The following is a 57671-nucleotide window of genomic DNA, read 5'->3' on the forward strand; positions in this document are numbered from 1 at the left end:
TCTATTTCTTGGTCGGACCATTCTTTTCGAAACGTCTTTCTAATTTCATCCCTAAAGTTAACCGCACTTATTTCGCCCTTTTCGAAAGCATGATGTATAGGATGAGCCATAAAATCAACAGATGGCGAGTCGTCATTCGTTTTGGGTGGTATTCCTAATTGGTTGAGAGTAAAGGGGATGTCCAAGTCAATGATGACACCTCCAAGATCAAATACAAAAAAATCGACGTTTTTATCTATTTTCATAAGGGCAAATGTTGTTGTTTTGGAATCAAATATGTAACATTGCAGTCCCAAAAGCAAGGAAAAATGTTTTAAGCTTCCCAGAAGCATTAAACGGCGGTTTTCGAAGAGAAATCCTAATAAATAAAATGCTTTGAAGGGCCTATAGCTCAGCTGGTTAGAGCACTTGACTCATAATCAAGGGGTCCCTGGTTCGAGCCCAGGTGGGCCCACTGAAAATCAGCCACTTACGATCAGGAATTGTAAGTGGCTTTTTTATTTGCACACGATTTGCACACAAAATGGGGGCAAAAAATATTTTTAAATTTTCTTGAATTCCCTGTCCCTGAGACGACCATTTTGGTGATATCGTACTCCTTTTAGCTTGGATTTAGCTGGTTTGGAAGTGATCCACTCTGTGATTTCATCTCTGATGAAATATAGCTTTCCGGCTTTCTTGTAGTAAGGAATTAGTCCTTTAGATACATAGCTATAGACGGTCTGTTTTTTAAGCTCTAGGAGCTCGCAGATTTTGTTAAGTGTAAGAATCTGACCACTGCTCTGGTTTGTCAATTCTGCGCCTTGAATGGACTCTAAAATAAGCTTATTTTGTTCTATAAGTTGGGCAATAGCCGTTGGAAGGTCTTCAAATTTTAAGTCCATTGATAAAATTGGTTTGAATATGAGCAAAACAAATGGTACGATTACTAATCGAGATAATTTCACCAGCTAGACCGTAGTAGGGTGAAATAATTTTCTTTTTAATTTAAAAATGGGGGATCAGAAATTATCACACTAAGATCAGTAGTGAGGAATATATACTTTCTTTATAAAAAAGCCTTATGATGAATGCCAATACTACCATTGACCAAACAATAAACAATCGAACAGTGTACCTAAGCCTCAAACTATCTGATTGATAACATGAAGATTTTGTCTATTTAAGTTTACATTATGTGCAATTTGCAATTAATTAGGAAAACCAATTTTCAAAACAGGCCATTATAGTTATCTCAAGACCAATTATACATTTACAACATAGTCCCCTCCTAAAACTAAAGAATCCCAAAACAAAAAAACACCCCACATGAGCTATATTTGTCCGTCATCCCACTCTCTAAAAAGTACTACGATTTCTTAGATTTTAGCCAAAAGTAAACGTATAGTATACTAGGCATCGGATAGGTATTGGAGAATCCATAGGAGAAACCCTACCTTTTTAACTTCAAAAACCAACAAATAAAATTGGGATCTTCCCTAGACCTCTACTCTTTTTATATCACCTTTAGTCTCAAATCTTATCGTTTGAGGTTAGCTTTCAAATGAATTAATACTATCAAGATAAATCAAAATGAGATTCCTTGGATTATAATAATAAATCTGATATCCTGCCACAATTAAAGTAGCCAATTACAGCAACACTAATGATCAGAATCCAATTTTTCATTTTTCAACTCTACCTGCTCACAACGTTTGCGGACATACGAAGTTGCCAGAAGCATTGCATAGGGCTATTTGGGTATAGCGACCGAAGGGAACGATACCGCACAGCGAGTGTTGTGGGCTGCAAACCAGGTATTTTTTCTCATCGCCGTCGCTCAATTTACTAGCTTTTTTTTCAGTTGGTCTACGACATGATTCACACAGCTCGGAGGGAATGGTGAAACGCAGCTTACATTGATTTCACAGAGGGTGTATTTTGCCTCCGTATCCTGCCCGTTAACATCATTTATGAAAAGATCCACGTCCCACAATAAAGGCATCATTTGGTCAGAAATCGAATGAATTTCTTGCAATTGCGGTACCCACTTAGATTCCATAATTTGCCGCAAGTCCTGGAACAATCCACATTGTTCACTGAAATAGAAACGTCCACTGGTGGGCCTCACTGGTGATTCTGGGTCATTCGACTGTGGGCAAAGTGCATTGGATTCCTGGTAGCCGAAACCAGAAACCTTGACACCTGTCAGGTAACAACGAACCATTCCATTTGTGATCCCTTGCACCCATTGCTGATTGATGAGCATGCCACGATTGTCGAAATATCTGCGGAATTCCCTGAGAAACTCATCAACCTTGAGTATTCGTTCTTCAGTAGATTTGGGTGCGTGAACAATTCGTATTCTGGTTGGGTCTGATTCGGCAAGGCGGACCTTGTATACCCCGTTCCCTCCATTTCCCCGATACTGTTTCAATATTCGTATGCTTGTTTTGTCCAGTGAGGGAAGAAAAAGTTTCTCGAAATCGGAGAATTTAGAATAAATTTCTATATCTCCGCCCCAATCCATATGTCGCGTGGAGTATAAAACCTTCTTGGTTCCGATCTTCAGAATGACGTCTGGATGTGTTGATATGAAAACACCCCTTTCCGAAAGATTCCTCAGGACAGCATCCAATCGACTTCTGTCATTTCCCTGTTCAATAGGATTCACCCAGACCAATACTGCGGAAAATCGGGAAAGTTCTCCCTCTAAATGTGAAGCTACAGCATCATTGTAAAGAACTGACTCTACATTAAACCCGGCTTCAGAGAGCGAATTTGCCAACGTCTTGTACTTATCCTCAGTAAGGGCATTTTTCGTTGAATTCGTATCCCCGTAAATCATCAAACCAACTGAATTGTCATTCATCTGAATCTCCTTTTCTTGAAAGTGGTTAATTCCTTGGCAGCGATTACCCTTTGCCCCGTTTGTTGCGCACAACTAGTATATAAGTAATCCAAAAGAATATTATGCCGACTTTATTTTTTAATTGGTATACCTTTGGTTAATTCTACTTTAAGTTACCTATTTCCTTCTTTAATTGATATATAGTACAATACTTTAAAATGAATACCCTACCAAAACACTCTACAAACAGTACCACCTTTTCTTAGAATTTAGCCAAAAGTAAACACCTCCACTTTCCCGTACTCGTTGGCTCTTCCTTAATTATTCCCTTGTACTATGGGCCTATCTTGGGGATACGGTAGCCCTGTAAATTAACTCTTGGAAATATTATATATGTTAACAATCTCGAGACAACTATAAAATCCGGAAATGGGAATTTCAAAATCCTAGGATATGGTGTAATGGCATACTCATAGTCGAGTGAAATATTTCTTCAAATGGAGTCTAATGCATGGAGACTTTAGTGACTATACAAAATCAAGTGATGTTACAAATTCTTCAAAAATTCCTGTTCAGAAATGATTTAGAGATCAGCCCCACTCTTGATCATTTTAATGGCCTTTTTCTGTTTTGAACTCATGCCGTCTTAACCTACTACCCTACAGTCCCCAACAACCAAAAAGTCTGTACTTTTATTTACCCAGCCAGCATTTATTCCGCCAACATCTGTGATCAGCTGTTAGGCATCCTTTCTTTGTATTGACATTAATTTACCTGTAAACACCACAGACTTTCCATAAAAACACTCTCCGCATTATACTTCGAGGTATCACCAACAATCTTTTCCACGGGCTTTCTTTGGTACTCACTTTTTGTGAGAGAAGGACTATAACCACCGGCATAAAGTCGACCCAATGCAGTTTTTAATTTCCCTGAAAAATCTTCTATAGATTTTACTCCAACTTTATCTATCGCCAATAAAGTCAATTTAGCTGCAGCTTCATTATCAGCAGCAGCCACTGTAAGCAGTTTTTATACTATTTCAAACATACTTTTCCTATCTCTTTCCGTATTTAGTAAAAATTTCTCCATATGCCAAGGTGCAGATTTTACTTTTTCTGAAAACATACAGCAATTAATCATTTCACATATGCAGGATTGCTTACAATGAGTATATATATGCATTGCCCATATATATACTAAATACTATTTTTCATAAATGGCCACCTTAGTTAATTCAAGCCCCTTTATTCATTTACAAACGCTTACTAACTATTTATAAGCATTTACAATTGAATTCATCACCTAAACTAAGGAATACTCAAAACATAAAAAATGCCCTATATGGGGTAATTATCCACCAAATTCATTAAAGCCCCTCCCATTGGTAGAGTTTAGATATTAAATAGGGTCAAAAACAATTTTCAATTAGTTACTTTTTACTCAACCTTAGAATTTCCTTCTTGAGCTCGTCATTTTCTATCATTAACTTCTCGACGATTTCTTTAAATCCGTAATTATTATTATAAGTGGTAATTGGCCCACTATGAGAATTCGGACCATGGTTATAATTTGTTACTGATAAGCCTTTTAAGAAAAATAGAGCAGGATCAACATTATAAAATTTTCCCAGCTTGGTGGCTTGTTCTGTGGTTAATAGTAGCTCACCTTTTTCCATTTTTAAATAATCATCCAATGAGATGTCCAATTCTGCTGCAATATGTTCTGGTGCATAATTATGACTGACCCTAAAGGATCCTAATACGGTAATCTCCATACTTCTATTTTGAAATTTTTTCTAATAATGAGGTTAATGTTTTTATTTGATCTTCTAATTGCAAAATGCGCTCATTTTTATCCCTCAGTAGCTTTTCATACAATTCCCTCATAAATTCCAACTTTCCGGAATCATTATTATACGTCTCAAAAACTCCACCATGGCTATTTGGTCCAGTGTTATAATTAATAACTGGCAGTTCTTCAGATAAAAAATATTCTGGTTCTACTTGGTAAAACTCAGCCAATTGCTTTATCCGATCAATCGTCAATTTGGTTTTTCCTGATTCAAGATTAGAATAGGTCCGCTGATGAATATCCAGCTTATTAGCTACATATTCTTGACTGAAGTCCTTGGACTCCCTTAGTATTCGCATGATTTTTTGAACGTTTTGCATAGCGAGATCGATAAAAATTTCTAAACCTGAAAAGAAATGTTCTAAGCTAGAACATTTTCCTTATTACAACCTAAGCTCATTCTTCTGATCTTTATAAATAAGGAAATCTTTAAGCTAAAGATAACAAAGAATTTCAAGTATTGGAATTTATCAGGCAACAAGGCCCCAAGCATTACACAAATTTAGGCGTTATGAATGATGTTACTCCTTTCCAGGATCAGCTTCTAGACAATCACTCGATTGGTCAAAACTTAATGGCCTTTAGAAAACTTAGGAATCTTAAGGCCTTAGAGGTAGGCGAGTATCTGAGCATGTCAGAAGCCAACTATACCAAGTATGAGCGTGGGGAGAATAAAATCACTATAGATATCATCAACCAATTTTCAGAATTTACAAAGGTAAATCCTATACATGTCCTTACCATCAAGCCTGGTCAAATAATTGAATTTTTTTATGCCCTTGAAAAGAGAAAATATATGATGGACAAGAATCAACTGGAATCCTTGATCCATATTTTAAAGGAACTTAAAGAGAGTAACGATTCATTGAAAGCCGTATTAAAAGATGCCTTAGTTTCACCTTTAATAAACCAATCATGATTAATATTCAAGAAGACGAACTTATCAAAACCTTAATACTCCAAGACCTTAAGCATTGCCAATTACTTTATGGATTGGATAGACTTAATCTGGATGCAGGTTATTGCCATTTTCTTAGTATACTTGATCTCATATCCAAGGTGATGGAAATATCAGATGATGATGTAAATGATTTTAATGAAACCTATATGCTGTTCATGGATAAATGCATGGACTATCCCCTATCCACTATGGGTGAAGAACTAAAGCCTTTAGCTGAAGAGTGCTATATGGCCTTGACTGCAATTCAAAAAGAGGTGTCTACTGCATAACTAAAGCCCTGATGTTCTAGGATAATTATTTTTTAAGAGGTATAATTCCCTGTACTATTTTATTGACCCTACTATTTCTTTTCACCTCTTGGATGCCACCTTATGAAGCGAAGGGTATTGGTCAAGGGTGCTGACGTAAGGAGGCATTTACCTGCCCTTGAGGAATATCCTAAGCAAAATACCTTTGCATGCTTGAGGGAAAAGATCGAAATATATTCGCTTTTAAATAATAGAGAAAAATCCGCCGTTGAAGGATTTTGTTCCCATGCTAACAAAGGGACCTGCAAGATGGGAATGGCGTCAGACATTCCTACATCTTGCTGGTGTCCAGAACGACACCGTGTAATACCATAAGGTTAAAAGTTTTCTTTGTTGACCAAGGTTCAAATCCCGGTAAAAATGAGAATGGTTTTCAATTTTACTCTCTCCAATAACGCGTGAGAATTTGAGTATTTGAGAACTTGATTATCTCAGATTTTTACCCATCAAAAGCCTGCGAGTCCCGAGCACCTTTCTATACGACTTCGGAGCCTGAAAAGATGGTTTTGTATACAAAACTACATCTTGCTATTACCACTTGGGTAATCAATTTATCATCATCTATTAGACTAGCATTACATAAATACCATTACACCAAGCAGTCATTATAATAGATATTCATAGCATTAAGAAAAATTTTTCTACTCTTCTAAATTTTTAAACTATGAAATACACTTGGCAATTAAGAAATCACAAGTAAAAATAATTTCCTATTTTTGTTTCAAGTGAATCTCTTGAATCAAATAAAGGCCTGCTTCATGCTCCTTATCATAGTTTTTGTGATGGGGCACAATGCCTTTCCCCATGTCCACCACCAACATGGACATCGGGAAAGTAAAGTAGCCGTTTCTGAGCATCATCACCATACTCCACAAAAGGATGACCAGGAAAAAAAAGATTCACCATCCAGCTTTTTGGATTTTCTTTTCAAGAACCATTCCCATTCTCAACATACCCATCAGCACCCGCCAGTAACCGTTGAGTACCAAAATCTTAAAAAGCAGCTGGATTACCAGTATTATGCTGACTTTTTTCAGTGGGTACCAGAACTGATAGTTTATGAAAATGGCCTGCATAGACATGTCCTATTGGACAATCGCCTATCAGAAAACCCATACCTACAGTCACACCCACTTAGAGGGCCTCCTTCCCTTGGATAATTAAATCGGCAATAAACACTTTGCCGCAGCATATTTATATGCTCATTATTTATTGAATTATCCCACAATACCATTTCACATGCTAAAAACAATAGTGTTCGTCTTGTGCGGATGCTTCTTGTCATTGGGTGTATATGCCCAATCGACTTCAATAGAAAGCATCCTTAAACAGATAGAACAAAACAACCAAGAATTAATTGCTCTTGGGCAATACGTGGAAAGCAAACGACTGGACCTGAAATCTGGAAACAACTTACCTGACCCTCAATTTGGGGCTTATTACCTTCCCTTTGGTGAACATAACTCGGGTGACTATAAAGAATTTCAAATTACCCAATCTTTTGAGTTTCCTACGGTATATGGTTCAAGGAGCAACCTTATCGATCTACAGTCGAGAAAACTTGAACTGGAATATGAAATCAAAAAGCAAGATGTTTTGGCTTTGGCCAAGAACTATTGCTTAAACCTCATTTATCTGGATAAGCGGTTAAATGCCGAAACAGTCAGGGTAGAACAGGCACAAAAAGTGTTCAATCAAGTTCAGTCCCTCTTTGAAAAAGAGCAGGTAGGGATTCTGGAAATGAACAAAGCCAAGGTCTCCTGGATGAAGGAACAGTTCAAAATACAACAGATTGAAAGCGAAAAGAAAAACATCAGACTTCTTCTCTCCAATTTAAATGGAGGTACGGAGATCAGCTTTTTATCCAATGAATATGAACTGTCCCTTGACCTACAGGACAGGGACAGTATTTGGCAGGAAAAGCAGTTGCTAGATCCCATTATTCTTGATTTGAAGCAACAGGAAAGTATAGCCGAACAGAACCTGAGATTGGCGAAGAACAAAGCCTTACCAAATTTAACAGCGGGATATAACCGTCAGGGTGTTTCCAACTCCCATTATTCAGGGGGGGTTATAGGAGTATCCATTCCTTTATGGAACAACCATAATAAGGTAAAGGCCGCAAAATCTACAGTTAACTTCAAAAAGGCTTTTTCCTCTTCCAGGCTTTCCAATGCATATGCTGCCTATGAGAAGCAATTCAATGATTACCAAATCATGCTTTCCAAGTTCAGAGAGTACCAAAATACGCTTTCGGATTTGGATACGGAAGAATTGCTGTTCCAGGCTTATGAACTCGGAGAGCTCTCATTCCTGGAATATTACATGGAACTACAGTTTTACAGAGAGGCCTATGATGCCATGCTGGAAATAGAATACCAATTATATATATCGCATACCCAATTATTAAAACATCAATTGTAACTATTAAAGACTTAGAATTATGAAAATTTCAAATATCCTACTAGCGATAAGCTTCATGGCTGTAATAGCCTGCGGAGGCAAGAAGAACGAAGACAATCACGGGCATTCCCACGGCACTGAGACGGGAGCACATTCCCATGAAGAATCTGCGGATGAGCATGGACACAGTCATACTGACGGTGATCATGACCATGATAGCCACCATGAGCAGGAAGAATTCACCATCAAGGAAGATTCCGCTGAAGAAACTGGTTCTACACATACTCATGATGATGGAAGTACCCATCACGATCATTAAACTATAAAAGAACAATCAAAATGCGATATATATTGGTATTATTTTGGGCGTTGGTATTTTCATGCCAATCCCCAAAAGTAGAAGATCATGGACATAGTCATGAAGAAGAAGGAGCGCACTCCCATGATGGAGATGGAAGTCCATCAGTGGATCATACCGTTTGGACAGAACAAACTGAATTGTTTGTTGAATTTCCTGCCTTGGTCGTTGGAAAGACAAGTCGGTTTGCGGCTCATTTCACCATTTTAAATGGGCACCAACCGGTACGAGACGGGAGTGTTACGGTGAGCCTTATCAAAAATAAGAAGGGAATTAGACATACAGTGGATGCCCCCTCCTCTCCGGGGATTTTTGGGCCATCCCTCCAACCCAAAGAGGCAGGTGTTTATCAATTGGTTTTTGATCTTAAAACCCCTACCTATTCAGACCGGATAACACTGGATAATATCCAGGTGTTTGAAAACAATGAAGAAGCAAAGGAAACTTTGGGAGGCGAGGAAGAAAACGGTTCCGAAATCAGCTTTTTGAAAGAACAAGCCTGGAAAGTGGAGTTCCAAACTGATCCCGTGGTCGAAAAAGAAGTGTACCAGACCATTCCTACATCAGGAATATGGAAGGTAGCTCCCACTGATTACCAAACACTCGTAGCACCTGCAACAGGACGGGTGAAATTTGGCCAAGAAGTGCTTACAGAAGGAAGTGCAGTTAAAAATGGGCAGGTTTTGATGACTGTCAGCAGTAAGGGACTAACTTCAAACAACTTGGAGGCAGAGATTCAAAAAGCCAAGGCGGATTTAGAACAGGCAAAGTCTGAGTATGATAGAAAAAAGGAGCTCTACGAATCCAAAATTGTACCCAAGGCAGCTTTTGAGCAGGTGGAACAAAAATACCAGGTAGCCAAGACCAACTATGAAACACTTAGCAGTGGCTATACCTCTGGGGGCAAACAGATCATTTCCCCAATGGACGGTTTTGTAAAGTCGATTCAAGCTGAAAACGGTGGTTTTGCAGAGCAGGGGAAAGCCCTGATAACCATAACGAGTCACAATAGTAGCCTCCTTCAGGTACAGGTCAGTCCAAAGTACAGTGCAGAGCTTCAAAACATCCAAAACCTTTGGTATCAACCAAAGGAGGGAACTTGGTCTGCTTTAAAAGAAAAAGGCGGCAGGATACTATCTGTAGGAAAGGAAGTTGATCCCAATCAACCCTTATTATCTGTGTTCGCTGAAGTAAATGAAGGAGTAGAAATGCCGGAAGGAAGTTTCACTGAAGCCCAATTGGCAGTTGGAAAAGCTTCACAGGGGCTTGTTGTTCCTGTTTCTTGTCTTATGGAAGATTATGGAAACTACTCCGTAATTATACAATTGTCAGGAGAAAGCTTTGAGAGAAGGAATGTCACCATCGGCAAACGCAATGGCAGCGAGGTGGAAATCACCAATGGCCTTTCGAAAGGGGAAGTAGTAGTGACAAAAGGGGCTTACCAGGTTAAAATGGCTTCTATGTCTGGGCAGGCACCCGCACATGGTCATGCACATTAATTTTAATCATCAAAACATTATCAACATGGAACGACGAAAATTTCTTCAAAATTCAATGATTATTGGCGGTGCATCTGTACTTCCTACTTCAAGCGCTTTTGCTCAAAGTGTCGAGCAAGGTGGAATCGATAAACTCATGGATAAAAATGGCAATTTCATCCAGGCTCCTTTACCCTATGCCAATAACTTTCTAGAACCTTGTATGGATGAAGAGACACTCTATCTTCACCATACTTTTCATCACGGTGGAGCTGTAAAAGGTGCAAATAAAGACTTGCAAATGATCAACAAGGCAATGGAAGAAGGTAACTACGACTTGGTGGAACATTGGACGGCAAAGTTGTCCTACCACTTTTCAAGCCACGTCCTTCATTCCATATTTTGGACAAACCTTACCAATAAAAAGAATGATCCAAAAGGAACTCTATTAAAATATGTCGAGAAAAGCTTTGGGACATTGGACAAACTGAAATCACTTCTGGGTAAAGTGTCCAAGTCCGTTGAGTCAAGTGGATGGGGAATATTGGCATATCAACCCTTCACTGATCAGCTGATTGTTTTGGGATGTGCGGATCATCAAAAGTTAACCCAATGGGGCTGTATTCCTTTGTTGGTCATAGATGTCTGGGAGCATGCCTACTACCTAACCTACCGCAACCGAAGAGCTGAGTTTGTGGAATGTGTTATGGACATTATCAATTGGGATAATGTAGCACATCGATTGGATATAGCACTTAAAATCAGATAATATGCTAAACAAAATATTATCGATTTCACTGCAAAACCGCTTGATGGTACTTTTGGCTGCGGTAGTCTTAAGCATAGCTGGATTATATATAGCACGTAATATGAACGTGGATGTATTTCCGGACTTGACCGCCCCAACAGTAACCATACTAACGGAAGCCCATGGAATGGAATCCGAAGAGGTTGAAAAACTAGTAACCTACCAGTTGGAAACTGCCATGAACGGCTCACCAAATGTACGGCGAATACGTTCTTCCTCAGCTGCCGGAATTTCCATAGTCTGGGTAGAGTTTGAGTGGGGAACGGACATTTACCGTGCACGGCAGATCGTCAGCGAACGAATCCCAATGGTCAGGGAAAACCTACCATCGGGAGTAGGGACACCTACTATGGCTCCCATTTCATCTATTATGGGTGAAGTGATGCTTTTGGGGGTAAGCTCTGATAGCCTGTCCCCAATGGAGTTAAGGACACTTTCGGATTGGACAATAAGGCCTAGAATAAAATCCATAGGAGGAATAGCCAATGTAATAGTGATCGGAGGAGATTACAAGCAATACCAAGTATTGCCCAATCCCGAAAAGCTCAAATACTATGACATAAGCCTTGGGGAGCTTTTGGAAAAAGTCAAGGAAAGCAATGTCAATGCTCCCGGTGGATTTCTCAATGAATATGGCAATCAATATATCATCAAAGGCAGTGGAAGGGCCTATTCCGTGGAGCAGTTGGAAGAAGCTGTTTTAAAGAATGTCAATGGCCAAACCTTAAAAATCAAGGATGTGGCAACGGTAAAAATTGGTGCTGCAGACAAAATTGGTGATGGTTCATTGAATGCTTCACCTGCTGTCATACTTACCATCTCCAAACAGCCGGATGTAAACACCCTTGAACTGACTGGAAGGCTGGACGAGGCCATTGTTGATCTTGAAAACACCTTACCAAAGGGAGTGGAAATAAAAAGTCATATTTTCCGTCAATCGAACTTTATTGAGGCTTCCATTGATAACTTGAACCAAACGCTTTTGGAAGGGGCATTCTTTGTGGTGATCGTATTGTTTATATTCCTGATGAATTGGCGCACTACGGTTATTTCATTGATTGCTATACCAATTTCTCTATTAGTCTCCATCATAGTATTGAAAATATTGGGATACACCATTAACACCATGAGCCTTGGGGGGATGGCAATTGCCATTGGAGCTTTAGTGGATGATGCGATCATTGATGTGGAGAATGTGTTCAAGCGCTTGCGGGAAAACATAAAAAAGCCAATTGAAGAGCGGCTACCTGTTTTGACAGTGGTAAAAAATGCTTCCGTAGAGATAAGAAGTTCAATAATAATTGCCACCCTGATCATTATTGTATCCTTTGTCCCCTTGTTTTTCTTAAGTGGCATGGAAGGAAGGTTGTTACAGCCACTTGGAATTGCTTTTATCACTTCGGTACTGACTTCCCTTGTTGTTGCAGTTACGGTGACACCTGTACTTTGTTCCTATTTGCTGAAAAGCGAAAAAGTGCTCTCCAGACAAGCTGAAGGCACTAAAGTGGAGCGATGGCTCCAAGCCCGCTATTCCGGGGCATTGGGGAGAGCTTTAAAATTCCCAAAGGTAGTAATAGGACTGACACTTGGAGCTTTTATCTTTAGCTTGATATTATTTACCCAATTGGGGCGGAGCTTTCTTCCAGAGTTCAATGAGGGCTCGCTTGTCATCAGTGCGGTTGGAGTTCCTGGCATGTCATTGGAAGAAAGCAATAAGAACGGGCAATTGATTGAAAAACTGCTTTTGGAAATGCCTGAAGTCGAAGTGGTAACTCGAAGGACGGGACGTGCCGAACTGGATGAGCATGCCCAAGGAGTAAATGCTGCTGAAATTGACGTTCCCTTCACGCTTGGGGACAAATCAAAGGAACAGTTCTTTGAAGAAGTCCGGACAAAGTTGAGCATAGTCCCCGGGGTCAATATCACTTTGGGACAGCCAATCGCTCACCGTATTGACCATATGCTATCGGGCACGAGGGCCAATATCGCCATCAAGATTTTCGGTGATGATCTGCAACGCCTTTTCGAGCTGGGTAAAAACGTAGAGACCAATATCAAGCCCATTGAAGGGATTGCCGACGTAGCGGTGGACCAGCAGATTGAAGTCCCTCAGATCCGAATCACTCCAAAAAGACAGATGTTGGCTGCTTATGGGATGACCGTGAGGGACCTGATGGAGCAAGTGGATATTGCCTTTGCAGGCGAAAAGGCGGGAGAGATTTATGAAGGCCAGCAATATTTTGACCTCATTGTCCGCTTCCAAAAGGCATCTAGAAATAGCATGGAAATGATCAAAAATGCGCTGGTTACTTTGCCTAACGGTGGAGAGACCACCTTGGACCAATTGGCAGAAGTCAGTTCGGTAAGCAGTCCAAATACGATCTCCAGGGAAGATGTTAGACGAAAGATTGTAGTCGCTGCAAATGTCCAAGGCCGTGACTTACGAGGTGTGGTGAATGAGATTCAGCAGATTGTCGGTGAAAACATTGTATTGCCTGACGGATATCGGGTGGAATACGGTGGACAGTTTGAAAGTGAGGCAAAGGCTTCCCAATTATTGCTTATTACAGCGGTGATTGCCATTCTGATCATTTTCCTATTGCTCTACTTTGAGTTTCAGGATGTGAAACTTTCTTTCATCGTACTGATCAATTTGCCCTTGGCTTTGATTGGAGGGATTTTGATAGTGTACTTCACTTCGGGGATTATCAGCATTGCCGCTACCATCGGCTTTATCAGTCTATTCGGCATCGCAACAAGGAATGGTATCCTGTTGGTTTCCCGATATGAAGACCTAAAAAAAGAGGGCTTGAAAGGAATGGAGCTCCTAAAAACCGGAGCACTGGACAGGTTAAACCCAATCCTCATGACGACATTTACCACAGGGCTTGCCTTGATTCCTTTGGCACTGAAAGCTGGCGAACCGGGCAATGAAATACAAAGCCCCATGGCAGTAGTGATCCTGGGAGGACTGTTGTCCGCCACATTACTTAATTTGATAGTAATTCCTTGTGTGTATGAATTAATAAGAAATCAAAAAAAATAGTTTTAAAATATTGAGAGTAGAAACGAGACTGTAATCTAAACTCTGTCTGAGACTTTGAAAATCAATTAAAGTTCATAAGATAGAGATATGAGAGAAGAACAAGAATCAGCATTTAAGAAGAAAGTACTGGACCAGTTTTTATCAGGAGAGTCCCTGTTCGGCAAGAACGGTGCGCTGTCTCCGATGTTGAAGGAGTTTTTGGAGGAAGCCCTCCAGGCGGAGATGGATGCCCATCTTCGGGATGAGGATACAGGTCACAGTGTAGGCAACAAACGTAACGGTAAGGGCAGCAAGCGTGTGAAGAGCAACTTGGGCGAAGTTGAGATCGAGACGCCCCAGGACCGTCACAGCAGCTTCGAGCCGAAGATCGTGGAGAAGCGCCAGCGTATCCTTGCCGACAACCTTGAGAAGCAGATCATAGGGATGTACGGGCTTGGCAGCAGCCTTAGGGACATATCCGAGTACATCAAGGACATGTACGACACCGAGGTCTCCACGCAAGTGATAAGCGATATTACCGACCGTGTTGTCCCGAAAGTCAAGGAATGGCAGAACAGGCCTTTGGAAGAGGTTTATTGCATTGTATGGCTTGATGCAATGCACTTCAAGGTACGGGAGGAAGGCAAGGTACGCCATAAAGCCCTATACAATGTATTGGGGATCAACCGTGAAGGGAAGAAGGAGGTACTGGGCATGTACCTTTCCGAAAGCGAGGGGGCGAACTTCTGGCTACAGGTACTCAGCGATCTACAGCACCGTGGAGTACAGGATATCCTGATCGCCTGTACCGATAACCTTAAGGGCTTCCCCGAGGCGATCGGGTCGATTTTCCCGAAAACAGAGATCCAGCTCTGCGTGGTCCGCCAGATCCGGAACAGCCTGAAGTACGTGGCCAGCAAAAACCAAAAGGAGTTTGCCGGTGACCTGAAAAAAATCTATAAGGCCGAGACAAAGGACCTGGCCGAGTCGGCATTACTGGACCTGGAAGAAAAGTGGGGGAAGAAATACCCCATAGTGATCCGTTCCTGGAACGACAACTGGGAGAGGCTGAGTGCCTTCTTTGCCTATACACCGCCCATCAGGAAGCTGATTTATACCACCAATGCGGTGGAAGGCTTCCATCGACAGGTCAGAAAGGTCACCAAGACCAAAGGGGCATTTACCAGTGACATGGCACTCCTAAAGCTGGTTTATCTTGCCACACAGCGGATCGAGAAAAAATGGACGACCCCTCTACAGAACTGGAGCTTGACAGTCCAGCAACTGGCCATTAAATTTGAGGGGAGGATCAGTTTGGATATCAATACGGAAACCTAATTATTTAGTGGAAATTTCCCTTCCCTGGGGCTAGCCCCAGGGAAGGGAAAGGACAGAGTTTAGCTAACACTCCCGTAGAACTGGAAATAATTATTTCCGGTTTCTACTAACTATAACTCAGTATCAACATTTTTTGAATAGTGAAATATATTATCCAAAATCCACCAATTTCCCCATCATTTCCCTATCACTTTCATCATCTAAGAAACTTTTTATATAAGCCTTAGTCGTCTTAATATCCGCATGTCCTAAGGATTCTCCTACATATTCAATAGAGGCGTTATTTCGTATGGCCATAGTGGCAAAACTATGCCTAGCGGTGTAAGTGCTTACATTATCCTTTATCCCCAGTTTTTCGGCATACCGCTTCATATGCTGATTCACTAGGCGGGTAAAGTTCTGTTTCGCTTTAAGCTTTTCTCCCTCGGTCATTTCTTTGTGAAGGATTGGAAATACATATTCTTCACGATCACCACTGGTTACTCCATACAATTTGATCACCTTTTTGGAATGTTCCATTAGAGGTACACGAATAGCAATTTGATCGTCTGTTGTATCCTTGGTCTTTTCCCTTACAAATTCCAAGAAATCACCATTAACGTTTTTCCACTTGAGATACAAAATGTCCTTCATATTCATTCCTTTACACAAGTAGGAGAAAAACCAAAAATCTTTAGCTCTTTGTTGAAATTGGTTTTCAGGTTTACCTTCAAAAAGCAATTTTAAGTGGTGCTTATCCAAGGCTTTCTTTTTATTAGTTCCCTTGGGAATTACATAGCCATTTTTCCCAAAGGGGTAATGATCCGTTTTGATGGTATTAAAAATATGTCTAAGCGTCCTTAAATAGTAGCCTACGCTAGTTTTGGTATTGCCTTTTTCAAGCATCCACTTTTCAAAATTCTTTAACCATTCTACTGTGATTTCTTGAACAAAAAGGTGTTTGGGCTCCCTTTTTCGATTAGCTTTAAGGAATTTCTTTATCGCCTTCAAACTGGCTTCATAAGTATGTTTGGTGGCCTCTCTTTTCTCCAACTCTAAAGCCTTTATTTTTTGTTGGTACAAAAAGAAAACATCCTTAACATTACCCTCAGGTTTAAATAAGAGGTTCTCAAAAGATTCAAAGGTAAAATTGTCAAGCTTATTGGCCACTTCCATATACTTATGTAACAAGCTCTCTACCTGTATGCGGAGTTCCTTTTCTGCTTTTCTGGGTTTAACTGATAGGAATACCTTTTCATAGGTTTTCTCGTCCATATCCATTCCAACGGAATAGTATTTCCGTTTTTTGGGCATTGGGGTATAAACCTTTATTTTTAAAGGATAGTATCCATCTGCTTTAGTCCTACGGGTGTCCAAGTAGATGGTCATTTCAAACTGTTTTCCAGACTTGGCAAGTTTCTTTTCCATGGCTAGTTGATTTGAGATTTGCACACGATTTGCACACAAAATGATGTCAAAACTTGTAAGCAAAGTAATAAGAAAAGCAGTAAAAACAATATAAGTAACTCATTTACAGAGACAAACAAAATATACCAATAATAGAAAAGTAGTCAAAAAATTATCTCATAATCAAGGGGTCCCTGGTTCGAGCCCAGGTGGGCCCACTGAAAATCAGCCACTTACAATTTTCAATCGTAAGTGGCTTTTTTATTTGCAAAATATTTGCAAAAAAATCACCTGTGATTTCGGATAGATGAAAATCAAGGATTTGATAAGTAAAAGTATATAATAATCGATTGATAGTTAGGGTCTGCTGATAAAATAAAAAACGTTTTTGATGTGCTATTAAGCGGTCTTTTTCTTAAGATTAAGGAAGACTAAGTGCAAGGAAATATGGCAAATCGGACCAAAAGGCGTGCACCACGCAATGAATATACGAGCCCCAATCAGCTGTCGATTACAGGTTTTGAGACCCCGTTCCATAACCAACTTGACCCGAACAACCGCTGGGTGCTGCTCAGTGCACAGATCCCGTGGGACGATCTGGTAGGCCTGTACAACAAACACCATCCAGCCAAACAAACGGGAAGGCCCTCGCTGAACCCCAGGGTGCTGATCGGTGCGGTGATCATCAAGCATATCCTCAACCTTGATGACCGGGAGACGGTAGCCCAGATTACCGAAAACATGTATCTCCAGTATTTTCTGGGCTACAGCTCCTATATCAGGGAAGCGCCCTTCGATGCCTCGCTGTTCGTGGATATCAGAAAGCGTCTGGGAGGGGAACTGATCGCCGAGATGAACGGGCGGATCCATGGATTTTCGATGGAAAGGAGGACAAAGAAGATAGAGAAAGGGAGTAAAGATAAAGATGGAGCAGGGGGATCACCTCCAAACAACAAGGGGGAGGTGCTGTATGACGCGACGGTCTGTCCGCAGGATATCGCCTACCCGACCGACCTTGGGCTGCTCAACAAAGCAAGGGAGATCACCGAGGCCATCATAGACGAGCTGCACAGGAAAGCCCGGCAGGGCAAGAAGCCGAGAACCTACAGAAGGGTAGCGCGGAAGAACTACCTGAAGGTAGCCCAGAACAAGAACCCCTCGAAAAAGACGATCCGCAAGGGGATAAAATCACAGCTCCAATACCTTTGCAGGAACTTTAAGACGATCGAAAAACAGCTGGACAATTTTGATGTCTTCCCTTTGGACCACAGGACACAGCGAAGCTATTGGATCATCGGGACACTTTATGAGCAACAGCTATGGATGTTCGAGCACCGCAGCCATCAGGTAGCAGACCGGATAGTAAGTATTCACCAGCCCCATGTACGGCCGATAGTCCGTGGAAAGGCCAGGGCCAGGACGGAGTTCGGGGCGAAGATCCACCTTACGCTTGTGGACGGCTACTCTTTTTTGGACACAGTATCATGGGATGCCTTCAACGAGGGCAGCTGCCTGACCGATTATGTGGAAGGCTACCGGGAAAGGTTAGGTTTCTATCCGGCCAAGGTGCTGGCCGACAAGATTTATTGTAACCGGGAGAACAGGAAGTGGCTGAAGGAAAAAGGGATAAAACTGGCGGCCAAGCCCTTGGGCAGGCCACCGGCCAGGGCAGTGGAAAACCACGTAAGTCCAGGAGAGCGGAACCCGATAGAAGGGAAATTCGGCCAGGCAAAGAACGGTTACGGCATGAACCGGATCAGGGCAAGGCTGAAGGACACCAGCCAGTCGTGGATTGCCTCGATTATCCTAGTGCTCAACCTGGTCAAACTGGCCGGGGAGGCACTCCTGTGCCAGTGTTTTTCAGCAAGAGGGATCTCCAAATACGACCTTTTCCAATGGCTGGATATATTCCTGGCCAATTTTATAACAAAAAACCAGTACAGGCCACAACCTGTACTGGTTTTACATAACTTAAATGGCTGAGTTTTTCAGCAGGCCCTAGTTAGAGTGATAAAAATATAAGGATATAGTTGCTTCTTTTTAAACCCACGATTCTTATAGTTTCGGAAGGGAATAAAATAACTCCTTCTATTTTCTTGATTCCTGTTTTGACTTTATCCAATTTTCGATATCTTCTCTGGTAAAATCCAGTTTCCCTACTTTGGTTGTGATTTGCTGATGTGATAAAACCTAATAATCTTCCTGTATTTTTGAAATTACCAGAAATTACTATATTTGATTTGACTATAGCCGCTTTTTTGATAAATAACACTACTCTTACTATGCAACCACACTCTCACCGCACCACGGTCAAGGCGTATCCGAATCATTTATCTGATTGGATGATTCCACTTCAATTCATAGCTCACGCACAACTTTGTCCCCATTCACATCCAAAAATATCCTGTTTAGGGAGTTTTTTGAAAAGCAGGGATGGCGTAGTTTTAAGGAATATCCGTTTATAAGCGGAAGTAAACATTTATGTTGTAAATGGATAAGATAAAAGAAACAGACGCAATACAGGTGTATCTATACAAGTGTTGGCGGTAATTTGACATAATATGACAAATGAAGTAGAAATATTAAGAAGAGACGCTTGGGATAAAGCAATTCATTCTTTTGGAAAAGCTTATATTTTTAGTAAGCGAGCCGAGTTTTACAATAGATGGATACGATTTGTAACCATCTTAGGAATTATTGTACCGGTAACAATCGGAGCAACAGCTTCAGGTTATGGTTTTAATTCTGAAATATTAAAACATACAATCGCTATCTCAATTCCATTGACAATCCTTCAATTAATCATATCAGTTTTTGCACTGGTAAATAATTGGAGTGATTATTTATCGTACTCTTTAGAAGCAACTAATGATTATGGTAATTTATCTAAGGCATTTAAAAAATTAGGTAAAAATCCACCAAAAGATATACCAGATTTAAAACATCAACTTGAACTTCTAGAAACTAAATATAACTCCAGAAGTGACCAAGATTCGAAATATGGCCCAAAGGAGAGAGAGTTAAGAAAAGGAATGAGATACGCTCTACGAGAATTTCAGAGGCAGTGCATTGGTTGTAAAACAACTCCTTTATCGGTTGAATCGACTGATTGTGAGGTGTGCGGAAATTTCAAAAGAAACATAATTCAAAAATTATTAGTCCATGGATGAAAAAGTAAAAAGATTATTAAAGGTTTATTCAGAGTTAGATTGGGACAGTCGAAAAGCTGTTAGGGATTTTATTATGGATTTTGAAAAAGAAGAGTATTCTGAAAAGAGAAAAATTAATGAATCATTAAATAAAAGTTTGGGTCCTTTAATGACAAACACTTGTCCTTATTGCGGCAAATAGGAATGAAAAACGAGTCTAGAAAGAAACACCCTCTAATATATTCTAACTGTGAAGAATACAGTTTTATTGAATATGAAGGTGTTAGATTTGAAGATCCAGAACAGAAAAAAGGATTTGAAGTAAAAACTCTGTCCCAAAAAGTGTGTAAACTAAAATTTCAATTTGTCAGGTTTAGTTTAGCCTGACCCTTTTTCCAAATATAAGTAGAAAACTATTAAGGATTATTCCCCAGTCCCTGATCGGCATTGTCCATTTTTTGGTGGCTTTGCGCAGGGCAAGGAATACCGATTTGATTACTGCCTCATCAGAAGGACAGCTTGTTTTTGGTGTATTTTCTGACCTTTCCATTGAGGTTTTCTATCAGGTTGGTGGTATAAATTCCTTATTTCCACGGGATAGTCAAAGAAAACGGTTAGTTCATCCCAGTTGTCCCTCCAGCTTTTAATGGCATATGAGTATTTGCTTTCCCATTTTTCGGCAAAATCTTCCAGAGCGGCCGCTGCAGCTTCCTTATTTGGGGCGGTATAGACCTCTTTCATATCCTTGGGGAAGGCCTTTTTGTCTTTCCAGCCCACATATCTACAGGCGTTCCTGATCTAGTGTACTACACATATCTGGGTGACCGATTCGGGGAAAGAGGCCTTGATCGTATCGGTAAAGCCGTTAAGGTTATCGGTGGCCGTGATCAGGATGTCCTCGACACCCCGAGCCTTCATATCGGTGAGTACACCCATCCAAAAGGCCGCTGATTCGTTTTTCCCCAGCCAGAGCCCCAAGACCTCTTTTAACCCGTTGGTCTTTAACCCTACGGCAATGTAAACGGTCTTGTTGACCACCTTTGGAATTTTCCCGTACCTTGAAGGATATCCCGTCCATCCATACGATCAGATAGACCGGGTCGAGCGGACGGTTCCGCCAGGCCACAATATCCTCGGACACCGCATCGGTAACCCTGGATATGGTGGATGCCGATACGTTGATGTCATAGAGCTCTCTGATCTGTTCCCCTATGTCATGGTTGGACATCCCTTTTGCATACATGGAGATGATCACGTTCTCCACACCTTCTGCCATGCGGTACCAGTGTCGGCTCAAAACTGCCATCCCTGTCCCTGGAGACATTGATATGTGACTCCCCAAAACTGCTCCTTATCTTTTTGGAAGTGTGCCCGTTGCGTGAGTTGGGATTGTCCGATTGTTCGTTTTTTCGGTATCCAAGATGGCTGTCCAGTTCTCCTTCGAGCACCCTTTCCACTGCCCGCTTTTGGAGCTCACCTAAAAATGTTTGCAGTTCTTCTCCGTTCTTGAACTGCTTTAGAAAATCGTCGTTTAAAAGGTCTTCTTTTTTCATCTTCAATCAATGTATTTTTAAAGTTAAACATTTATTCACACACTGATTGGAATTGCGCCTGCCGCGGGCTCCTCAAAATATCAATGCGATTGTTCCAATCACACTGATATTTTCGAGGTCTTTCCTTTTTACTCGTAAGCCCGCTTTGCGGACTTACACAGTTTATGAGATACTCCCGAGTTTAGCTAACACTCCCTTATTCCATTTTCCTGTTTAGAATTCTGTTGTAGATTTCTTCTCTTGGATTTAAGAAAATTTGTTTTCCATCTTTTTCGTTCTTTTTAATCCTAGTATTTTTTATATCTAAAGTAGTATTGCTAGAAGAAAAAAGTTTTAATTGTTCATTTTTAGAATTTTGTTTCTTCATTAGATCAATTGTTTAGATTTAAGGGTTTTCGTCACTGTTTTTTCAAGGATAGGAATTGCTTGTAAAGATACTGTGTTTTTTGGTGCGCTGGTCTTTTTAGGCTCAGATATTTTTTTTCCATCCTTCTTTCTTGAATTAGGAGACATTTTAAAAAACTCCAAATACCTTTTCGGGGATACCCCATCGTACATTAAAATTCTAACATAATCTTTTTTTGATTCATCCTCAGTAATTGAATCAGAATGCAATTTTAGTGCTAAACTTTTTCTGTAAGGTTCAATATAATAAACTTCTTTTATTCCAGCTGCGATTATATGTCTTGCGCAATTGTGACAGGGATAAGTTGTACAAAATAGTTTTCCGCCAACTACTCTTTGACCTGATTTTTGGCTAGCTTGAATAATGGCGTGCATTTCCGCATGGACTGCGCGTGAAAACTCTATTAGTTCCTTGATACGAGACTTTTGAATTTTATCAATAAGATCATTTCTATTTCTTTCATCAACTAATTTATTATCAATTAACTCATTAACAAGCGCCTCCCTAATTATCCTTTTTTCCTCATCGTTGAAACATAATCCTCCTTTTAGATTCATGCACCTATGATCTTCCTCTCCCAAGGAATCTGAAGTAGAATATTTATATACACCTCCACCAGATTTAGGGACATCATTCCAGCCTACCGAAAGCACTTCCCCTTCAATATCGGTAATTGAAGCCCCTACTTGCCTACTCAGGCAAGCAGAGTTACCCGAAGAAGCAGTAGCTAAATACATTGCTGTTTCTTGATAAGTTGGTGTAATGACTTCAGTTTTAAAAACTATATTTAAAAATCGATTTAATTTATTATCAATTGCTTGAGAAGTGCTTCTATCAATTCTAAGAAAAAAATCTGCTTGGACAAATGTGTTGGATACTTTTTGGCCAAAGTTAAGTTCTTCTCCTGAATCTCTATCAAATAACTTGTATACTTGATCTTTTTTTAGACCCTGATCTTCTAGAAACTTTTCTCGTACTTCTAAATTTGAAAATACTCCCACAAAGTAAAAAATATCCCTATAAATTAGTCTAAGAAGTTCAAACTCTTCTACATTTTTAATGGAGTCAATAATATAGCAAACTCGATGTGATTTAAACTCTTTTTCTTCTTTAGAACCTTTTAAAGTTTCACGTTTTACTGCGATTTCATTAATTGCCAATTCAGCTAGAATGCTACTGCCATGTTTTTCCCTCAATTTATTTCCAGCTTCAATCAACTTGTGATAATTCTCGTTTTTATCTTTGATATTTTTAAAGTCTGTGCTTTTTGTTAAATCCTTAATGAATTTACTTAATCTTAGATGAACAACAGTATATCCGTATTGTTCCTCAATAATTTTTCCTATTCGGTCTGAGACAAGATGAATATCAGTCCCAATTGGCCCGCATAAAGCAATTACTAGTTCTTCTGTATGTGTGTCAGAAATCTTTTCTTTGATTTTTCGTTTATCTTCAGCATTTTCATTTTTTTCTTGATCCGTAAAAAGTTGTTTTTCCAATGCATCTCCCATAAGTAAGCAATTTATTTAGATAAATAGGCGGTTACTAAATCTAAATACCTCAAGGTATTAATGATGTGTAGTGGGTTTAATTGTCACTACCTAAGTAATTGTATTCGTAAGCAATACAAGCTAAAGTTGTATTTTGGTTTTGATTTCTTTAACAATATATAATGTTTATTTTTAAATCATTGGTGTCCGGTAAAAAATAAATGAAAGAGGGCCAGTCCATTGCTGAACCAGCCCATTGTGGCTACTTTTGAGTTACGACACAAAAAAGTTAAGCCATGGGCAAAAGTAGTAATTTTAGCGGACAGCCGATATTCAATCAGTTAATAAAGTTCATTGACAAGGGGGAGGTAAGGGAGATAGCCCGCAGGCATAATGCGGAGCGTTATGTGAAGAAGTTCACGACTTATAACCACTTGATAGTAATGCTGTTTGTAGCATTTGAGGGCTATCATTCCATTCGTGAGACACTTGTCGGTTTGTTGGCCAATGCCCATAGATTGGCCCATTTGGGTCTGAACTATGTGGTAAGGCGGAGTACGTTATCAGAAGCCAACAAACGACGTGTGAGCGATGTGTTCGCCGATATATACATGAGTGTGTACCAAAGGCATGGTGACAGTTTAACGGACAGCCGGTTGAAGGATGCTGATATGAAGAGGCTCTATATTATGGATTCTACCACCATTAGTCTGTTCAAGGATATTCTCAAGGGAGTAGGCAGGAACCCGAAAACGGGCAAAAAGAAAGGAGGTATTAAGGCCCACACCATCATCAGGGCGAGTGACCATGTTCCTTATCTTGTCCGTTACAGTGCGGCTGTCCGACATGACCATACCTTCCTGAATGAGGTTTTCAACCTGCCCGGGGGCTCTATCATCACTTTTGATAAGGGATATGTGGATTATGGAAAATATGAGGTCCTGACCGAAAGCGGGATATGGTATGTGACCAGGTTAAAAGACAATGCTGTCTATCAGGCCCGAAAGGAGTTTAATATTCCTGATCGGGCAGATTCCGGAGTACTCAAGGATGAAGAAATCATCTTACGATATGGCAAGAACAAGCAACAGGAGCACCGTTCCAGGAGAATAGCCTATTGGGACAGCAAAAGTGAACGCCCGTTTGAGTTCATTACCAATAATTTTGAGATGGCAGCAGAGAAGATAGCACTCATCTATAAAAGACGCTGGCAGATAGAGCTATTATTCAAACAGCTTAAGCAGAACTTCCCTTTAAAGTACTTCTTGGGCGACAATGAAAATGCCATAGAAATACAGATATGGTCGGCCATGTTGGCCAATCTCCTTTTGACCTTGATCAAAAGCCAGGTCAAAAGGAAATGGGCTTTCTCCAACTTGGTATCCCTGGTCAGACAGCAATTAATGAATTATATCAGCTTGTATAGGTTCCTGGAGGATCCGGAAGGAAGCTGGAGAGCCATCATACAAGAAGATATTTTGAAAAATCAAAACACACTGTTCCCTGAGATGAGGGGGGCTTGCCCCTGACGAAAAATAAATAACCACTTTGTAATCAAGAGGTTGAAAATTGAATTTAACTAATATCCGGGTTTACCGGACAACAATGTTTTTAAATATAATAAAGCTAATAAATAAAAGAAATATCCAAATATACGGTATATATTATTAATAATGATTTCATTTAAGAAATTTACAGTTTTCGGTTGAACTCATATAGATTTATTTAAGCACCAACTTATTATACGAATAATATGAGGAGCAAACGAATTCTAAAAATAAAATCAAGTTATTTCTTTTTAAACCCACGATCCTTAAAGTCTCGGATAGGATTAAAAACAACGCCTTCTATTCTGCTTGATTTCTGTTTTGACGTTATCCAATTTTCGACCTCTTCTCTGATAAAATACAACTTACCAGCTTTTTTGTAATAGGGGATTATTCCCTTTGATACGTAGCTGTATATAGTTTGTCTTTTTAATTTCAGTAAGACACATATTCCTTCCAGCGTTAATATTTGCTCTTTAGGTTTATGGGAAATGCCGGATTCCCTTAGGATTTCAAGTATTAAAGTGTTTTGCTCGATCAATTGGCCAATAGCATTTGGTAAGTCTTCGAATTTAAGCTTCATAGATGTTATTTTGTTTTGAGTAAATGAAAGTATAATCTTAAATAGTTCCTTTTGGAAATATTCACCAGTAGGGCCGGACTCCGGTGATATTTTTTCCGGTTAATATTAAAAATGATGTGCCAAGAATGATCACACTGAAATCAGAAGTAGGAAATAGATCCTATAAGGTATGAATAAGAAAAGGGCACTAAAGGCCCCCTTCATCTGCGTAAGAGTAGTATGTTTCAGCAGTTACAATAATATGGTCAAGTATGGGCAAATCCATTAGTTTACCTAATTGGACCAGTCTTTCTGTCAAGTCATTATCAACTTTACTTGGGTATCGATTTCCAGACGGATGGGAGTGCGATATAATCAGTCCTGACGAATTGGATTTTAAAGCAGCTGCAAAGACCAGTTTAGGGTCAGCGATTGTTCCGGAAGTTCCACCAGTCGATATATTGACTATTCCCAATACCCTGTTGGATCGGTTAAGTAACATGACTTTAAACTGTTCTACGAACTGAAGCTTTGATTTGTCCCAGTTTTCCAAAAGCACGTTATAGGCTTCCTTGGATGAAGTAATCTTCGGAACTTCGGAAAGTTTCATTTCAGGTTGGTAACTAAGGACGATTTCAGCTACTTTGTGGGGGATGATGTTTTTCTTCTGGATATCCATAACATTTCAATTTAAGATTAGAAATTAATTTGGATACCATCCCAGCTTGAGGGCAATCAAGGCCAAGTGGCAACGGAATAAATGAAGGCCCAGCGGGGAGCCCTGTGTTTATGCCGGAAACTCTTGGCCTGCTTCAGCAGCCCGAAAGCTAACTTTGTATCAGATTAATGAATAATATGAAAATAACTTCTTGTATGTGTAATCTGTCCTTTCTAATGTTTTTGATAACCATTCGATTTTGAAAAGAGATTATAAACTTACCACTATTGAGTTAACACCATGAGCAATTTGTTCACAGATATGTAGCTCCATTCCGAGATTGAGCCACTTTCAAATTGTCAGGTATCCGCTGATTTATCCAATTTTTTGAATAACTTAGGGTTTACTTATTTCAGGACTAAACCTTACTTTTACGCCATGAACGACACTGTTATGCCGGAAAAAATCCACCACGGAAGGAATGTAAAGCGCTTTAGGGAAATGATGGGTATCAAGCAGGAAGCCCTTGCCCATGAGCTGGGAGACGACTGGTCGCAAAAGAAAGTCTCTTTGCTTGAGCAAAAAGAAACCATCGAAGATGATCTGTTGAAGCAAGTAGCTGCTGTGCTCAAAGTTCCAGAAGAAGCTATTAAGAATTTTAATGAGGAAGCTGTATTTAACATTATCTCCAATACCTATCACAATGATAGTAGAGATCACTCAACATTGATTTCAAGTTCCGTTAACTATCAACCTAACTTCAATCCTATTGATAAGCTAATCGAAGTATATGAAGAGAATAAACGGTTATATGAGCGACTTTTAGCCAGTGAAAAGGAGAAAAATGAGTTGTTGAAGGGAAAGAAGTAAGCGTTTATACATCCCCCTTAAAAGACCTTGACCCGGCATCATAATCTATATAAAGTTACGACTCTGGTTTAGAGCTTTATGATCCTAATAAGGTTCGGAGAAAACCATTTCTAGTTTGGAAGAAATTGTATTGGAGTTTGGAGAAAAACGACTCTCTTTTGCTATAAGGATGCTTTTTACCAGTTTTCTTGGATATCCCAGTTCGGAGAAAAACAACTAAAGTTCGGTGAAAAAGAAAAATGAGTTCGGAGAAGACTTTAAGATTTGGATCAATCAATTTCCAAGCAGGCGATTTCTTCCTGATCATCGGATAAAATGAAATCAGCTATCACAGGTTGCATGCTTATCATTATTTCAGCTATACTTTTGGTGGAGGTATTACCCATTCTCAACCATATGATTTTAGGTGGGTGCCCCTTGATATTTGCCAATTCATAAAAGTCGGCATCAAAAGTTACAATTGTATAATTTTTTTGTTTTGCGTATTCCCAGATTTCCAAATCCCTGGCATTTTCCAATCCAAGCAACCTAACCTGTTTGGCTTCTGTGTAATAGTCTTTTAAAAGGTTAACTATGCGGAAAGAAACATTTTGGTCAAACAATACTTTCATCAAGCTACCCGGATTTTATGCTCCCTGTCAGCAGCATAGGCAAGACAGGCCTGAATATGTTCCTTGCTTATTTCGGGAAAATCTTCCATTATCTCTTCATAGGTCATTCCATTGGCCAGCCAGCTTAGAACATCATATACCGCTATTCTACTTCCTTTAATAACTGGTTTTCCAAAACGGATATTGGGATCGATGGTGATATATGCTTTGTAATCTATCATTTATACATCCTTTTTCAGCAAGATACGAAAAAACAATGTCAGGGTTAAATATTTCTGACCATCACTTACCTATTTTTTGTTTAGTATACCCCTCGCTGAAGTCCATCCGAAAATTCAATTTCGGAAGAAATGTAGTTGGGTTCGGAAGAAAATTGATGATAATTCAAGTTAATCTCAATGATTCTTATCCCATAGAAATCATAATTATAAGTTGGCAATAAAATTTACTTGCCTAACCTTACATTAATAGAGTTGTTCTTTTTAACCAAACAATTCCAGCAGCCCCTTAGTATCCAAAGACTTAAACAAGCCCTCTTCACTCTGAATCAGTCCGGAGGCCAATTCTTTCTTCTCACGCTGCATCTGAAGTATCTTTTCCTCAACGGTGTCCTTGCAGATCATGCGGTAGGCCATCACTTTTTTGTCCTGACCAATCCGGTAACAGCGGTCGATGGCCTGTGATTCCACGGCAGGGTTCCACCAGGGATCGACCAGAAACACATAATCCCCAGCCGTAAGGTTCAGCCCGGAACCACCTGCTTTTAAGCTTAAAAGGAACACTCTCACCGAATCATCTTCCTGAAATTGCTGTACGGCCTTTTTTCTTGAAGCCTCAGAGGTCTGCCCATCCAGGTAAGAATAACAGATGCCTTCTTTTTCCAGTGCCTTGCCGATAAGCTTCAACATGCCCGTAAACTGAGAAAACACCAACAGTTTATGATCGGCTGTTTTTTCGATAACCTGCTCCATCAATGCTTCCATCTTGGCAGAATTGCCCTCATAATTATAATGATCCGGTACCAAAACGGGGTGGTCACAAACCTGCCTTAACCGCATCAGGCCTTCCAGGACCTTAAGCTTGGAGTTGTTTAGTCCCTCTGTGGAGATTTTGTCTTCGAGCTCTCCCCTGTAATAGTTCCGCAAGGTCTCATAGGCCTTACGCTGTTGGGGCTCCATTTCACAGTACATGACCATTTCGTTTTTTTCAGGCAGGTCCTTGGCCACTTTTTCCTTGGTCCTTCTCAGGATAAAGGGCTTGACGGCCGTTTGCAGGGCATCCATTCTTGGTGATTTATCCGCCCTTCCCTTTTCCAGAAAGATTCTTCTGAAATTTGCCTCGGTACCGAAGAAGCCGGGATTGACAAAATTCATCAGGGCATATAAATCCATTACACTGTTTTCAACCGGGGTTCCCGAAAGGGCCAACCGATATTGGGCGTTTAGCAGGCTTATGGCCTTATAGCGATCAGTACCTGTATTCTTGATGGCCTGGGCTTCATCGGTGATCAGGTATTGGAATTCCATATTGCCTAAGAAACTGATATCTGATTTGACCGTATCGTAGGTGGTAATGACCAGATCAAACAGATGTAATCCTTCTTGCAGTTGTTGCCTTGAATGCCCATAATACTTGCAAATGGTCAAGTCAGGGGTGAACCTATCCGCCTGTTCCTCCCAATTATAAAGCAGGGATTTGGTGGCCACAATCAAATTGGGCTGTTTTCCGCAGATCTCTTTGGTATGGAGCAATAAGGTCAATACCTGCAGGGTCTTGCCCAAGCCCATGTCATCGGCCAGTATTCCACCCCATTCTTCCTCCTGCAGGGCCTTCATCCAGTAAAACCCTGCTTTTTGGTAAGGTCTTAGTGTTGCCCTGACCTTGGGAAACCTTACTCCATCCTTTAATACGGGGTTCTCCAAACGCTTTCTTTTGGTTTTGATCCAGTCGGTGATGTCCTTGGGGGCGTTTTTCCCATACAGCTTTTCCACCATTGGAAAGTGGAGCATGGAAAGGCTCAGTTTCCCGTCCCTTTCCTGTCCCAGGGATAACATGCCCCTCAGTCTGTCCTGCCAATTCGAAGGGATTACCCCTTCCTTACCATCCTTTAACCTGACCTTTCCGTCCTGTTTGATGATCGCGTTTCTCAATTGCTCAAAGTCCAAAAGATTATCGCCAAACCTTACCTGCAGACCAATGTCAAACCAGCCCTTTTCGGTATTGATATCCATATGGATATCCGGACTGTAGGGATGGTAACCGAACCCTTTGATGCTGTCCACTCCTTCAATGGGAACTCCTACTTTTTTCAATTTTGAAAAGGCTTCAAAGAACCAGTAATCCTTTAAGAATTCATCTGTAGGAAGCTTTAGGAGCTCTTTGGAAGCTTGCTCTTTAAAGGAAGGGTGTAGGCTGTGAATAAGCTTTTTGAAAGTCTTTTCCTCCTTTTCGTCCCTTAACTGCACTGTCCTTTTGTTACCGTCAAATAAGAGCCATTGTGTACCCTTGGTAAGGATGTTCACAGGCTCGTTCCTTTCCAGGTATTTTATGTACGGGGTAAGCGTAATGCTGTTATTTATTTGGGATACCCATAGCCATTTTTTCTCAGCGGTGAGTCGGTACGTTTGAATATATAAATCCCTTTCTACCTTGAATTTAAATTTTACCGGATAATGGGTGCAGAGTTCTGGTAAGACATTGTTAAGGAATTCATCACCATAGGTTTTATGGACAGTGAATGGTTCTTTATCGGTAATCCACTTCCAGATTTTTACATCCCGGAGACAGGAAGCCGTATGGGTAAAGGAATGGTGTTTATGTGACCTGAAAAACACGGGGAATTCCTCTGGGAAGGATTGTTCCACTTCCCGGTATTTTCCGTTGTGGAGCATGAAGGCCTTTAGCCAATAACGGTTATCAATTTCTGTGAATTGGAATGAGGGCTGGAATTTGGCCTCTGAAAATTCAATGCTTTCCATATCCGTTTTGCGGGGCCGGTTCTTAAACTGTTTTTTCCTGTAGCAGAAATAGGAGAAAACAAATCGTTCGCGTTTCAGCAAACGGATTGCCTTTTCCCATAGCTTCCAAATATCCTTCTCGAATACCTGTTCCTCCAAAAAAGCTTTTTCAAACAGCACCCTGTCAACAGGTTCAGATAGTTCTTCCAGCCTTTCGGAAATTTTCAGCAGGGCAATTTGATTGTCGGACAGCTTAGGTAATATAGGTGTTATCTGCTCGGATTTAAAACTGATAAATGACCTGATATTATCCCCATCCAGTGTGGTCCGTCCCAAGAATGGTTTTAGTATGGGATATCCCGAAAAGTGTTTGAGCGTCGGGATGCAAAAACAGAGGCATTCAGAATTATCAAAGCAATTGTCCTCCTTGTATATGACTTTTTTGAAAGGTTTTATTTCACTGGGGAGAAAAACCTTGCCGACGCGGTCTTCGGGCCGAATGGTGGCATCCAAATACATGCCGCTTTCCTTCCATGTAAAATCATGGGGATACTTTTTTGCCAATGGGTAGTGTTCGTGGGTGAAGAAATCGAAAATATTTTTCAAAATGCCCTCTTCTTCCAGGTACTTGAGTACAAGAAACTCATAAAAGGACAGATGTTCCGGTGAAGCGACATCAGCATTATCCTCCCTTAAGATGACCAGACTTTTTGTGGAGACAATGAGGTTAACGTCTTTTCTGCCGGAGCCTAAATAAATACATGCTTTGATCGTCACTGAATCCAATGTCAGTTTTATGTCGGGCCAAACATGTGGCATCTTTTTCCTTTTCAGAACTTTTCCGGTAATCTTGGTTTGGAGATCATCAAGGTTTAGCCTGTGATCATCGTAACTTAAAAGCAGTTCAAAATTTGAAGGGCGTATAATGTCTGGTTTCATGTAAAGTGGATTAAATATTGGAAAATTAAGATGAATAGGCTGTTCAGGAACTAATGGCTGTTTTATTGTCCTGTTCAGAATCCTGCATCAACGATTGCAGTTGTTTGATTTTTTCTTCATGCAGTTGTTGGAGGCTCTTGGCCAGTTCGGGTATGCGTTCAAAAATTACAGGGACATGTCCGGTATCAACCTTATAACCCGGATTGAACCGTGTTCCGGAAAAACTGGCACATAGGGATTTCAGGAGTTCTTCTGCTTTATACTCTTCATTTATAAATAGTTCTGAAAAGGTTGAGGTGAAATTTCCACATAGGGCAAGTAGATAGGAAAGCGATCTGAATTTGGGAATATAGCCCATGTAGGTGTAAATGATGCCCAGTGCCAGCTGTTCAACCCCAAGATGAAGAAGGAACATGGACACCTCTGGACATTCCCTGTCGGAACACTCTACTGCCTGGAAATAATAAGAAGCCCTGTTATATCTGGTCTGCCAATGGGCAATGGTGGATTGCTGGACATACTGATAATCCGGTAGAGAAACCTTAAAACCATTCCCATCCTGTTTCCCATAAAATAGATGGCCGTTTTGGATGATGGTATTGAAGAACCTGGATTGTTTCTTCAGGGAATCATCCACTTCTCTTTTAAGATGGATAATGGCAAATATGCCCGTGCCCGACGCTTGCGCTTCCAGACAAAAATCCTGGATGGGGGAAGGATCCGGTTCATTTGTAATAATCAGGAGATCATACCTTGATTCGATGGAGGAGCTTGAAAACATGAACGGACTGAACCCTTGGCCTTCTCGGGTCTGAATGCCGAAACAATAGACATATTCGATATCAAATTTATCGACCAGGTTTTCCAGAAATGTTCTGAGTTCTTGATTCAGCCCGGGCTTGATCAGGGCTTTTCGGTCTTCATTGCTCATAGCAGTAGTTTTTGTGGTAGTTGAATTTATAGGAGTAGGAGTGAAGGCATCAATGGCGGCTTTATAGGAACTGGGAACCTGAAACAGCCTACTTATAAATTTCTCCATTAGCTCGGGCATACTGGCAATTTCATCTTTTGCAATGGTGAAGTTGGGGCAGTACCTGGCACCTAAATAGGCTTTTTCCAGTAAGGGAACAGGAGAAATGGCATTATGGCCTTCAGTCAGCAAAATGGTTGAAAGGGCAGGGGCATAATATTCAGCAGAGAGGATATGGCTGGAAAGCCAATGGCTCCGTTTGGCCTTTCCCAGGGCAAATACCTCAGCAGCATGAAAACCAAGCTCTAGGGCCTGGTGGAACATGAAAGCAGCGGTGGCATAATCATTCTTTTCCCAATAGTCCAAGGCTCCTTGACGGAAGGCTACTGCTTTTTGCGCAAATGCGTTGAATTGCGAAATGGAAGCATCGTACCTGCTTTCCAAAAACTTTGTGGAAACTGTTTGAAAGGAAAGGGGGATTTCGGGAGAAACGAGTCTTTTTTTCGATAGGTGCAGCAGGTGGAACAGGCCATCCCTTTTCATCCCTGCCTTCAAACCCTGATAATGGCAAAAAGCAAGGTTGGCCAGCCTCAGGGGAAAGCGTCCGGAAGTTATGATTTTTTCCCTTGCCCTTTTGATGGACAAAGTGCCTCCATTGGGAAGTGCTACTAATAGAAAAGGCGGAAATGTCTTCCCGTCAAAAGGAATAGGATCTACCCAGAATAGTGCTTTTGCCTCTACACATTGTTGAATTTCACCAAGATTGTCCTTGGTGATTTTATAGGTTTTGTAGTTCTCCATAATCCCGCTGTTTTACCAGCAAGGAAGAAATGGAGGGATTTCTATCCTATTCGGAAGCGGAATAGGTTATTCTGTGACAGGGATTTTTTATCCGTGTTTGATCTATTTGGTTTCCATTGAATGGATGAAAATGTACCGTGAGAATAATTATGCGTTTTACTGAATATATCGACGCTTTCTTTTTTTCTTTCTTTTTATCTCGTACGGTTCTGGGGGAGCGATCCGCAATTCTGGGGTAATGAGGATATCCACAGCTTTTATAATTGTGGCAACTATTATTTCATTGATATCACTCAAGGTGGAACCATTAGGGCTATGACTATTGCCTCTGTCCATAATCCAATCATTGTCCAGGGGCATTTTCCAGGATAAAACCTGATCATCACTTATTTTAATGCCAGGATTCATTTTCTGGGCATAATCAGCATCCAACTTCATCATCAACTTATGGCCACTCAAGGAACGGTCAAGTTCAGTAGCCTTGAATACTGCTCGCTGGCCAAAATCCAATATAGTGAGCCCATAAACCCTGCCATCAGCATTGGTATGGAATCGTGCCCTGAGAAGGTTTTTTCTTAATTGTCGGTGGAATTGTTGTAAGGGGTTGGGGGATTGTCTGGCAATCTGTAACGCATGCAATAAACTGTTTTGTGCAGAAGGAACCAACCTGTCCCGCCTGTATTTTGAAGATTTGAACTGTCGTTCGAGAGTTTTCATGGTTGGCTTGTCGTACAGCTTACTTGCTTTGATGGAATTCCCCACACGGTTACCTTTCTCATCAAGTATGGAATAAACAAGCCCTTTGTTTTGGTACATGCGTGTGCCCGGTTCTCCCTGAACGGCTTCAACATTGAACTCCTTTAGAAGGGTGTTGAACTGGGCAAAGGAAGTGAAATTGTAGTGGGTAAGAATTGGAGTGACCACACTGTCGATGGTCTCTTTAGAAGGTGATTTTCCATATACCGCCTTTTCCAAATCCCTAATTGGTATTCGGTTTCGCTGTCCTTTTGCAGGTGTCAGGCCCCTTTCTTTTTCGATGGCCTTTCTGGCTTTTTCCGATAAGGTCTTTCCCAGGTTATGGGTCTCGATACGGTTTCCTCCATGTTGTATATTGGTGGATACCAAATGGACGTGCTGGTGCCCAGCATCAAAGTGTTGGTACACCAGAAAGGGCTGGAGGCCAAACCCTATCCGTTGCATATAATCCATCGTAATTTCCTTTAACTGGTTTTCATCCAGTTTATCGTTAGGGGAGAAGTTAAGGGAAATATGGATCGAATTGGTCTTTACCCTTTTGTTCTGGTCGGTCAACGCTTTAAACCGCTGTAGCTTTTGCTGAAAGGTTCTGGTTTTTCCGTCAGTGCCAAACCCATGTGCCATGATCAATTTGGCATCCCCGGTCTTTAGTTTCTGTTTATTGTATTGAAGGATGCCATGGATGTTCTTTCCGGTACTTATTCTGACAACCATCCCTGCTTGTTATGGGAAAGGAGTTTTTCCAGACTGTCCATTTGTTTACCGAATTGTTCCATTTGCTTCTCCACTTTTCTGACCAGCTTTTTCTTTCTAAGGGGATCTTCAATGCTGTTGAAATAACGGGTGATCTGGTTGATGTTGACCCCTATTGCGTGAAACTCCATCTGTAGGATGCTGAACTCCTCCAATACCCGCTCAACGCTGTCATCATGGGTCTTGCAGATTATTGGTCTGTTGGAGAGCAGTTCCCTGACAAGGGCACTCATGGTACGGTGTTCGGAGCGTTGCAGGGTGTTTACCAGCTCCCGGTATTTTCTTTCTCCCAAGCGGCTTTCCACCCGGTAGGGTAGAGCCCCACTGGTTTTCTTTTTTCTTCCCATAAATTATTTTTTAAGTTAATATTCGAGAAAAAGTTGATTTAGGTTGCACCATAAACTCAGCCTGATTGATTTTTGATCCTTCTAAGGTCAGAAATAGATTTGGGAATTTTTCACCATGTGAACCGAAGTGGGGTGTTTTTGTAGCGAAAAATAGTCCATGTGGATTGTCCTAAATTTAAAAGTGTTCAGTTATAGCAGTGTGTGAATGATAGAAAATAGTTATGTCATTAGTTTAAAGGAATCAAATGAGAATCCTTTAAACTTTAGAGGATTTCAAATATTTCAGCGTAAGAGGTAGATTTAGCAAGGTTTTTTTATTAAAACGATTATCTTAGTGGGAAACAAGTTAAATGTCAAACACTTGGTGCCGATATATGATGTTAGGTCTCCTATGCGAACATTGACAGTTATATTTATAACCATAAGTTTTTCCACTTTCGGACAGAGGTTCCCGGTTATTCTTGACCCCTACGAGGCCGACGGGACCTTCTCACCTGTTAGTATGATCCAAGGTGGATTTGAGATTATTGGCATTTCGGGCAACTTTGAAATTTTCAGACCAAATGATTTTGACAATGTCAATTATCGAAATGACAATGTTTTACATGATCATCCTCCCATATTTTATGAGCCAGATGAAGTTTTCGATACTACCTCAATCACTATAGATTTGGTTGTCGATGACGAAATTCCAATAACCGAACAGCCTCCACCGCCCCCGCCTGTTGCTGAAGCAATTAGACCCTATTCATTTGGGAAAGGGCTTTCAATTAGAGTAGACACCAGTCAGATAATTTCTATTCCTTATTACATAGATAATGCAGTAATAGACCTTCATGGGGATGAATCTGTCAGAGAGATTTATGAATCCGAATTAAATTTCTTGGATAAGTATTACAGTCGATCAACTAACATGGTTGAAGGGTATCCTGTACTGATAGAAAACATTTCCGATTCGACATGGAATATCGACACCCTGGAAGGTTGGATTTATATGATTCAAGAAGCGATGAACCAACAAGGTGAGTGGAAACCTATTGAGTATATTGATTACCGAGCCGTTTGTGGAAACAGTTTTTGGTCGGAGAAACTACCCCCCTAAATATTATCTGATTTCAAAGATTTACAGATATGACGGTGAATTCAATACAAAACTACGGGTACGCTTTGTGACAGAAAACCAAATCTTTATTTCCAATGAATTTGCGGGGAAGGTAAACCCTTCACAATTTGAAGTGCCTGAATTTCTGCCACTCTTTACTGATGACATTAACCGACACTATTTGAAAAAATAATGGTGGATTTAATACGAACGTAAAATCAAGTTTATCAATATGGAATTCATGAGGCTAAGTAGATTTTTAATTTTCTAGCAATAGCTGTAATGTGAGTTCCGAACATCCACCCTTGCGACTCCGGAGCTAAATGGGGTGATTGGGTTTTGTTGTAGACAAAACTACATCTTGCTCATTGCCAAAACGCAATGCCATCCTTTGGAAAAGCGGGTGCTTCGCCTTTCCAAAAGGAGATAATAATGTTGGAATGCGAAGGCTAATTTTCCAGGTTCCACACCCATTCGTCTGCGGCCATTACCCAATCTCTTATCGGTGCTCCGGTTTCGTTTTTCCAGTCCATGCCCTGGTAATAAAAATAGAATACCTCGGCTTCGGCCTCAGGGATATGAAGGTAGTTGAAATAGGATTTTACTTCTTCTAATTTCGGCGGTACTTGTCTTGAAAATGATAAATTGTGAGCATCTTGTGTCATGTCGGATTTCATTTTGATGATGCTCAAAATTGTGGAAGTGACCGTTGGAATAGTCACACTGAAACCCGAAGGGGGATGAGTTTTTTTTAGAAATTTTCTTTAAATGTGGTGGGTAAAAAAGCAAGAGTGTTTCGCTATGGAGCTAAGAGAAATAGTGGAATATTCTTGCTGCGCGTCCCTAAAATCGGGTGAAAGGAATGAGGAACTTGAGTTTTTTATTAGATTTTCCAAAAAAACTATATTGAATACGTTTGATCATAAATTAATTTGTCATGATGAGCTCAGCAGAAAGAATCTATCAAGAATTGATTAGGGAACCAGCTTCTATATGGTATATATCCGATGAATTTGGTTCAAAAATAATGGTCAAGACCTATGAGACAAGCATAAAATAAATATTGTAATAGAGAGACTAAGTTAAAGACATCTCTAACCTCTCTTTCCATTTCTTCCAATCAGGCATTATTTTCTCCTGTAAATCGTAGAAAGCTTTGGTGTGGTTGTGGTGTACGATATGGCAGAGTTCATGAATAATGACATATTCAATACTTCCTTTAGGTGCTTTGATTAATTCCGGGTTTAAGATCACTTTGCCTTTGGGAGTACAGCTTCCCCATCTTGTCGGCATATGGAGGATTTGCAAGGTAGGCTCCTCAATTTTATACTTTTTGAAAAGGGGTAATAAAGATCGTAGTGTGGCCTTGAAATGGCTGGTTGCTTTCTCTCTATACCACTCCTTTAATAGTTTTTCAGGGCTTTGGCTTTCTCTTTTGAAAACGATTAAACGCCCTCTGTATAGCTTCACTTCATTGGTTTGAGCCGGTTCTATTCTCAATCGGTACTGTCTGCCTAAGTAAAGATGTGTTTCCCCGTTTACATATTGCCGGGGTGGAGTTAAGGGATGATAGGATAAAAACTCATTTTGCTGTTTGAGTATCCAGGGAGCTTTCTTTTTAAGCTTTTCTTTCAGGTTGTCTTCAGATGTCTCTACAGGAGCAATTACTTTCACTGAGCAATCAGGGTAAACACGAATGCCCAGGGTCTTTCTTTCCTGATAAGTCAACTCATAGCTTATTTCTTTGGAGCCAAAAGAGAGTTTTTTGTACAGTATATCCTTAGACATATTTCAGTTTTGCTACTTTTAATCCTTCTTCTACAAGTTGATCAATCAAATCTAGGGGCAGGCTCAAGCCTTCCTTGCCTTTCAGGTCAAATAGGTAATCATCAATATCAATTCGGATTTTTCCTTCTATATCTGATTTATTGGGCCAGTCGATAATTAGCCTCCCATTTTCAAATACGCTATCTCTTATGACATCATCGATACCCTCAGCAACATGTGCAGCTTGCTCTTTATCGGATATATGTTCCTTGAAAATTTCACCGATGAGGTTATAAATGGCAATGGCGTTGTCTTTGCCTACAAGGTTCTCCGGTACATTTGTTTTTTGTCCATTGTGAAATGTCTCTTCATATTCCTGAGCTTTTCTGAGATATTCTACTTCCGAGATCCTCTGTTGGTGATAGTCTTCTATCGTATCCCGGATCAACCTTGAAAGCTTCTTATAGTAGACCGGATCTTCGTTCATTTTTACATTGATCGCCTTAATTGTCCGGCTGGCAATATGATCCGCCTTGGCTGCTTTGCTGGTAAGTTTTTCTACTTCTTGTTCCCGTTGTTCTTTGTCAAAAATATTAACCAGTTCCGTAATTTTCAGTACTTCTCCTTCGGTAGTGATGTGCTTGTCAATTAATTTCTGTACCTGTGGTTCGTACTCTTTGTATTCCAGGTCATCAAAATACCTTCGCTTAACAGATATTCTCAAGGCAAGGAAGAACTTGGCGTCTTGCTTGTATTTGTTGATCTGCTTTTCAGGAGTTTGAGTAACAAACTCAAAACTCGATAAAGCTAATTTTAATAAGCGGGCAAAGACAGAAACCTTTTCATAGAATTGGTGTCTAATGGCTTCATCCTGCAATAGTTCTTCGTAAGCCGGTTCATCGTATTTGTTCTTGATTTCCTTAAAGATGTCCCATACTTCTGAATGTGCCTGTGGAAGTTTTTTTATTTCCTCACTAATGTTGGTAAATGTTCCTTCCAGGTCGGCACTTTCAAAATCCATATCACCTGAATAGGTTTTTAATGCTTCATCGAGGTTGGCCAGGTTGCCATAATAGTCAACGATCAATCCATGTTCTTTTCCGGGAGCCAAGCGATTAACACGAGCAATGGCCTGTAAAAGGGTATGCTCTTTCAATTGGCGTGTGAGATATAGGACGTAGTTATTAGGAGCATCAAACCCGGTTAATAATTTGTCTACCACGATAATGATTTCAGGATGGTTTTGTTTTTTAAAAGCATTGATCAGTGATTTTTCATAGTTTTCTGCCTTACCATATTTATCCAACATGGCTTTCCAGAATTTTAAAACTACGTCTTCACTTTCCTCAAATGCATCGTCATGATTTTCCCGAACATCAGGAGGGGAGATCAATACTTCACAACTGACCTTGCCGATTTCCTTTAAGTATTCCCTGTAGCGAATGGCTGTAGTTTTATTTGGAGCTACCAATTGCCCTTTGGCTTTTAGTGTGCCAAATGAAATGCCCTGGACATGTTGCTCATAGTGATCGGATATGTCCCAGGCACGGGCATAGATGATTTGATCTGCTTTGTTGAGTTGATTGGTGGAACTGAATTTGCGTTTCAGGGCTGCTTTACCATAAGGTGTTAGTGGCTCGGAAACCCTGTCAAAGTAGTTATCTAAAGGCTTTTCATTGACTTCAATCAGGTTGTGACGACCTTCATATAACAGTGGGACCACTGCACCGTCTTCCACTGCATCAGTAATGGAATATACATCGATCAAGCCTCCAAACTTATTGGCTGTACTCTTTTCCTTTTTCATCAGTGGAGTACCTGTGAATGCAATGAAGCAGGCATTTGGGAATACCTTTTGCATTTTGATGTTGAAGTTTCCGTATTGGCTTCTGTGGCCTTCATCCACCAATACAAATATGTCTGGTGAGTCAAAAGACTCTTTACTGCGGTTAACGGCTGCCTCAAACTTGTGAATGAGAGTAGTAATCACGGAATCGGCTGAACTGGATAACAACTCCACGAGGTGTTTTCCGGTTTGTGCATTATCAACGGGGAGTTGACATTTTTTGAAAGTTTCCGTGATTTGATCGTCCAGGTCGATTCGGTCGGTTACCAATACGATTTTTGGGTTCTTAATATCCTGGTGTGTGGCGATAAGCTGAGCTAACATCACCATTGTGAGGGATTTTCCACTTCCTTGTGTATGCCAGATAACACCCCCTTCTCTTCGTCCTGATGTATCTTTTCGAGATACCTTTTGCAGGGTGTTTTTTACAGCAAAGTATTGCTGATAGCGTGTTACTTTCTTGATGCCATCATCATACAACGTAAAGTTGTACATAATATCCAGCAGCCTTTGAGGCTGGCAAAGGCTGTATAGCAACCTGTCTTGTTCGGTAGTGGTTTGGTTTTCTTTTTCTAGGTTCTCAAAGAAGTCCCACACGTTCTTAAATCGTTCTTTGAAGAGTACTGTTCGCTCATTCTCCGATAAAGGTCTGTTTTTGAGCTCCTGAAGTTTGTCCTGCCAGGCTGTTTCTTCCGCTTTTTTATGGAACAATTCTTTCCAGATGCTCCAAAACTCTTTTCCCGTAGCTGTAGTAGCATAGCGAGCTTCATTGCAGGCCAATCCCATGACCAGGTTGGAATACTGGTATAATACACGAATACCATCTTCCTGTTGATTGCGAAGGTGTTGTTCGATGGCCTTATCTACAGGTTCCTTGATTTTCGGACTTTTACATTCTATCACCACCACTGGAATGCCATTGATAAAAAGTACAATGTCCGGGCGGTAATGGCTATCCGTTGCACTTTCATTTCGTCCTGAACGTGTTACACTGTATTCTTCGGTGATATGGTAGGTATTATTCTCCGGGTTTCTCCAGTCAATGTAGTGGAAGGAAAAACTCTTCTTATCTCCTAATACTGATTGCTCAAAGCTTTTACCCAACGTGGTGAGTTCATAAAAAGTTTTGTTGGCTGCCATAAATCCGTCTTGTACAGGAAGATCCCGCAAAGCCAGTATGGCACTGTTTACATTGACTTCTGAGAAGGTAAATTCTTTTTGTTTGTATTCTATTTTATTTATGGATTGCAACTGCTCTTTGAGGATCGTTTCCAACAACACGTTAGATGTTCTTCCTCCTCTGGCCTCCAATGCCTGCTCAGGGGAGAGGTATTTCCATCCCAAATTCATGAGCAGCTTCAGTGCCGGAAGCTGTGAGATATGATCTTCTTTGAATGAGGGTATATTCATAACTTTTTCAATATTATTTGACTATTCCAATTCCCTAAGTTTATTTCTGAGTCCTTCAGAAACTTTATGGTTCTCCTTTCTTGCTTTGATATTGCCCTCATTCCATAACCTATTTTGTATTAGATATAGAAAAATTAGAATAACAGGAACCATTATTGCACTTGCTGTATTATAGCGATTTGCTTGATTGGTAATTGGGTTTTGTTCTAATGGAAGCACAAAGAATAATGCGGCAAAAACACATGGAATTACCCAAAGCAAATGCCACCACGTCTTCCTTTGCCATTTTCTCACATCAGCATCCTTTTCTTTTTCAATTTGGTCTTCGATTTCAACTCGTAGTTTCTTTTTTAGGATCTCTGCTTTCTCTTTTTCCCTTTGGGCTTTTGCATTTGCTTCCCCCGCCTCAAAATTAATTTTCTCTTGACTGCTTGCTGCATCTACTGTTTTTTCCAGACTATTCACCCTCTTACTCACCTTTTCAAGTGCCTTTTCGTACTGCTGGACATCAGATTCTAAAATTGATTTTATAGCTTCTAATTTTTGGTTTTCCTTTGCCCTCGTATTCGCGGTTTCTGTTGTCAAAGCCAATTCCTTCTGGGTATTCTCCAGTTGTTCTTGAAAGAATCTAAATTCCCTGTTGAGCTCAGATTCAATAAATTCACCTTGATTAAAATCTTCTTTCTGAGACTCTTTATGATACTTTTCAAGGAAAATATCTTGAGAGATTATATTGTAGACTACTCTTTCATCGTCAATACCTTGCGATTTAAGGTAGTTTACAATTTTTAGGACATCTCTTGATTTTGAAGAATCCTTATGAAATCCTTTTGAAGTAACCGCCTTTATGAAGGCTTTCTTATAATCTTTGGTTTGGATCGGTAAAATCCTTACCAGCTTGTTAAGGAGAAAAGAAGGTTTGAAAAAGACGGGGAAACTTTTGACATCATTATCATCCTTTATCTGGGACTTATCAAACTGGATTAGCAGGTCGTCTAAGGTCACGCCAAAGTATTTGATAGAATTGAGTGACACTTCTTCACCTTTCATTTCCTTGAGGCGGCTTTCCAATAGTAATTCGCGAAGAGTTATATCGTGCAGTGCCTGCTTCTCGCTTTTTTCTATTGGATGAAAAGGAATTTTTTTTGAATCATAGAATTCTTTTTTGATTTCATTTTTGCGGTTAATGTATTTGTAGAATTCTTGAACTTTCGCATTGATGTAGTCCTCACCGAGATGTTCAATTCTTTTGGCATTCCGTGCTATTTCGATGGTTTTATATTTGAGCGTTGTTTGGGATAAGCCAATGGCTTCAGACGGATGAATCGTACCCTCTCTGTTTTCCAAAAGACCTTCGTAGAACTTTTTCGAAAACCCATCAAGGTTTTCGCTTTTCAACATTGCTTTGATGGAGCTATCGGTTAGCTTATCATCTAAGAGATCGAAATCAGCCTTCTTTTTCCCAAGTTCTTTATAGGTAATATCTGAATAGCGCAGTTTGACCTTAATATGCTCTTTATTTTCTCTTACCAACTGGATAAGTGCTTTGCAAGCTTCATTTTCCGGGTGGGAGTGGAGGTCTAGCAATGAGTACAAAACATTCGTATCGAGGTAGAGTGTCCAATCTACAATTTCGTGGTTGATAGTATCTTGAGCTACATCCGCTTGAAAACCAAGTGAAGAAAATGAAAGGGTCTTCTGTGCCAAGTCGTTAAGAAAATTTAGGTCTTCCGTTGAGGCAAAATCAGGGAATCTTTCAATTACATATTTGAATAGGGTTTGAAGTTCTGGGGCATCAATATTCTTCATTGTAATTGAAAGAACGCTTTCGTAGTAGCTGTTCCCATCTCCATTTTTTATATGAGGATGTAACGTTTTGATGGCATCCTCTCCATATTCATAAAAAGAGTTATACAGATACTCTAAAAAGGTGTCCCATAGTAATTTTACTTGATCACCTTTTAAATCATGACCAAGATCATCTTTTATAAAGTTCTTGAAATTTTGATATCGACTTTTCTCCTGATCTCTTGCTTCTACGTCTTGAGTATCAATTGTCTCTTTCTCTTCTGCTGATAAGGAAAGTATCTTCTTCTCTTCAACGATTCGTTCTTCCTTTAGAAGGAAATTGACTACTTCATCCAATTCAGGTTGGTATGGCTCAAAGCTGAATTGCTCATTAATATATCCAGCTAAGTCTTTACGTTCACAGGAAGATATCTCATTAAGAGTTCTAATGACTACGGAAATAAATGTGTCCCTTCTGGTATCGGAAGCAGCAACCGACAAAGCGGAGAGTATTTTTATATGGTTTTTAAAATCTTTCATAACTTATCAGTTCAAAGTTTTAACTCGAATCACCCCTGTTAAAAGCTTTTGCATTAAGCCCTTTTTCTGCTCCTTGAGGATCTTTTCCAACAACACGTTAGATGTTCTAACTCCTCTGTCCTCCAATGCCTGCTCAGGGGAGAGGTATTTTCATCCCAAATTCATGAGTAGCTTTAGTGCCGGAAGCTGTGAGATATGATCTTCTTTGAATAAGGGTATATTCATAATTACTTTGTATTTTGATAGCCAAAGGCTCTTAATATCAATTTTTGAAACTTGGTTTTCAGTTTAGGAATAAAGTTGCCTGACAAACCAATAATCGCTCCTAACCCTATAATCAGACTCAGGTCGTTTACAACCAGTTTTTTATCTTCAGGTAGTAGTTGAAGAACTTTATATGCTCCGTAAAGAACACCAACAATAAAAAGGTTGTAGGCCACTATTGAAAAAACATTAATTCGCTTCTTAAAGCGAGATTCGAACTCTAATAAACGAGAGACTTCGTCTGTATCTCTTGGTAGTTTAAACTGGATAATAATATCAAATGCTCGGTAATAAACGATGCGTATAAAATCGTTGTTGAATGATTCTTTTGTATCACTCATAGCATTGTACGCTTCATTTAATTGGTCATTGGAGATTTTAGATTTATCCAGTAAAAACAGGAATGCCAAAACCAAGGACTGATTATTGGCTTTGCTTTGATAATTTCCAGTCAATAAATTTTCAAAAGTGGTAGTGGTTTTACCCTTTGCTCTGTTACGGATAACACCTAAAAGCCAGTCTTTATCACAATCAAATTTTAACACCCCAATTACCAATGTGAAAATCAGGAAGTCGTCATGTACAAATGGTGCAGCAGAGTTCTCGGAAACTTTCCGCTTTGAGATTTTGGTGTACTGTGTATTAAAATCTGCCTTTGCATTCTTTTTTATTGCTTGTATAGAAGAGTAGTAGATAGCATCCGTTTCAGAAACCTCATTGGGCTGAGTTGTCAAGGTTTCATCAGATACCAAAGCAAACAGAGCCTTTTGCTTTGGCTGATCCGATAGGCTGCTTAAATAACTATGTTTCTCTTCTATAAAAACCATTTTTTTCTCTTTAAGGTGTAGTTCAGTTTATCAGCATCCCATTCCGGTATGTTTCTCATTTTTCCCAGGAGCCTGGAAATAAGATTAGAATACAACATGGTTGCTGGTTCTTCTCTTGGCAAAAAGCTTCTCCAGGACAAGTATGTGAATGAGTAAATCTGCTGTGTGATATAGTTCAAATCATAGAACATTAAGTCCTTTAATTCCGAATCGTCATGATTCCCTTGGGGTGTTCTAAGTTTAATTTGTATAGGAGTGCTCATACCGTGCTTGGCTGTTTTCAGCTCTCTTGCACCAAGCATCTGAACCAAGCTTGTTTCATCATCAATAAATACGTTGCTTCCTCGTTGAGGAATGAATTTTCCAATTAACTGATTAGAACCATACTTTTTTTCTCCCTGCTGATTCGTATCAAATAATATGCTCGGATGGCTTTTGCTAATTGTTACAAATGCAAACTTGATGTTGAATTGACTAATGTCTTTTACCAATTGACTAATAACATCAAACTCAACATTCTTTATGGGTTTGAAAATGTGAAAAATCAAACGTACCGTATCACCCTCTTGCCAAGCGTATTCGTCAGAAAGTCGGGTAATGGAACTCTTCAAACTTTTAAGTAATTCTTCAAAATAGCTTTCATACGGCACATCTTTCACCTTATCACCTAAAAGGTATTGACCATCGCTAGACATGAAGGTTGTAATACCCACAACACGGCTGCTCTCAGCTCCTTTATACATTCCGCTTCTCAACCAACTGTGCCCAATGCCAATTACTATCTCTCTATCAACTGAGCGTTGAGCAGGCAACACCCAAGGCGTACCACCAAGCTTTGCATAAATTTGTAATGCCAATGGATTAAGAATGTACTCGGAATAACTTGAAAGCGTTGTTGAACGAACAAATTGCACCGGTATTTCTAGCGAAAGTAATTTTGCTTTTATTTTATAATAAGGATTATCCCGATCTGATAAATTTCTGAACCTATCAGGAATTTCAATAATAGCCAAATGAGGCTTTTCATCATCATAATTGCTTATCACTCCCAAGTAATCTTCCAGTTGATAATCTGAGGTTTCCTGAATGATATAATTGACCTCTTGTAACTCATATTTCTTTAAAAGTCCTTTTTGGAAATATCTTGAATCAGGCAACCCGTCTTTTAAATGAGAAAGGAACTTAGTGAAATCCCCTCTTTTTGCTCGATGACAAATACTTAATACGAGAGGGTTTTTAATGTCAAAACTAATGCTGTCGTATGGGCCATAATTGGATAAGCCCATATCAGCATTCATATTATTTTTCTTAGTGCCGGCATGATCGTAAATAAACGTAGGCGTTTGCAAGTTCATGCTCTTTTGCACCTGCATAGGTATACTATCTACTTTGAAGCAGAAGCCATCCTTATTTTGAAATAGAATCGGATTGCCTTTATCAGAGAATAGATGTTTGGCAATATTGCTTATTTCACTGAACTGATTGACCGGGTTCTGTTTCTTGATACGTTCTTGACTAACGGCTGCCAAAATTTGATCGCACTTTTGCTCACCGGTAGCAAAATTCAAATAAGTCTGAATGTTACGTTTGGTTTTTCGTATAAAAAGCTCTTGTAAAGGAAAGCTCTTTTCACCCTCACTGGTAGATACACTTGCGGTATCTCCATTGATGGATTGCAGCGTTCCTACAAAGTCTTCATTGGGAGCCAGTACATTATCTAATCCTGGAAGTGTTTCGGCATGCAGCACTTCAAAGTCTGTTAAGTCAAACCCTTCTTGATTGAGCTCCTGACATGAAATGTTAAACACCCAGTTTCTTCGGATATTAACCACAAAGGCAAATCCTTTGGCATTGTTGATATTCGTTTCTCGAAGCTGAACTTCAATAAGCTTTTTGAAAGCAATTTTATGTTTAAGTTTTTCGGGCAGATAGCTTAAAATTAAATCATCCTTTTCTTGTCGAGAGTAAAAACGGAAAGGATAAAAATCTACCGGAATAAACCCTTGAAAACGGTCTTTAAAGGTTCTGAAAAAGATGTGTTTTGCCAATGATGCGGTAACCTTGGCATCATCATATACCGAACGTCTTTCAACTTTTCCGGTAAGTTGGTTTTCTTCATCTTCCTTATTGGATATAACAATTAAATTACCATCCCTAAAAAACGAATATGAAGCATTATACACCTGCCTCAACTCTTGCAAACGTTCATCAGAATAGGGTTCTGTGATTACCTGGTAATCTGTAAAATCAAATTGTAGGGGAAAGTAATTTAACTGCATATTATTTGTCTTTATGTTTTTGGCTGATCTTAATAAACTCATCTCTCGGAATACAGCAATCAATTACTTGCTTACCACTTCCGCAAAAGCATGGGTCAGTCATGCTCAAATACGATTTCTTGACTATAAACTCTTCGGCCTCACCTTCATCAAAATCCACAGCTTCACCTTCTGAGGCTCTGAATATCTTATCCATAGTAGCCTTCATTTTAGAAAGTGTTTCTTCCGATATGTTCCTGTTCATATTGCTGCTATTTGGATAATCGAAATACTCTTTCCATAATCCATAAGTCAGGGAATCTTCAATAATTGGAGGTTCATTGACATACTTCTTTTTGGCTTCTTCACCTTCTTTTTCCAGATACTCCACTATTTGCTTGAAGTCCTTTTTTAGCTCTGTGCCTATAATGAATTGCTGATCTTCTCTGATAAGAAGAGGAGCTAGCTGTTTGTGTATTTTATCATTGGAGGTAAATACATTGCAAAAAGGCAGGTAGTACAGGTATTCCAAATCGACACGATTAGTAGGGCGTGTACCTATAAGTTCACTTTGTAGCCCAAGGTGAAAAAGGAGGTCCACTTTGAGGCAATGAGCTGTGTAGGGTGCAAAGGCCGTAATCAGTGGACGATTTGCTGCTATCCATCGTGAAAATATGCTCATGCCATCAATTTCTCCTTCTCCATAATTGTCAATCATGTAGGCAAGGAGGCGGTCTTGTAAACTGTGGTCGGACAAGACGGAGTTTACTTTCTCATGTAGCTGATCAAATGATTTTAACCTTTCATGCTCAGTGGCCTGGAGAATTTTCTGTAGGTTTTTGAGAAGGTTTTCATGTGTGGTTAAGGTTCTCCATAACTGGGAAAGGTCATGATCAGCATCTGTGAACTTCCCATCCTTCCACTTATAAATAGCTTTTTCTTCTGCCGTTTCCCTGACTACCATTCCTTTTCTATGGGCGTCAGGTTGTACAACCTTTTCTATGTCCAGGGTGGGTCTTCCATCCATTTCCACCGGTTCACCGGATAATTCCCCCTTTACCAATGTCCTGTAGTAAGCATTGACTACACTGTACATTGGGAACAACTTGGTTGCAAAGTCTTTAACCCTAATATCAGATGGTGTTTTGCCTTCTTGCGTTTCCTTTTTCAGATCACCAAGGATCTCCATCACCAATACAGGAGCTACATTGTGCTTGTAATAGCTACTAAGCCTCATCAGCTCCGGAAAGCTGAGAGATTGGAAAGTGGATTTGTCTATGGTGATTGTAATGTTCATTTTAAGTTGTCTGTATTTGCTTTAAATCATATGTGCTATGCATTATTAATTACTTCCGCTATTTCCTCAGCAATTTCGTTGACAGTGAAATTGGCAGTGTTCCTTGCTAGTTTATCAGCCAAGGAGGGCGAGTAGTCAATTACTTCCTGCTTGGTGATATTATGCCATATTGGTAATAAAACTTGTTCTCCACCAATAACCCGAGTAATGATGCCATCCAATTCATAGTTAGTCCAACCTTTCTTAATGAAGTTTTTGGATAGAACCACTATTCCGAATTTGCTCTTGGCCAATCCTTTATCAATTTTCTGTCGCAAACTGTCTCCAATTCTCAATTCAAACTCGTCATACCAAACAGAAAGCCCCGCATTTCTTAAAGCAACAGCTAATGGTCTTACAATCTCTTCTTTGTCTTCTGAAGCATGGGAAATGAAAACATCATGCTCTCTGTAATCATGCTCTTGATGGTCAAATGGTGATTCACCTCTTCCCTGAACTAATGAAGGTACTGACGAAAGAGGAGCGTCCTGATACGTGGGTAAAGCAGAGGGGAGAACCTGTACACTTGCATTAGTACTGCCTTTGAGTCCTTGCATATCGACTGTGACATACCAATGACCAGAACTTGGGACACCCAATACAACAGGGGATTTAGTAACTAGACCGCCAGCGTAGCGATGAGACCTACCATTCTTGTAGTTACTGTAATTCGAACTATCCATCAATCTTACATTTGCTGCATTACCAGACAAAGTGACTTTTACTCTCTGTCCACGGTTTAACTGTTTTAAGTCCCAAACAAGGTATTTCATGTCAGTTTTCTTTTATGTTTACCCTTATCTCACCCGTCAATAGCTTTTGAATTAAGCCTTTCTTTTGCTCTTTTAAGATGTCCAATTGCTGTTGGTATATTGTTAGTTCTTTCTTGGCTTCAGAAAGTACTGCTGCTATTGCTTTCTGCTCATTGATTGAATTTGGAACTTCTACCATAATAATCTTGAAGTCCTTGAATTTGCAGTTAAGAGTGTCATCAACAAGTCCTTGAGAGTTTCTGAAAAACTTGTGTACCATTTTTCTTTGCTTAAACAAAAAAGAGAAAAACAGAACATCCGCATTATTTTTTGGGGTTACTATGGTATAGGCCGGACTTACTATGCCTTCTAATTCAGATATGGCGCTTCTGCCTTGCCACATCCTCATAGTATTGTATCCAATATCTCCAGGACAAATTCTTTTGTATTTTTCTTTATCCGAATTGGAGGTGTCTTTTTTATTCGATCCGTTTTGGGGGTAAACTCCCGATTCACCAACCGATAGTAAAGGAAGTTCAGTAAAACCTGTTTCTTTTCTTTCTGTAAAAAAATGCCCTAATGGTTTATTGATCCAAGAATCATTATAACCTTCAAGTCTAAGTTTTCCTGTTAATAATTGCTGTGCTAGCCCTTTGTTCCTTTTGGATAACACATCAATTATTTGTTCATACTTAAGAATCACACTATCCCAGGTTGAAAGAATCAATGCTATTTTTTTCTGCTCTTTCAGGTTTGGGAGAATGTGCTTGAATTTATACCACCAATGTGGTTTAAAAATCATTTTTTCAACATGAACACCGATACTTGAGTGAAAACATGTTTGTTGAAAATATTGACTATGAGAATAGTATTTTATAAAGTTTAGATCAAAATCAGGATTGACCTTTAAGACTAAATATTCATTAGATACTATAGAACCGTCTAGTTCTTTAGGTACAACACCACATGCACCATGAACAATTTGTCGTCTGGAAATTAAAAAATCATTCTCTTTTATAAAGAATTGACTTTTAACTGATATTTGATCACCCCTTAGCCTTTCTCTTTTTTGTACGCCTCCTCGGCTTCTCTTAACAGTGACTAAGTCATAAAGGACATCATCTTCAACTTTAGCTTTTCTGTTCAATTCATTGAAGACCTTATTCATCGTAAGTAAATTCCACCCAGAAGGGATTTTCGAAGGTAACTTTGGAATGCCTGGTTTTACGCTGTCCGGAATTTTCATAATTAAAAACCTAGCTCGTTTAGATATTTATTCATCTTTGACTCAACTTCAGTCAGGTCTTTTTTTAAGTATTCTATTTGCCTTTGAGTCTCGGCAACATTCACCGGCTCTTCTTCTTCATATGTATCCACATATCTAGGTATGTTAAGGTTGTAATCATTTTTCCTTATTTCCTTAAGTGTTGCTCTGTACGCATATTTCCTAATCAACTCTAATCCCACTTCAGTATTTAGAGGGAGTGAAGTTGACTGTTGAAAAGATTCATATGTTTCTACAATTCTCTGAATATCTTCATCTCTTAGTTTATTTTGACTTTTCGAGTCATCATAATCTTGGCTGGCATCAATAAATAACACATCTGTGTTTTCATTTTTTGCTCTATTGAAGATTAGGATTATTGCAGGAATCCCAGTTCCATAAAAGAGGTGAGAAGGTAGCCCAATCACTGCTTCTAATAAATTTTCTTCAATCAACTGTTGTCTGATTTTACCCTCACTACTTCCTCTAAATAATGCTCCATGAGGCAGTATTACTCCTACACGACCATTGTCGTGGTAGGTGGACTCAATCATGTGAGAGATGAAGGCATAGTCACCTTTACTTTTGGGCGGAATTCCTCTGTGGAATCGGTTGAATTGGTCAGAAATAGCATTCTCTGCACCCCATTTATCTAGCGAGAACGGAGGATTTGCCCCAACTATGTTTCCCTTAAGCAAACTATCTCCCTCAAGAAGCTTTGGATTATTGAGTGTATCTCCCCATTCAATGGTAGCGTCATCTATCTCATGCAGAAACATATTCATGCGAGCGAGTGCCCAGGTGCTTCCGTTGATTTCCTGTCCGTAGAGAGAGAAGTTTTTGCTGCCTACCTGTTTTGCAAGTTTGATCAATAAAGAACCCGAACCGCAGGCGGGGTCTATGATACGGTCGCCCGGCTGTGGGTTGAGTAGCTTAGCCAATAGCTTTGATACCTGAGCAGGGGTGTAAAATTCTCCCGCTTTCTTTCCGGCATCACTGGCAAACTTTTCAATCAGGTACTCATAAGCATCACCTATCACATCATTATCCTCCAGGTGGGAGGGCTGTAAATCCAGCGCAGAGAAATCCACCAAGAGGTTTTTAAGCCTTCTGTTTCGGTCTTTTGTTTGACCAAGATTGGCTTCTGAATTGAAATCTATGTTTCGGAATACACGTTCTAATTTGCTGCGGTTAGCATCTTCCATGCTTTCAAGAGCCGTGTTGATCAGCTCGCCTACATTTGCCGCATTACGGTTTTCAAACAGGTAGTCGAAGGTGCAGGTATCCGGCAGTTGGAAACGTTCGTTTCTCAATGCTCGCTGGACCCGTATTTCATCACCATTGTACTTTTCTGCATAGAAGTTCTTTTTGTCCTTCCATACATCCGAAACATACTTTACGAAAAGCGTGGTGAGGATGTAGTCCTTGTATTGAGAAGGATCAATAACACCTCTAAAGGTGTCGCATGCTTTCCAGACAATGTTGTTGATCTCACCTTGGGTAATCGATTTTTTACTCATGCTATTCGTTTATTATTATGAATATTGAGGAATATGACTCTAAATTTTCATTGATGAATACTTCCTTGTGTTCAAGAATCCTATTATCTGGAATTTGAACACCAAGTTTTCGCAATTCCGTAGCTTCCTTTTTGGGAACCTGAAAACCTCTATTACTCTTGTGATGGGCTGAGCCATCTAAGTTTACTGCATAGATTTCCTTTTTGCTATTATTGGGGTAGATGTGATAATGTCCTTTTACAGGGATGTTTTTATCTTTAGGATGATAAGTATATCTGTTCTGAGTTTTCTGGAATTTCTGATACGCTTTATGTTCAATAATTAATTCCAAATCACTTGCAAGGAACACTACTTCAATAGCATAGGAAATTTTAATTCTTGCCAATTTTTGAAATCTTTTTATAAACTCGCTGTATGTCTGCATGAAGTTAGTTTCTTGAAATTAAATTCTTAATGACTGCCTGATATACCTTTTGCTTTTCGGAAATGATCTTATTGGATATTTCCATGTCTTTGTAATGTAGCTGCTTAATCGCAATAGCCTTTTGCTGAAGCTCCAATGAAGGCAGCTTAACCGTTAATGCTTCCAATTCGGATTTCCGAATGGAAGGGATGGAGCTGCCAGCACCCAGGGTTTGAAAATATGCTTGCATTTGGGGCATATTAAATAAGGTGGTAAGGAACTCTGGTATTACCCTTGATCGGTCTGTTTTGATGACAAAGAAGATAGAGGAGGCAATGGCAGGGCCAAAGGCTTTGTCATATGTCCATGCGAAGTTTCTCATTCCTTTTCCAACCATAATAATGTCGCCATCTTTCAGAAGGTGAGATTCATTCTTTTGGTCGATCTGAATGAAAGTGTCTATCTGCCCAGTCTGATTTCCCCTATCATCAAAATGCTTTGCCTGTAAATAGACAGCATTTCCCTCATCTGAGGGCTTGGTATATAAACCAAATTGTAGTTGGGCAATATCACTGAGTTTTATCTTCATTTAGTTTGTAGGGTCATTCAAATTTTAAACAAAGGTAAGGAAAAGATAATTATAATAAAATAAAAAATATTGTAGAAATTTTCAAATTTCATTCATTTGGGATTAAAAACATAATTTCAAATATTAAGTTTCCCTCAATACAATACCTAAATCTTGTTGGAAATTTAAAACAATAAGAATAGTCTCAGTCAAACTTGAAAGTAGTTTTTAACAGAAAAATATTTTTGTAGTTTGGTAAAGATTATCTACGTCAGACAAAAATTGTGAAAAAATGGGTCTGTCTATTGCGACGGCGTTAGACTGGCAATTATAGGGATCAACGGATCACTTTCCAAAACCAAATTATTCTTTAATTTTTACTCACAAAGCCCAACTCAACAACCTCAAATCCTCCGCCAAATGATTCGAGTTCAGTCCAGCCAGCCCCTTAAAACAGGATTAAAGGATATTATTTGAGCTTGAGGTGTTTTGGAAGGACCTCAATATTCCGGCGATTTTCCCCGGCCTGGAAATTTTACGAAAGCAGGCAATGCTTAGATCAAATTTTTAGACTTAAACATATTATACAGCCCCTCCATCAACCTCAAATCCCGTAGAAAAAGGTTCGACATTTGTTCAATAGAGCTACTTAAGGAAACGGACGAATGAGTCTGTTTCCTTTTTTTCTACACCAAAGTATTTTAAAATACAGCGTGTTGTGCTAAAATAAATAGCGGTTCGATAATTATCGAATGATACCCTCTTTTTCTGCTTCTATTATACAACACCTGTCTTAAAGACTATTTTAACACATATTTTACGGTTCAATTTCCGCTAAAGGATTTCCGTATCTATCTCCTCTCTGGTTTGGCCACGGACTTTTGCAACCAGATAAAGAAAGCTTAAAATGACTGTGGCCTCGTCTTCATCTACCTGGATGCTATTTTTAGCCAGGATTGCAATGGCATGCTTTGTCGACACCTTCTTATCGCCAAAGCTCTTTGTGTCTTTATATACTGAGTTCATCTTTTTTAAATTTAATCATGTATTAGGGTTGGGCAGACAAGGCTGCGAACTGATTGTTTTCGATGGTTAAAATCTTTGAAAGAATATTGTTTAATACCAAAGAATCGAGGTCGCGGGTTTTGGTGTTTATATTTCCCGGCATTATCAGGTTTATGATTTTTCTCTGGTCACCGATGTCAAAGTCTCTGTATCTACTGAAAATATTTAAATATGACTCATCTTCCATGTAACTGTATTTGTCATACAAATGAAGCCTAACATTAATCCTGTCCAGATCCTCTTTCAGGCCTTTTGAAGCAAGGTTGTATTCCTTTTTGAGTTCACTGAAATCCTCAAATTCTATTTTGTCATTGATGTACAGTTTCCTGGCTTTTGTCATCAATATCTCCTGTTCGTCTATTTTATCCAGCAGCAGCCTTCTCTCTCGTAAATACTCAGATTGCTGCTCGGATACATTTACATCCTTAAGAATAAGTTTGAGCAACTCCATAGCCCCTTGTTTAAGCACCAGTTTTTCCAGCTTTTCGTTATATAAGCTGTTTACCCGGTCAGCATTGAATCTCGCTTTGCACTTCCCACCAAGGCAATGATAGTATGGATAACTGTTGCTACTGCCTTTTGAAACACTGCCGGTTAATTTCCGACCGCATAGTGGGCAGGTCAAGTACCCTCGTAACGGAAATATTTTTTTTAGTTCATTTGTTTTTCCTTTCGGCCTCGTTTTGCGTTTGATGGAAGCCTGGACTTCATTGAATAATTCCTCAGATATCAAAGGCTTATGGAGCGCTTTAACAAATTCCATTTCTTCACTTCCTCTTGGAGGAACAGTAACAATGCCACAGTATGCAGGGTTACGGATAAGTTTCCAGAAGTTGGATTTTCCACATTTCAATCCTTTTGTACAGGCCATTCTCCTGACTTCCTCAATAGTAAAAGATCGCTTTGCCAATTGCTGAAAGGACCATATGATAAGATCTGCTTCGGGGTGCTTTGGAGCGATGAATTTTTTTCCATCGGGAGAGATCTGGTTGATATACCCCAAAGGGGCCTTCCCAGGATATCTGCCGGCCTGTCTTGCCCGGCGCATACCATTTGATGTATTCAAAGCCCTTCGGTTATTTTCAGCTTCGGGAATCGATAAATAAACCGCAAGCATGACCGAACTCTCAGGAATATCAAAATCAATAGGTTGGTCAATAGCCACCGCCTGTGTATTGAGATTTCGCAGGATGCCGATCATCTCATAGGCATATTCTATGTTGCGGCTGAACCGGTCCCATTTGACAAATAAAATGTTCTCGGGTTTCTTACCTTTATTCCCCTTGATCGCAGCTATGAGTTTTTTCCATTCAGGACGATTAAAACTTTTCGCTGAAAAATCTTCGCGATAAATGCCCATGACTGTGATATTGTGGAAACCGCAACCTGCGTTCCGGGAAGAACAGGGGAAAGCGGGTCAGGTTGATTTGCTGGCGGTCGGCTTCCACCTGCGCAAAGTCGGTATTAAAGGTCAGGTTCATCCGCAAGGTGGGTGTAATAAGGTAGTTGATATCCCCACCGGCATTCCATTGCCCCTCTTCCTGGCCGGGTGTAAATTCCCCACCGCCAATAGTATAAGGCTTTATTTCAACAAAATCCTTGCTGAGGATGCTGTCCAGGCCGGCCAATGTCCCCGCCCTGTTCAGCAGTTCCAGCTCCGAATCCCTTGACCAGCCCTGCCAAAGCAGTTGCTCACGCTTTCTGCGGATATTCCGCTCGAAGTTGATGCCCCATATCTGCTCCTGTGCATCAGTGGGGAATTTTAAAGTGGAAAAAGGGATGGCTATTTCTGCAAACCAGCCTTCATCGGTAATAGTGGTTTTGGCATCCCAAACGCCATTCCAGAATTTATTAAAAGATTCACCGTTATTGAGAACCTGCGCATCCGCTCTTGCCGCATTGGGATTGATAGCAAACAGGAATCCGTTGCGGTCGTCATTGTAGGTATCAATGATCACCTCAAAATTGTCTTCTCCTCCCCAGTCAAAGTCTCTTTTCATCTCGCGGGCTATTATCTTTTGAGGATTCCTGTCATATCCCCAAAACCCGATGTACAGGGTTTTGGCAGTATATAGAATCGCAACTTCTGTTCTTTCGGTAGCCGGTTCACCAATGTTCAATTCCCGCTGTGTGAAATTTTTGATATGTACGGCTCGCTTCCATACTGCTTCATCCGGCTTGCCATCAAGCTGAATTTCTTCCTGAACGTACTCTGCGTAAATCGTATCCGGTTTACTTGTTTGGGCTTTGCAAGTAGCATAGCAAATGGCCCAAACCAGAAACGTGATAAAGAAACGGCCCATACAAACGGAAGTTAGTTGATAGGCATTCCCTCTGTCATTTCTTCATTGGGCTGCAAGAGGATGTGATCCCCGGCATCAAGCGCGCCAAACACCTCAACCGTACTTTCGTTTTTCATGCCTGTTTTTACTTCTACCCATTTCAGCTTACCCTCTACCACCTTTCCCACAGCTTTTCTACGGAGGGTGGTCAATACAGCACTTTGAGGTACCCATATACTTCCACCGGTTCGCTGAATATGTAATTGTATTTCTGCAAAAAGCCCTGCATTCAACTCACCTTTTTGATTGTGCACGATAAATTCCCACATCTCTGTGCGGGTGTCCGGATCGATGCTTCTGGCTCTCCGGTAAAAATCTGCATTGAACAATGTCGCGGGAAATGGCTCTACTTTAAATGTCACAGCGTTCTCCGCCACAGAACTTCCGGTCAAGGCTTCCGGCACCGGTACCTTTAACCGCAATTTTTGATTGTTTTCGATCACCAACAAAGGGACACCATTATTTCCTCCGACAAGATTTCCCGGATCGGTATTCCTTTGGGTGATCACTCCGTTGAAAGGTGCCCGGATGGTAAGATAATCCAGCAATTGTTGCTTTGCCGTGGCGGTATAATCTGCTGCCACCAGCCGGGTGCTGTCAGCCATAGCTTTGTTCTTTGCTTTGATCAGGTCGGATTCTGAAACCGTACCAGGCTTTCCGGAGGCTTTCACCAACCGCTCAAAGACATCTTTGCTACTCAAATAATCTGCTCTGGCAGACTCTACCTCGCTACGGGCTTCAGCATAAGCTGCCTTTACTTCCGGTGCTTCTATTTTTATCAGGACTGCTCCTTTTTTTACTTTATCACCAATATCCACCAGCACCTCGCTTACATATCCCTGCACCCTGGCATTCAGCCCGGCCTTTTCAAAAGCATGCAACTCTGCCGGGAGTGTCAGGGCCTGTGGGGCATTTTCGTAACTCACTGTTATTATTTCCGCTTTTTTTGCCGGCCCACCTTTGCTTTCCATGTTGCTGTTTTCAGCTTTATTCGAACAGCCAGAAACAATGGCCATATATAAAATTGGTAGGATGTATTTTCTCATTATGTTTAAACTTTACTGTTTTTTCTGGTTTCATGTAAATTTTACTACTGTCCAAAATAGGCGCTCTGCTCATCGTCCGGATCGAGTGATATGCTCTTATAGTGTTTTCTTCCCGTAAGTTGCCAGTAAACGGAAGGCAGGATGAACACGGTGGCAAACACGGAAAACAGCAACCCGCCAATCACGGCTATCCCCAGTGGGGCGGTTTGCTCGCCTCCCTCGCCCAGTCCAAGCGCCATAGGAGTCATACCAGCTATCATGGCAATGCTGGTCATGAGTATGGGTCTCAACCGATCCTTTATTCCTTCCAGGTGTGGGTTTTGTCTTTGATCTTTCCGATATTGCTCGGCTATGGTGACAAATAAAATGGCATTGGCCACCGCCACCCCTATGGCCATGATACTGCCCATGAAAGATTGAATATTGAGCGTGTTCCCACTTATCCAGATAAGAAG

At 40.2% G+C, this 57671-nt stretch carries 49 protein-coding genes, 1 tRNA gene and 1 pseudogene (2 of these 51 cut by a window edge); 16 read left to right on the forward strand and 35 right to left on the reverse strand.

The features are described from left to right. A protein-coding gene (locus tag FDP09_RS12285; protein WP_137402945.1) for an HAD family hydrolase crosses the window boundary here: on the reverse strand, positions 1–245 show its start. Its footprint begins 388 nt before the window's first position; 245 of the gene's 633 nt are visible here — the first part of the coding sequence; the start codon lies at positions 243–245; its stop codon lies beyond the left edge, outside the window. Positions 246–380: 135 nt separating this feature from the next. Here FDP09_RS12285 and FDP09_RS12290 point away from each other — a divergent pair. Next, positions 381–454 (forward strand) — tRNA-Ile (locus FDP09_RS12290). Positions 455–542: 88 nt separating this feature from the next. Here FDP09_RS12290 and FDP09_RS12295 read toward each other — a convergent pair. From FDP09_RS12295 to FDP09_RS12315, 5 genes are all read right to left on the reverse strand, one after another. Continuing rightward, positions 543–884, reverse strand: a complete 342-nt coding sequence (locus FDP09_RS12295) for a helix-turn-helix transcriptional regulator (protein WP_137402946.1) — start codon at positions 882–884, stop codon at positions 543–545. Positions 885–1819: 935 nt separating this feature from the next. Beyond that, entirely contained in the window at positions 1820–2851 is a 1032-nt protein-coding gene (locus FDP09_RS12300) for a Cj0069 family protein (protein WP_137402947.1), read from the reverse strand. 744 nt (positions 2852–3595) lie between these two features. Further along, on the reverse strand, positions 3596–3850 hold the full coding sequence (locus FDP09_RS12305; RefSeq protein WP_137402948.1) for a hypothetical protein: 255 nt from the start codon (positions 3848–3850) through the stop codon (positions 3596–3598). A gap of 412 nt (positions 3851–4262) precedes the next feature. Next, positions 4263–4607 (reverse strand): hypothetical protein, encoded by a 345-nt coding sequence (locus FDP09_RS12310; protein ID WP_137402949.1) that lies wholly within the window; start codon positions 4605–4607, stop codon positions 4263–4265. A 4-nt stretch (positions 4608–4611) separates the two neighbouring features. Then, complete coding sequence (locus FDP09_RS12315) at positions 4612–5004, reverse strand: helix-turn-helix domain-containing protein (RefSeq protein ID WP_137402950.1); 393 nt, start codon at positions 5002–5004, stop codon at positions 4612–4614. A 191-nt stretch (positions 5005–5195) separates the two neighbouring features. On the opposite strand from FDP09_RS12315, the gene FDP09_RS12320 reads away from it, so the two are divergent. The 9 genes from FDP09_RS12320 to FDP09_RS12360 all read left to right on the forward strand — a co-directional run bounded on the left by FDP09_RS12320 (position 5196) and on the right by FDP09_RS12360 (position 15363). Continuing rightward, positions 5196–5603 carry a helix-turn-helix domain-containing protein gene (locus FDP09_RS12320; protein WP_137402951.1) on the forward strand — a complete coding sequence of 136 codons (408 nt, stop codon included), beginning with the start codon at positions 5196–5198 and terminating at the stop codon, positions 5601–5603. Then, positions 5600–5914 (forward strand): hypothetical protein, encoded by a 315-nt coding sequence (locus FDP09_RS12325; protein ID WP_137402952.1) that lies wholly within the window; start codon positions 5600–5602, stop codon positions 5912–5914. Before FDP09_RS12320 ends, FDP09_RS12325 begins: the two co-directional genes overlap by 4 nt. Positions 5915–6711: 797 nt before the next feature. Beyond that, entirely contained in the window at positions 6712–7113 is a 402-nt protein-coding gene (locus FDP09_RS12330) for a hypothetical protein (RefSeq protein ID WP_137402953.1), read from the forward strand. 79 nt (positions 7114–7192) lie between these two features. Continuing rightward, entirely contained in the window at positions 7193–8377 is a 1185-nt protein-coding gene (locus FDP09_RS12335; protein WP_137402954.1) for a TolC family protein, read from the forward strand. Between the two features lie 19 nt (positions 8378–8396). After that, positions 8397–8675: a hypothetical protein gene (locus tag FDP09_RS12340; RefSeq protein ID WP_137402955.1), complete on the forward strand. Its 279-nt coding sequence runs from the start codon at positions 8397–8399 to the stop codon at positions 8673–8675. A 20-nt stretch (positions 8676–8695) separates the two neighbouring features. Next, entirely contained in the window at positions 8696–10213 is a 1518-nt protein-coding gene (locus FDP09_RS12345) for an efflux RND transporter periplasmic adaptor subunit (protein ID WP_137402956.1), read from the forward strand. Positions 10214–10238: 25 nt separating this feature from the next. Beyond that, a complete protein-coding gene (locus FDP09_RS12350; RefSeq protein WP_137402957.1) occupies positions 10239–10961 on the forward strand; it encodes a superoxide dismutase in 723 nt (240 codons plus the stop codon). Between the two features lies 1 nt (position 10962). Next, positions 10963–14046: an efflux RND transporter permease subunit gene (locus tag FDP09_RS12355; RefSeq protein WP_137402958.1), complete on the forward strand. Its 3084-nt coding sequence runs from the start codon at positions 10963–10965 to the stop codon at positions 14044–14046. Between the two features lie 87 nt (positions 14047–14133). Next, positions 14134–15363, forward strand: coding sequence for an IS256 family transposase (locus tag FDP09_RS12360; RefSeq protein ID WP_137402959.1), 1230 nt, complete (start codon positions 14134–14136; stop codon positions 15361–15363). Between the two features lie 150 nt (positions 15364–15513). Here FDP09_RS12360 and FDP09_RS12365 read toward each other — a convergent pair whose 3' ends face one another. After that, positions 15514–16770 (reverse strand): site-specific integrase, encoded by a 1257-nt coding sequence (locus FDP09_RS12365; RefSeq protein WP_137402960.1) that lies wholly within the window; start codon positions 16768–16770, stop codon positions 15514–15516. Positions 16771–17196: 426 nt separating this feature from the next. Between FDP09_RS12365 and FDP09_RS12370 the strand changes: the two genes are divergently transcribed. The 3 genes from FDP09_RS12370 to FDP09_RS12380 all read left to right on the forward strand — a co-directional run bounded on the left by FDP09_RS12370 (position 17197) and on the right by FDP09_RS12380 (position 20100). Continuing rightward, the gene (locus FDP09_RS12370; RefSeq protein ID WP_137402961.1) at positions 17197–18732 is read left to right on the forward strand and encodes an IS5 family transposase; all 1536 of its coding nucleotides are present in this window, start codon (positions 17197–17199) and stop codon (positions 18730–18732) included. Positions 18733–19310: 578 nt separating this feature from the next. Further along, positions 19311–19919 (forward strand): mobilome CxxCx(11)CxxC protein, encoded by a 609-nt coding sequence (locus FDP09_RS12375; RefSeq protein WP_137402962.1) that lies wholly within the window; start codon positions 19311–19313, stop codon positions 19917–19919. Beyond that, on the forward strand, positions 19912–20100 hold the full coding sequence (locus FDP09_RS12380; protein WP_137402963.1) for a hypothetical protein: 189 nt from the start codon (positions 19912–19914) through the stop codon (positions 20098–20100). The genes FDP09_RS12375 and FDP09_RS12380 overlap by 8 nt, the downstream gene beginning before the upstream one ends. A gap of 171 nt (positions 20101–20271) precedes the next feature. On the opposite strand, the pseudogene FDP09_RS24410 reads toward FDP09_RS12380, so the two are convergent. From FDP09_RS24410 to FDP09_RS12390, 3 genes and pseudogenes are all read right to left on the reverse strand, one after another. Further along, positions 20272–21451: pseudogene (locus FDP09_RS24410) on the reverse strand (IS256 family transposase). A 196-nt stretch (positions 21452–21647) separates the two neighbouring features. Continuing rightward, on the reverse strand, positions 21648–21818 hold the full coding sequence (locus FDP09_RS23805; RefSeq protein ID WP_187328667.1) for a hypothetical protein: 171 nt from the start codon (positions 21816–21818) through the stop codon (positions 21648–21650). Then, positions 21818–23368, reverse strand: a complete 1551-nt coding sequence (locus FDP09_RS12390; RefSeq protein WP_137402964.1) for an anti-phage dCTP deaminase — start codon at positions 23366–23368, stop codon at positions 21818–21820. The genes FDP09_RS23805 and FDP09_RS12390 overlap by 1 nt, the downstream gene beginning before the upstream one ends. Positions 23369–23643: 275 nt before the next feature. Here FDP09_RS12390 and FDP09_RS12395 point away from each other — a divergent pair, with 275 nt between their 5' ends. Next, positions 23644–24876: an IS4 family transposase gene (locus tag FDP09_RS12395; RefSeq protein WP_137402859.1), complete on the forward strand. Its 1233-nt coding sequence runs from the start codon at positions 23644–23646 to the stop codon at positions 24874–24876. Positions 24877–25135: 259 nt separating this feature from the next. On the opposite strand, the gene FDP09_RS12400 is transcribed toward FDP09_RS12395, so the two are convergent. Next, positions 25136–25477 carry a helix-turn-helix transcriptional regulator gene (locus tag FDP09_RS12400; RefSeq protein WP_137402965.1) on the reverse strand — a complete coding sequence of 114 codons (342 nt, stop codon included), beginning with the start codon at positions 25475–25477 and terminating at the stop codon, positions 25136–25138. A 187-nt stretch (positions 25478–25664) separates the two neighbouring features. Beyond that, a complete protein-coding gene (locus tag FDP09_RS12405; RefSeq protein WP_137402966.1) occupies positions 25665–26135 on the reverse strand; it encodes a JAB domain-containing protein in 471 nt (156 codons plus the stop codon). A 417-nt stretch (positions 26136–26552) separates the two neighbouring features. Here FDP09_RS12405 and FDP09_RS12410 point away from each other — a divergent pair, with 417 nt between their 5' ends. Continuing rightward, positions 26553–26984, forward strand: coding sequence for a helix-turn-helix domain-containing protein (locus FDP09_RS12410; RefSeq protein ID WP_229683445.1), 432 nt, complete (start codon positions 26553–26555; stop codon positions 26982–26984). A gap of 269 nt (positions 26985–27253) precedes the next feature. Here FDP09_RS12410 and FDP09_RS12415 read toward each other — a convergent pair whose 3' ends face one another. The 6 genes from FDP09_RS12415 to FDP09_RS12440 form a co-directional block, all read right to left on the reverse strand. After that, positions 27254–27595, reverse strand: coding sequence for a DUF5615 family PIN-like protein (locus tag FDP09_RS12415; protein WP_137402967.1), 342 nt, complete (start codon positions 27593–27595; stop codon positions 27254–27256). After that, positions 27595–27816, reverse strand: a complete 222-nt coding sequence (locus tag FDP09_RS12420; protein ID WP_187328668.1) for a DUF433 domain-containing protein — start codon at positions 27814–27816, stop codon at positions 27595–27597. Before FDP09_RS12420 ends, FDP09_RS12415 begins: the two co-directional genes overlap by 1 nt. Positions 27817–28077: 261 nt before the next feature. Then, the gene (locus FDP09_RS12425; RefSeq protein ID WP_137402968.1) at positions 28078–31491 is read right to left on the reverse strand and encodes a DEAD/DEAH box helicase; all 3414 of its coding nucleotides are present in this window, start codon (positions 31489–31491) and stop codon (positions 28078–28080) included. Between the two features lie 43 nt (positions 31492–31534). Further along, positions 31535–33262: a HEPN domain-containing protein gene (locus tag FDP09_RS12430; protein ID WP_137402969.1), complete on the reverse strand. Its 1728-nt coding sequence runs from the start codon at positions 33260–33262 to the stop codon at positions 31535–31537. Between the two features lie 156 nt (positions 33263–33418). Further along, positions 33419–34732 (reverse strand): relaxase/mobilization nuclease domain-containing protein, encoded by a 1314-nt coding sequence (locus tag FDP09_RS12435; protein WP_137402970.1) that lies wholly within the window; start codon positions 34730–34732, stop codon positions 33419–33421. Then, on the reverse strand, positions 34717–35118 hold the full coding sequence (locus FDP09_RS12440; RefSeq protein WP_137402971.1) for a plasmid mobilization protein: 402 nt from the start codon (positions 35116–35118) through the stop codon (positions 34717–34719). Before FDP09_RS12440 ends, FDP09_RS12435 begins: the two co-directional genes overlap by 16 nt. Before the next feature lie 334 nt (positions 35119–35452). Between FDP09_RS12440 and FDP09_RS12445 the strand changes: the two genes are divergently transcribed. Then, a complete protein-coding gene (locus FDP09_RS12445; protein ID WP_137402972.1) occupies positions 35453–36220 on the forward strand; it encodes a hypothetical protein in 768 nt (255 codons plus the stop codon). Between the two features lie 449 nt (positions 36221–36669). On the opposite strand, the gene FDP09_RS12450 is transcribed toward FDP09_RS12445, so the two are convergent. The 17 genes from FDP09_RS12450 to FDP09_RS12530 form a co-directional block, all read right to left on the reverse strand. Further along, complete coding sequence (locus tag FDP09_RS12450) at positions 36670–36885, reverse strand: hypothetical protein (RefSeq protein WP_226334945.1); 216 nt, start codon at positions 36883–36885, stop codon at positions 36670–36672. A 412-nt stretch (positions 36886–37297) separates the two neighbouring features. Next, positions 37298–38008, reverse strand: coding sequence for a M48 family metallopeptidase (locus tag FDP09_RS12455; protein ID WP_137402974.1), 711 nt, complete (start codon positions 38006–38008; stop codon positions 37298–37300). Then, positions 38001–41243: a type I restriction endonuclease subunit R gene (locus FDP09_RS12460; RefSeq protein WP_137402975.1), complete on the reverse strand. Its 3243-nt coding sequence runs from the start codon at positions 41241–41243 to the stop codon at positions 38001–38003. Before FDP09_RS12460 ends, FDP09_RS12455 begins: the two co-directional genes overlap by 8 nt. 21 nt (positions 41244–41264) lie before the next feature. Beyond that, positions 41265–43571, reverse strand: coding sequence for a hypothetical protein (locus FDP09_RS12465; protein WP_137402976.1), 2307 nt, complete (start codon positions 43569–43571; stop codon positions 41265–41267). A 227-nt stretch (positions 43572–43798) separates the two neighbouring features. After that, positions 43799–44662 carry a hypothetical protein gene (locus FDP09_RS12470; protein ID WP_137402977.1) on the reverse strand — a complete coding sequence of 288 codons (864 nt, stop codon included), beginning with the start codon at positions 44660–44662 and terminating at the stop codon, positions 43799–43801. Next, on the reverse strand, positions 44650–46941 hold the full coding sequence (locus tag FDP09_RS12475) for a Piwi domain-containing protein (protein WP_137402978.1): 2292 nt from the start codon (positions 46939–46941) through the stop codon (positions 44650–44652). The genes FDP09_RS12470 and FDP09_RS12475 overlap by 13 nt, the downstream gene beginning before the upstream one ends. 1 nt (position 46942) lies before the next feature. Further along, complete coding sequence (locus FDP09_RS12480; protein WP_137402979.1) at positions 46943–48217, reverse strand: SEC-C domain-containing protein; 1275 nt, start codon at positions 48215–48217, stop codon at positions 46943–46945. A 35-nt stretch (positions 48218–48252) separates the two neighbouring features. Beyond that, positions 48253–49029: a DUF1883 domain-containing protein gene (locus FDP09_RS12485; protein WP_137402980.1), complete on the reverse strand. Its 777-nt coding sequence runs from the start codon at positions 49027–49029 to the stop codon at positions 48253–48255. 1 nt (position 49030) lies between these two features. After that, complete coding sequence (locus FDP09_RS12490) at positions 49031–50254, reverse strand: restriction endonuclease subunit S (protein WP_137402981.1); 1224 nt, start codon at positions 50252–50254, stop codon at positions 49031–49033. Positions 50255–50256: 2 nt separating this feature from the next. Beyond that, positions 50257–51792, reverse strand: coding sequence for a type I restriction-modification system subunit M (locus FDP09_RS12495; RefSeq protein ID WP_137402982.1), 1536 nt, complete (start codon positions 51790–51792; stop codon positions 50257–50259). Position 51793: 1 nt separating this feature from the next. Beyond that, positions 51794–52216 carry a hypothetical protein gene (locus FDP09_RS12500; RefSeq protein WP_137402983.1) on the reverse strand — a complete coding sequence of 141 codons (423 nt, stop codon included), beginning with the start codon at positions 52214–52216 and terminating at the stop codon, positions 51794–51796. A 4-nt stretch (positions 52217–52220) separates the two neighbouring features. After that, the gene (locus tag FDP09_RS12505; protein ID WP_137402984.1) at positions 52221–52784 is read right to left on the reverse strand and encodes a restriction endonuclease subunit S; all 564 of its coding nucleotides are present in this window, start codon (positions 52782–52784) and stop codon (positions 52221–52223) included. Between the two features lie 813 nt (positions 52785–53597). Further along, positions 53598–53789 carry a hypothetical protein gene (locus FDP09_RS12510; RefSeq protein ID WP_137402985.1) on the reverse strand — a complete coding sequence of 64 codons (192 nt, stop codon included), beginning with the start codon at positions 53787–53789 and terminating at the stop codon, positions 53598–53600. A 22-nt stretch (positions 53790–53811) separates the two neighbouring features. Then, positions 53812–55188, reverse strand: a complete 1377-nt coding sequence (locus tag FDP09_RS12515; protein WP_229683444.1) for a recombinase family protein — start codon at positions 55186–55188, stop codon at positions 53812–53814. After that, positions 55148–56131: a carbohydrate binding family 9 domain-containing protein gene (locus FDP09_RS12520; RefSeq protein ID WP_137402986.1), complete on the reverse strand. Its 984-nt coding sequence runs from the start codon at positions 56129–56131 to the stop codon at positions 55148–55150. The genes FDP09_RS12515 and FDP09_RS12520 overlap by 41 nt, the downstream gene beginning before the upstream one ends. A gap of 11 nt (positions 56132–56142) precedes the next feature. Then, the gene (locus FDP09_RS12525) at positions 56143–57216 is read right to left on the reverse strand and encodes an efflux RND transporter periplasmic adaptor subunit (RefSeq protein ID WP_137402987.1); all 1074 of its coding nucleotides are present in this window, start codon (positions 57214–57216) and stop codon (positions 56143–56145) included. A 44-nt stretch (positions 57217–57260) separates the two neighbouring features. After that, on the reverse strand, positions 57261–57671 hold the 3' portion of the coding sequence (locus FDP09_RS12530) for an efflux RND transporter permease subunit (protein WP_137402988.1). The gene runs 2724 nt beyond the window's last position; the window shows 411 of its 3135 coding nt (coding positions 2725–3135); the start codon falls outside the window, past its right edge — the gene reads right to left on this strand; its stop codon occupies positions 57261–57263.

The sequence above is a fragment of the Echinicola rosea genome, from assembly GCF_005281475.1.
Lineage (GTDB): Bacteria > Bacteroidota > Bacteroidia > Cytophagales > Cyclobacteriaceae > Echinicola > Echinicola rosea.

Coding starts and splice junctions, on each gene's coding strand:
- FDP09_RS12310 (WP_137402949.1), bottom strand. CDS start 4,607: ATGGAGATTACCGTATTAGGATCCTTTAGGGTCAGTCATAATTATGCA.
- FDP09_RS12510 (WP_137402985.1), bottom strand. CDS start 53,789: ATGAACTCAGTATATAAAGACACAAAGAGCTTTGGCGATAAGAAGGTG.
- FDP09_RS12410 (WP_229683445.1), top strand. CDS start 26,553: ATGAACGACACTGTTATGCCGGAAAAAATCCACCACGGAAGGAATGTA.
- FDP09_RS12460 (WP_137402975.1), bottom strand. CDS start 41,243: ATGAATATACCCTCATTCAAAGAAGATCATATCTCACAGCTTCCGGCA.
- FDP09_RS12375 (WP_137402962.1), top strand. CDS start 19,311: ATGACAAATGAAGTAGAAATATTAAGAAGAGACGCTTGGGATAAAGCA.
- FDP09_RS12300 (WP_137402947.1), bottom strand. CDS start 2,851: ATGAATGACAATTCAGTTGGTTTGATGATTTACGGGGATACGAATTCA.
- FDP09_RS12405 (WP_137402966.1), bottom strand. CDS start 26,135: ATGGATATCCAGAAGAAAAACATCATCCCCCACAAAGTAGCTGAAATC.
- FDP09_RS12495 (WP_137402982.1), bottom strand. CDS start 51,792: ATGAGTAAAAAATCGATTACCCAAGGTGAGATCAACAACATTGTCTGG.
- FDP09_RS12390 (WP_137402964.1), bottom strand. CDS start 23,368: ATGGGAGATGCATTGGAAAAACAACTTTTTACGGATCAAGAAAAAAAT.
- FDP09_RS12365 (WP_137402960.1), bottom strand. CDS start 16,770: ATGGAAAAGAAACTTGCCAAGTCTGGAAAACAGTTTGAAATGACCATC.
- FDP09_RS12425 (WP_137402968.1), bottom strand. CDS start 31,491: ATGAAACCAGACATTATACGCCCTTCAAATTTTGAACTGCTTTTAAGT.
- FDP09_RS12340 (WP_137402955.1), top strand. CDS start 8,397: ATGAAAATTTCAAATATCCTACTAGCGATAAGCTTCATGGCTGTAATA.
- FDP09_RS12475 (WP_137402978.1), bottom strand. CDS start 46,941: ATGCAGTTAAATTACTTTCCCCTACAATTTGATTTTACAGATTACCAG.
- FDP09_RS12370 (WP_137402961.1), top strand. CDS start 17,197: ATGGCAAATCGGACCAAAAGGCGTGCACCACGCAATGAATATACGAGC.
- FDP09_RS12395 (WP_137402859.1), top strand. CDS start 23,644: ATGGGCAAAAGTAGTAATTTTAGCGGACAGCCGATATTCAATCAGTTA.
- FDP09_RS12315 (WP_137402950.1), bottom strand. CDS start 5,004: ATGCAAAACGTTCAAAAAATCATGCGAATACTAAGGGAGTCCAAGGAC.
- FDP09_RS12520 (WP_137402986.1), bottom strand. CDS start 56,131: ATGGGCCGTTTCTTTATCACGTTTCTGGTTTGGGCCATTTGCTATGCT.
- FDP09_RS12500 (WP_137402983.1), bottom strand. CDS start 52,216: ATGCAGACATACAGCGAGTTTATAAAAAGATTTCAAAAATTGGCAAGA.
- FDP09_RS12295 (WP_137402946.1), bottom strand. CDS start 884: ATGGACTTAAAATTTGAAGACCTTCCAACGGCTATTGCCCAACTTATA.
- FDP09_RS12355 (WP_137402958.1), top strand. CDS start 10,963: ATGCTAAACAAAATATTATCGATTTCACTGCAAAACCGCTTGATGGTA.
- FDP09_RS12505 (WP_137402984.1), bottom strand. CDS start 52,784: ATGAAGATAAAACTCAGTGATATTGCCCAACTACAATTTGGTTTATAT.
- FDP09_RS12320 (WP_137402951.1), top strand. CDS start 5,196: ATGAATGATGTTACTCCTTTCCAGGATCAGCTTCTAGACAATCACTCG.
- FDP09_RS12465 (WP_137402976.1), bottom strand. CDS start 43,571: ATGAAAGATTTTAAAAACCATATAAAAATACTCTCCGCTTTGTCGGTT.
- FDP09_RS12435 (WP_137402970.1), bottom strand. CDS start 34,732: ATGGTTGTCAGAATAAGTACCGGAAAGAACATCCATGGCATCCTTCAA.
- FDP09_RS23805 (WP_187328667.1), bottom strand. CDS start 21,818: ATGAAGAAACAAAATTCTAAAAATGAACAATTAAAACTTTTTTCTTCT.
- FDP09_RS12515 (WP_229683444.1), bottom strand. CDS start 55,188: ATGGGCATTTATCGCGAAGATTTTTCAGCGAAAAGTTTTAATCGTCCT.
- FDP09_RS12330 (WP_137402953.1), top strand. CDS start 6,712: ATGCTCCTTATCATAGTTTTTGTGATGGGGCACAATGCCTTTCCCCAT.
- FDP09_RS12350 (WP_137402957.1), top strand. CDS start 10,239: ATGGAACGACGAAAATTTCTTCAAAATTCAATGATTATTGGCGGTGCA.
- FDP09_RS12525 (WP_137402987.1), bottom strand. CDS start 57,216: ATGAGAAAATACATCCTACCAATTTTATATATGGCCATTGTTTCTGGC.
- FDP09_RS12490 (WP_137402981.1), bottom strand. CDS start 50,254: ATGAAAATTCCGGACAGCGTAAAACCAGGCATTCCAAAGTTACCTTCG.
- FDP09_RS12325 (WP_137402952.1), top strand. CDS start 5,600: ATGATTAATATTCAAGAAGACGAACTTATCAAAACCTTAATACTCCAA.
- FDP09_RS12415 (WP_137402967.1), bottom strand. CDS start 27,595: ATGAAAGTATTGTTTGACCAAAATGTTTCTTTCCGCATAGTTAACCTT.
- FDP09_RS12485 (WP_137402980.1), bottom strand. CDS start 49,029: ATGAAATACCTTGTTTGGGACTTAAAACAGTTAAACCGTGGACAGAGA.
- FDP09_RS12455 (WP_137402974.1), bottom strand. CDS start 38,008: ATGTCTAAGGATATACTGTACAAAAAACTCTCTTTTGGCTCCAAAGAA.
- FDP09_RS12430 (WP_137402969.1), bottom strand. CDS start 33,262: ATGGAGAACTACAAAACCTATAAAATCACCAAGGACAATCTTGGTGAA.
- FDP09_RS12440 (WP_137402971.1), bottom strand. CDS start 35,118: ATGGGAAGAAAAAAGAAAACCAGTGGGGCTCTACCCTACCGGGTGGAA.
- FDP09_RS12335 (WP_137402954.1), top strand. CDS start 7,193: ATGCTAAAAACAATAGTGTTCGTCTTGTGCGGATGCTTCTTGTCATTG.
- FDP09_RS12470 (WP_137402977.1), bottom strand. CDS start 44,662: ATGGTTTTTATAGAAGAGAAACATAGTTATTTAAGCAGCCTATCGGAT.
- FDP09_RS12420 (WP_187328668.1), bottom strand. CDS start 27,816: ATGATAGATTACAAAGCATATATCACCATCGATCCCAATATCCGTTTT.
- FDP09_RS12380 (WP_137402963.1), top strand. CDS start 19,912: ATGGATGAAAAAGTAAAAAGATTATTAAAGGTTTATTCAGAGTTAGAT.
- FDP09_RS12360 (WP_137402959.1), top strand. CDS start 14,134: ATGAGAGAAGAACAAGAATCAGCATTTAAGAAGAAAGTACTGGACCAG.
- FDP09_RS12480 (WP_137402979.1), bottom strand. CDS start 48,217: ATGAACATTACAATCACCATAGACAAATCCACTTTCCAATCTCTCAGC.
- FDP09_RS12450 (WP_226334945.1), bottom strand. CDS start 36,885: ATGACACAAGATGCTCACAATTTATCATTTTCAAGACAAGTACCGCCG.
- FDP09_RS12400 (WP_137402965.1), bottom strand. CDS start 25,477: ATGAAGCTTAAATTCGAAGACTTACCAAATGCTATTGGCCAATTGATC.
- FDP09_RS12345 (WP_137402956.1), top strand. CDS start 8,696: ATGCGATATATATTGGTATTATTTTGGGCGTTGGTATTTTCATGCCAA.